54 protein-coding genes are annotated in these 56,796 nt (G+C 66.1%); 30 read left to right on the plus strand and 24 right to left on the minus strand.

Annotated elements, in window-relative coordinates:
* Positions 1-99 precede the first annotated feature (99 nt).
* A complete protein-coding gene (gene acs / locus D5687_RS01455; RefSeq protein ID WP_125197988.1) occupies positions 100-2,061 on the minus strand; it encodes an acetate--CoA ligase in 1,962 nt (653 codons plus the stop codon).
* Positions 2,062-2,681: 620 nt separating this feature from the next.
* Here acs and xerD point away from each other — a divergent pair.
* The 4 genes from xerD to D5687_RS01475 all read left to right on the plus strand — a co-directional run bounded on the left by xerD (position 2,682) and on the right by D5687_RS01475 (position 7,637).
* The gene (xerD, locus tag D5687_RS01460) at positions 2,682-3,587 is read left to right on the plus strand and encodes a site-specific tyrosine recombinase XerD (RefSeq protein WP_240031384.1); all 906 of its coding nucleotides are present in this window, start codon (positions 2,682-2,684) and stop codon (positions 3,585-3,587) included.
* A gap of 202 nt (positions 3,588-3,789) precedes the next feature.
* On the plus strand, positions 3,790-4,545 hold the full coding sequence (locus D5687_RS01465; protein WP_125197990.1) for a DsbC family protein: 756 nt from the start codon (positions 3,790-3,792) through the stop codon (positions 4,543-4,545).
* A 371-nt stretch (positions 4,546-4,916) separates the two neighbouring features.
* Complete coding sequence (locus tag D5687_RS01470) at positions 4,917-6,557, plus strand: methyl-accepting chemotaxis protein (RefSeq protein ID WP_125197991.1); 1,641 nt, start codon at positions 4,917-4,919, stop codon at positions 6,555-6,557.
* A gap of 165 nt (positions 6,558-6,722) precedes the next feature.
* Complete coding sequence (locus tag D5687_RS01475; protein ID WP_125197992.1) at positions 6,723-7,637, plus strand: NAD-dependent epimerase/dehydratase family protein; 915 nt, start codon at positions 6,723-6,725, stop codon at positions 7,635-7,637.
* A gap of 11 nt (positions 7,638-7,648) precedes the next feature.
* Here the strand turns inward: D5687_RS01475 and D5687_RS01480 are convergent, their stop codons facing one another.
* The 13 genes from D5687_RS01480 to ppa all read right to left on the minus strand — a co-directional run bounded on the left by D5687_RS01480 (position 7,649) and on the right by ppa (position 20,464).
* Positions 7,649-8,335 (minus strand): transposase, encoded by a 687-nt coding sequence (locus D5687_RS01480; RefSeq protein ID WP_125197993.1) that lies wholly within the window; start codon positions 8,333-8,335, stop codon positions 7,649-7,651.
* A 101-nt stretch (positions 8,336-8,436) separates the two neighbouring features.
* Positions 8,437-8,688: a transposase gene (locus tag D5687_RS01485; RefSeq protein WP_125197994.1), complete on the minus strand. Its 252-nt coding sequence runs from the start codon at positions 8,686-8,688 to the stop codon at positions 8,437-8,439.
* 286 nt (positions 8,689-8,974) lie between these two features.
* Positions 8,975-10,033, minus strand: a complete 1,059-nt coding sequence (locus D5687_RS01490; RefSeq protein ID WP_158611708.1) for a porin — start codon at positions 10,031-10,033, stop codon at positions 8,975-8,977.
* A 323-nt stretch (positions 10,034-10,356) separates the two neighbouring features.
* Positions 10,357-11,340 carry a lipoyl synthase gene (gene lipA, locus D5687_RS01495; RefSeq protein ID WP_240031385.1) on the minus strand — a complete coding sequence of 328 codons (984 nt, stop codon included), beginning with the start codon at positions 11,338-11,340 and terminating at the stop codon, positions 10,357-10,359.
* A gap of 293 nt (positions 11,341-11,633) precedes the next feature.
* Entirely contained in the window at positions 11,634-12,242 is a 609-nt protein-coding gene (gene lipB, locus D5687_RS01500) for a lipoyl(octanoyl) transferase LipB (RefSeq protein WP_125197996.1), read from the minus strand.
* Between the two features lie 277 nt (positions 12,243-12,519).
* Entirely contained in the window at positions 12,520-12,891 is a 372-nt protein-coding gene (locus D5687_RS01510) for a YbeD family protein (protein WP_125197997.1), read from the minus strand.
* Complete coding sequence (locus D5687_RS01515) at positions 12,888-13,760, minus strand: aminotransferase class IV (RefSeq protein ID WP_125197998.1); 873 nt, start codon at positions 13,758-13,760, stop codon at positions 12,888-12,890. The genes D5687_RS01510 and D5687_RS01515 overlap by 4 nt, the downstream gene beginning before the upstream one ends.
* The gene (locus D5687_RS01520) at positions 13,760-14,932 is read right to left on the minus strand and encodes a D-alanyl-D-alanine carboxypeptidase family protein (RefSeq protein ID WP_125197999.1); all 1,173 of its coding nucleotides are present in this window, start codon (positions 14,930-14,932) and stop codon (positions 13,760-13,762) included. Before D5687_RS01520 ends, D5687_RS01515 begins: the two co-directional genes overlap by 1 nt.
* Positions 14,929-15,759, minus strand: coding sequence for a septal ring lytic transglycosylase RlpA family protein (locus D5687_RS01525; protein WP_192894145.1), 831 nt, complete (start codon positions 15,757-15,759; stop codon positions 14,929-14,931). Before D5687_RS01525 ends, D5687_RS01520 begins: the two co-directional genes overlap by 4 nt.
* 10 nt (positions 15,760-15,769) lie before the next feature.
* The gene (gene mltB / locus D5687_RS01530) at positions 15,770-16,810 is read right to left on the minus strand and encodes a lytic murein transglycosylase B (RefSeq protein ID WP_125198001.1); all 1,041 of its coding nucleotides are present in this window, start codon (positions 16,808-16,810) and stop codon (positions 15,770-15,772) included.
* On the minus strand, positions 16,810-17,949 hold the full coding sequence (gene rodA / locus D5687_RS01535) for a rod shape-determining protein RodA (RefSeq protein WP_370271288.1): 1,140 nt from the start codon (positions 17,947-17,949) through the stop codon (positions 16,810-16,812). Before rodA ends, mltB begins: the two co-directional genes overlap by 1 nt.
* A 3-nt stretch (positions 17,950-17,952) precedes the next feature.
* On the minus strand, positions 17,953-19,791 hold the full coding sequence (gene mrdA, locus D5687_RS01540) for a penicillin-binding protein 2 (protein WP_125198002.1): 1,839 nt from the start codon (positions 19,789-19,791) through the stop codon (positions 17,953-17,955).
* A 142-nt stretch (positions 19,792-19,933) separates the two neighbouring features.
* Positions 19,934-20,464, minus strand: coding sequence for an inorganic diphosphatase (gene ppa, locus D5687_RS01545; RefSeq protein ID WP_125198003.1), 531 nt, complete (start codon positions 20,462-20,464; stop codon positions 19,934-19,936).
* Positions 20,465-20,613: 149 nt separating this feature from the next.
* On the opposite strand from ppa, the gene D5687_RS01550 reads away from it, so the two are divergent.
* The 9 genes from D5687_RS01550 to D5687_RS01590 all read left to right on the plus strand — a co-directional run bounded on the left by D5687_RS01550 (position 20,614) and on the right by D5687_RS01590 (position 30,557).
* Positions 20,614-21,279, plus strand: a complete 666-nt coding sequence (locus D5687_RS01550; protein WP_125198004.1) for an adenylate kinase — start codon at positions 20,614-20,616, stop codon at positions 21,277-21,279.
* Positions 21,280-21,288: 9 nt separating this feature from the next.
* A complete protein-coding gene (locus tag D5687_RS01555; protein WP_125198005.1) occupies positions 21,289-23,637 on the plus strand; it encodes an LPS-assembly protein LptD in 2,349 nt (782 codons plus the stop codon).
* A 141-nt stretch (positions 23,638-23,778) separates the two neighbouring features.
* The gene (locus D5687_RS01560; protein ID WP_158611709.1) at positions 23,779-25,194 is read left to right on the plus strand and encodes a peptidylprolyl isomerase; all 1,416 of its coding nucleotides are present in this window, start codon (positions 23,779-23,781) and stop codon (positions 25,192-25,194) included.
* On the plus strand, positions 25,166-26,149 hold the full coding sequence (gene pdxA, locus D5687_RS01565; RefSeq protein ID WP_125198007.1) for a 4-hydroxythreonine-4-phosphate dehydrogenase PdxA: 984 nt from the start codon (positions 25,166-25,168) through the stop codon (positions 26,147-26,149). The genes D5687_RS01560 and pdxA overlap by 29 nt, the downstream gene beginning before the upstream one ends.
* A gap of 2 nt (positions 26,150-26,151) precedes the next feature.
* Positions 26,152-26,985, plus strand: coding sequence for a 16S rRNA (adenine(1518)-N(6)/adenine(1519)-N(6))-dimethyltransferase RsmA (gene rsmA, locus D5687_RS01570; RefSeq protein WP_125198008.1), 834 nt, complete (start codon positions 26,152-26,154; stop codon positions 26,983-26,985).
* A gap of 81 nt (positions 26,986-27,066) precedes the next feature.
* Positions 27,067-27,789, plus strand: a complete 723-nt coding sequence (pgl, locus tag D5687_RS01575) for a 6-phosphogluconolactonase (RefSeq protein WP_125198009.1) — start codon at positions 27,067-27,069, stop codon at positions 27,787-27,789.
* The gene (apaG, locus tag D5687_RS01580; protein ID WP_240031386.1) at positions 27,789-28,187 is read left to right on the plus strand and encodes a Co2+/Mg2+ efflux protein ApaG; all 399 of its coding nucleotides are present in this window, start codon (positions 27,789-27,791) and stop codon (positions 28,185-28,187) included. The genes pgl and apaG overlap by 1 nt, the downstream gene beginning before the upstream one ends.
* A 111-nt stretch (positions 28,188-28,298) precedes the next feature.
* Positions 28,299-29,135, plus strand: coding sequence for a symmetrical bis(5'-nucleosyl)-tetraphosphatase (locus D5687_RS01585; RefSeq protein WP_125198011.1), 837 nt, complete (start codon positions 28,299-28,301; stop codon positions 29,133-29,135).
* A 36-nt stretch (positions 29,136-29,171) separates the two neighbouring features.
* Complete coding sequence (locus D5687_RS01590; protein WP_125198012.1) at positions 29,172-30,557, plus strand: MFS transporter; 1,386 nt, start codon at positions 29,172-29,174, stop codon at positions 30,555-30,557.
* On the opposite strand, the gene D5687_RS01595 is transcribed toward D5687_RS01590, so the two are convergent.
* Positions 30,517-30,978 carry a nuclear transport factor 2 family protein gene (locus D5687_RS01595; RefSeq protein WP_125198013.1) on the minus strand — a complete coding sequence of 154 codons (462 nt, stop codon included), beginning with the start codon at positions 30,976-30,978 and terminating at the stop codon, positions 30,517-30,519. The genes D5687_RS01590 and D5687_RS01595 overlap by 41 nt on opposite strands.
* The gene (locus tag D5687_RS01600; protein WP_125198014.1) at positions 30,975-31,775 is read right to left on the minus strand and encodes an SDR family oxidoreductase; all 801 of its coding nucleotides are present in this window, start codon (positions 31,773-31,775) and stop codon (positions 30,975-30,977) included. The genes D5687_RS01595 and D5687_RS01600 overlap by 4 nt, the downstream gene beginning before the upstream one ends.
* 153 nt (positions 31,776-31,928) lie before the next feature.
* On the opposite strand from D5687_RS01600, the gene D5687_RS01605 reads away from it, so the two are divergent.
* From D5687_RS01605 to coaE, 6 genes are all read left to right on the plus strand, one after another.
* The gene (locus D5687_RS01605; RefSeq protein WP_240031387.1) at positions 31,929-32,903 is read left to right on the plus strand and encodes a MerR family transcriptional regulator; all 975 of its coding nucleotides are present in this window, start codon (positions 31,929-31,931) and stop codon (positions 32,901-32,903) included.
* Positions 32,904-32,976: 73 nt separating this feature from the next.
* Positions 32,977-33,426, plus strand: coding sequence for a PAS domain-containing protein (locus tag D5687_RS01610; RefSeq protein WP_125198016.1), 450 nt, complete (start codon positions 32,977-32,979; stop codon positions 33,424-33,426).
* A gap of 389 nt (positions 33,427-33,815) precedes the next feature.
* On the plus strand, positions 33,816-35,513 hold the full coding sequence (pilB, locus tag D5687_RS01615) for a type IV-A pilus assembly ATPase PilB (protein WP_125198017.1): 1,698 nt from the start codon (positions 33,816-33,818) through the stop codon (positions 35,511-35,513).
* Between the two features lie 28 nt (positions 35,514-35,541).
* Entirely contained in the window at positions 35,542-36,774 is a 1,233-nt protein-coding gene (locus tag D5687_RS01620) for a type II secretion system F family protein (RefSeq protein WP_125198018.1), read from the plus strand.
* Positions 36,775-36,864: 90 nt separating this feature from the next.
* Positions 36,865-37,749 carry an A24 family peptidase gene (locus D5687_RS01625; RefSeq protein ID WP_125198019.1) on the plus strand — a complete coding sequence of 295 codons (885 nt, stop codon included), beginning with the start codon at positions 36,865-36,867 and terminating at the stop codon, positions 37,747-37,749.
* A 7-nt stretch (positions 37,750-37,756) separates the two neighbouring features.
* Positions 37,757-38,431 (plus strand): dephospho-CoA kinase, encoded by a 675-nt coding sequence (gene coaE, locus D5687_RS01630; protein WP_125198020.1) that lies wholly within the window; start codon positions 37,757-37,759, stop codon positions 38,429-38,431.
* Here the strand turns inward: coaE and D5687_RS01635 are convergent, their stop codons facing one another.
* The gene (locus D5687_RS01635) at positions 38,432-38,893 is read right to left on the minus strand and encodes a hypothetical protein (RefSeq protein ID WP_125198021.1); all 462 of its coding nucleotides are present in this window, start codon (positions 38,891-38,893) and stop codon (positions 38,432-38,434) included.
* Between the two features lie 79 nt (positions 38,894-38,972).
* Between D5687_RS01635 and D5687_RS01640 the strand changes: the two genes are divergently transcribed.
* The 4 genes from D5687_RS01640 to D5687_RS01655 all read left to right on the plus strand — a co-directional run bounded on the left by D5687_RS01640 (position 38,973) and on the right by D5687_RS01655 (position 42,722).
* Complete coding sequence (locus D5687_RS01640; protein WP_158611710.1) at positions 38,973-40,031, plus strand: folate-binding protein YgfZ; 1,059 nt, start codon at positions 38,973-38,975, stop codon at positions 40,029-40,031.
* A gap of 41 nt (positions 40,032-40,072) precedes the next feature.
* Positions 40,073-40,885 (plus strand): thiazole synthase, encoded by an 813-nt coding sequence (locus D5687_RS01645; RefSeq protein WP_125198023.1) that lies wholly within the window; start codon positions 40,073-40,075, stop codon positions 40,883-40,885.
* 4 nt (positions 40,886-40,889) lie between these two features.
* Positions 40,890-41,591 carry a tRNA (guanosine(46)-N7)-methyltransferase TrmB gene (gene trmB / locus D5687_RS01650; RefSeq protein WP_125198024.1) on the plus strand — a complete coding sequence of 234 codons (702 nt, stop codon included), beginning with the start codon at positions 40,890-40,892 and terminating at the stop codon, positions 41,589-41,591.
* A gap of 237 nt (positions 41,592-41,828) precedes the next feature.
* Entirely contained in the window at positions 41,829-42,722 is an 894-nt protein-coding gene (locus tag D5687_RS01655) for a phosphoribulokinase (protein WP_125198025.1), read from the plus strand.
* A gap of 109 nt (positions 42,723-42,831) precedes the next feature.
* Here D5687_RS01655 and D5687_RS01660 read toward each other — a convergent pair whose 3' ends face one another.
* Both D5687_RS01660 and D5687_RS11520 read right to left on the minus strand, forming a co-directional pair.
* Entirely contained in the window at positions 42,832-44,742 is a 1,911-nt protein-coding gene (locus tag D5687_RS01660) for a sensor domain-containing diguanylate cyclase (RefSeq protein WP_125198026.1), read from the minus strand.
* Between the two features lie 101 nt (positions 44,743-44,843).
* Positions 44,844-45,056, minus strand: coding sequence for a hypothetical protein (locus D5687_RS11520; protein ID WP_370271289.1), 213 nt, complete (start codon positions 45,054-45,056; stop codon positions 44,844-44,846).
* Between the two features lie 253 nt (positions 45,057-45,309).
* Between D5687_RS11520 and D5687_RS01665 the strand changes: the two genes are divergently transcribed.
* Genes D5687_RS01665 through D5687_RS01690 form a run of 6 tightly spaced genes read left to right on the plus strand, consistent with a single transcriptional unit; the run spans position 45,310 to position 51,082 of the window.
* Positions 45,310-46,644 (plus strand): NAD(P)/FAD-dependent oxidoreductase, encoded by a 1,335-nt coding sequence (locus tag D5687_RS01665; protein ID WP_240031388.1) that lies wholly within the window; start codon positions 45,310-45,312, stop codon positions 46,642-46,644.
* A complete protein-coding gene (locus tag D5687_RS01670) occupies positions 46,641-47,441 on the plus strand; it encodes a DUF1365 domain-containing protein (RefSeq protein WP_125198027.1) in 801 nt (266 codons plus the stop codon). Before D5687_RS01665 ends, D5687_RS01670 begins: the two co-directional genes overlap by 4 nt.
* The gene (locus D5687_RS01675; RefSeq protein ID WP_125198028.1) at positions 47,414-48,664 is read left to right on the plus strand and encodes a cyclopropane-fatty-acyl-phospholipid synthase family protein; all 1,251 of its coding nucleotides are present in this window, start codon (positions 47,414-47,416) and stop codon (positions 48,662-48,664) included. The genes D5687_RS01670 and D5687_RS01675 overlap by 28 nt, the downstream gene beginning before the upstream one ends.
* Positions 48,661-49,971 carry an MFS transporter gene (locus D5687_RS01680; protein WP_125198029.1) on the plus strand — a complete coding sequence of 437 codons (1,311 nt, stop codon included), beginning with the start codon at positions 48,661-48,663 and terminating at the stop codon, positions 49,969-49,971. The genes D5687_RS01675 and D5687_RS01680 overlap by 4 nt, the downstream gene beginning before the upstream one ends.
* Positions 49,968-50,522, plus strand: coding sequence for a DUF3833 domain-containing protein (locus D5687_RS01685; protein ID WP_125198030.1), 555 nt, complete (start codon positions 49,968-49,970; stop codon positions 50,520-50,522). Before D5687_RS01680 ends, D5687_RS01685 begins: the two co-directional genes overlap by 4 nt.
* Positions 50,519-51,082 carry a chalcone isomerase family protein gene (locus D5687_RS01690; protein WP_125198031.1) on the plus strand — a complete coding sequence of 188 codons (564 nt, stop codon included), beginning with the start codon at positions 50,519-50,521 and terminating at the stop codon, positions 51,080-51,082. The genes D5687_RS01685 and D5687_RS01690 overlap by 4 nt, the downstream gene beginning before the upstream one ends.
* A gap of 55 nt (positions 51,083-51,137) precedes the next feature.
* On the opposite strand, the gene D5687_RS01695 is transcribed toward D5687_RS01690, so the two are convergent.
* The 4 genes from D5687_RS01695 to D5687_RS01710 all read right to left on the minus strand — a co-directional run bounded on the left by D5687_RS01695 (position 51,138) and on the right by D5687_RS01710 (position 55,322).
* Positions 51,138-52,349: a YqcI/YcgG family protein gene (locus D5687_RS01695; RefSeq protein WP_125198032.1), complete on the minus strand. Its 1,212-nt coding sequence runs from the start codon at positions 52,347-52,349 to the stop codon at positions 51,138-51,140.
* 233 nt (positions 52,350-52,582) lie between these two features.
* A complete protein-coding gene (locus D5687_RS01700; protein ID WP_125198033.1) occupies positions 52,583-53,128 on the minus strand; it encodes a pseudouridine synthase in 546 nt (181 codons plus the stop codon).
* Positions 53,129-53,139: 11 nt separating this feature from the next.
* Entirely contained in the window at positions 53,140-54,057 is a 918-nt protein-coding gene (locus tag D5687_RS01705; protein WP_125198034.1) for a 5'-3' exonuclease H3TH domain-containing protein, read from the minus strand.
* Entirely contained in the window at positions 54,057-55,322 is a 1,266-nt protein-coding gene (locus tag D5687_RS01710; protein WP_125198035.1) for a malic enzyme-like NAD(P)-binding protein, read from the minus strand. The genes D5687_RS01705 and D5687_RS01710 overlap by 1 nt, the downstream gene beginning before the upstream one ends.
* Before the next feature lie 97 nt (positions 55,323-55,419).
* On the opposite strand from D5687_RS01710, the gene D5687_RS01715 reads away from it, so the two are divergent.
* Complete coding sequence (locus tag D5687_RS01715) at positions 55,420-55,932, plus strand: DUF192 domain-containing protein (protein ID WP_204742102.1); 513 nt, start codon at positions 55,420-55,422, stop codon at positions 55,930-55,932.
* 34 nt (positions 55,933-55,966) lie between these two features.
* Here the strand turns inward: D5687_RS01715 and D5687_RS01720 are convergent, their stop codons facing one another.
* Positions 55,967-56,623, minus strand: a complete 657-nt coding sequence (locus tag D5687_RS01720; RefSeq protein WP_125198036.1) for an OmpA family protein — start codon at positions 56,621-56,623, stop codon at positions 55,967-55,969.
* Positions 56,624-56,796 lie beyond the last annotated feature (173 nt).

The raw sequence follows: 56,796 nt of genomic DNA on the forward strand, positions 1-56,796 counted from the left end.
GACTCAGGCCTTGGTGCCCGCCTAACCAACCGTCCAACTTTTGGGGGTCAGTTCAGTCATTGGCCACGGGGGTTTTTTGGTTCCGCGGGAGCGGATAGGTCAGTCGTTGCCCAGCAGCTGCTCGAGGATGGCCGGGTTCTCCAGGGTGGAGGTATCACCTTCCGGCGGCTCGCCCTTGGCGATCCCGCGCAGCAGCCGCCGCATGATCTTGCCCGAGCGGGTCTTGGGCAGGTTGTCACCAAAGCGAATGTCGTCCGGCTTGGCGATCGGCCCGATCTGCTCGGTGACCCAATCGCGCAGGGTCTTGACCATGGCCTCGGCGGCCTCGCCTTGCGGGCGGTCGCCCTTGACCACGACGAAGGCGACGATCGACTCGCCCTTCACGTCATGCGGACGGCCCACCACGGCGGCCTCGGCCACGTCCGGGTGCGCCACCAGCGCCGACTCCACTTCCATCGTGCCCAGGCGGTGGCCCGAGACGTTGATGACGTCGTCGATGCGACCCATGATCCAGATGTAGCCGTCCTGGTCACGACGCGCGGAGTCACCCGCCAGGTAGTAGCCCGGCAGGTTGTCCGGGAAGTAGGTGCGCTTGAAGCGCTCGTCGTCGCCCCAGATGGTGCGCAACATCGACGGCCACGGCTTCTTGATCACCAGGTTGCCACCGCTCTCGGTCGGCACCTTCTTGCCGTGATCGTCGACCACGTCGGCGATGATGCCCGGCAGCGGCAGGGTGCAGGAGCCCGGCACCAGGTCGATCGCGCCCGGAATCGGCGCGATGGCGTGGGCGCCGGTCTCGGTCTGCCACCAGGTGTCGGTGATCGGGCAACGACCGCCGCCGATGACCTGGTGGTACCAGACCCAGGCCTCGGGGTTGATCGGCTCGCCGACCGTACCCAGCAGGCGCAGGCTCGAGAGGTCGTACTTGTTCGGCACCTCGTCGCCAAGCTTCATCAGCGCGCGGATGGCGGTCGGCGCGGTGTAGAACACGCTCACCTTGTGACGCTCGACCATGTCCCAGAAGCGGCCACCGTCCGGGTAGGTCGGCACGCCCTCGAAGACCACCTGGGTCACGCCCAGCGCCAGCGGGCCGTAGGTGACGTAGGTGTGGCCGGTGATCCAGCCGACGTCTGCCGTGCACCAGTAGACGTCGTCATCGTTGAGATCGAAGACCCAGGAACAGGTCATCGCCGCGTTGACGAGATAACCGCCCGAGGAATGCACGATGCCCTTGGGCTTGCCGGTCGAACCGGAGGTGTAGAGGATGAACAGCGGGTGCTCGGCCTCGACCATGACCGGCTCGCACTCGGCCGGCTGGCCGTCGATGGCCTCGGCCCAGGTCAGCTCCTTCGCGCTGGAGGTGCCGGTGGCCACGCCACCGATGTGCTCGAGCATGATGACGGTCTCGACCGACGGACATCCGTGCGCGAGGGCCTTGTCCACCTGGCCCTTGAGGGTGACCTTCTTGCCGCCGCGCATGTTGCCGTCGGCGGTGATCACCAGCTTGGCCTCGGTGTCGTTGATCCGATCGCGCAGGGCCTCGGCGGAGAAGCCGCCGAAGACCACCGAGTGGATTGCGCCGATCCGGGCGCAAGCCAACATGGCCACGGTCGCGTCGGGGATCATCGGCAGGTAAATGACGACACGATCGCCCTTCTCGATGCCCTGCGCCTTGAGCGCGTTGGCGAACTGCGCGACGCGGTCGTGCAATTCCTGGTAGGAGATGTGGGTGACGGTGCCGTCGTCCGACTCGCCGATGATGGCGGTCTTGTCGGCCTTGGCCGGCAGATGGCGGTCGATGCAGTTGACCGAGACGTTGAGTTTGCCGTCGGCAAACCACTTGAAGAACGGCGCGTTCGAGTCGTCCAGCGTCTGGGTGAATGGCGTATCCCAGGTGACGAACTCGCGCGCTAATCGCGCCCAGAAGCCCTCGAAATCACGCTCGGCCTCGGCGACCAGCGCATCGAAGGCCGCTCGCGACCCGATTCTCGCGCGGTCCGAAAATTCCGGCGCCGGCGAGAAGACACGGTTCTCGCTCAGAATGGACTCGAGGTTATCCATAAAGACTCCATCGGTAATCGTGAATCGGTTTTGTCGCGCCTGTTGAAACAGGCGCTGCCCCGGCTTGATCTCGGGGCAATCGCACCGCGCAAGATTAGCAAAATTCGCCGCGAGGCTGGGAAACACCTTGGGAACCCGCGCCCGACTTAGCAACAACACCCCGAACAGAACCACAGAAACCGTCGCTAACCGGTTGCTGGAAAAGGGATTGCCCCAAGCGGATTTCACTTATGCACAGAAGCTGTGGACAACCTAGTGGAAAACACGCCAACAACCACGTCGGACAAAGCCCGATCAGGCAGTTGCACGGATTGCGCATTTTTTGGCCAGCACAATCGACTCACCGCATGTAAATTCATAACATGTTGTTATGTATAAGACTTAAGATTTAAAATCGCCGCTGACCGGCTATCGGCCCCGCAGGGCTTGGCACCCTCGCGCCGGCTGTGGTAAGTCGGCACAAAAGGCGGCCTGATTGTGGATAAAAGAGTGGACAACCGGTCTGAAAAGGTGGGGAATCCTCGCCGATCCATTGCCAGATCAAGCGTTTCGCTGCCATGGTTCCGATCCGACACGTCATACTGTCTGCCGACGAACACGATCCACCGAGGGCTCGCCTGATGCGGGACGACGAATTGATCACGGCCTTCATCGAGGCCCTTTGGCTGGAGGAAAACCTGGCCGATAACAGTCGTGCGGCCTATCGACGCGACCTGGAGCTGACCGCGCGCCGCCTGTCGGGTACCGCCGCCCTGGACGAAAGCCATGCTCTCGCCGATGCCGACGGCAATGCCCTGAACCGCCTGCTCGGCGAGCGACTGGCCGAGGGAGCGGCCCCGCGCTCCGTGGGCCGCATGCGTTCCGCGCTGCGCCGGTTCTATGCCTGGGCCAATCGCGAAGGCCTGATCCAGCCCAACCCGGCCACCGACCTGCCGGCACCGCGCCGTCCGCGCGCCCTGCCGACCGATCTGAGCGAGGCCGACGTCGAGGGCCTGCTGAATGCCCCCGACACCGGCTCTCCGCTGGGCCTGCGCGACCGCGCGATGCTCGAAACGCTCTACGCCACCGGGCTGCGGGTTTCCGAATTGGTCAACCTGACCCTCAACGAGATCCACCTCGCCCACGGCCTGGCACGCATCACGGGCAAGGGGGGACGCGAACGCCTGGTGCCGATCGGCGACGAGGCGATCGACTGGCTGCGCCGCTACCTCGACGAAGGCCGCCCGGCCATGCTGGGCGAGCGACAGACCGCCGCGGTATTCGTCACCAGCCGGGCCGCTCCCCTGACCCGTCAGGCGTTCTGGTATCGGCTCAAGCATCACGCCCGCCACGCAGGGCTGGCGCGCCTACCCTCGCCCCATACCCTGCGACATGCCTTCGCCACGCACCTGCTCAACCACGGGGCGGATCTGCGCGCCCTGCAGATGCTGCTCGGTCACGCCGATCTGTCGACCACCCAGATCTACACCCACGTCGCCACCGCTCGCCTGCAGGCCCTGCACGCCGAGCACCACCCGCGCGGCTGAGGCCGCCCCGCGGGCACCCCCCCCAGGCATCTCCAAGGGCAACGTTCCGTCAAATCCGCTTGTGCAGGACGCGCCAGGAAAGGTTGGAATTCGCCGGACGACCCACAGATGACACAATGGAACCCCGACGGCGCTCGGTACTCCAACCGAGCCGCCGGTCAAATATCCGGACATAGCCATACAAACCCAGGTTGACTACACGATGCGAAACACACGCTTTCCGCTTGCCTCCCGCCGCGGACTGACCGCCCTGCCGCTGGCCTTCGCCCTAGCCCTGCCGACCACCGCGGTCCTCGCGGATGACAAGGACTCGATTACCGCCAGCATTCAAGAGCACATGCCGGGCGTGCCGATCGACTCGATCGAGGAGACGCCCGCCAAGGGCATCTACGAGCTGACCTCCAACGGGCAGATCGCCTACGTCACGGCCGACGGCAAGTACCTGATCGCCGGTGACCTGATCGACGTCGAGAGCCGACAGAACCTGACCCAGGGCAAGCAGGATTCCCAGCGCCTGACGACCCTTGAGGACATCTCCGATGAGCGCAAGCTGGTCTACCCGGCCGAAGGCGAGACCAAGCACTCGATCACCATTCTGACCGACCCCACCTGCCCATTCTGCGACAAGCTCCACAAGGAACTGCCGAAACTGCGTGAGGCCGGTGTCGAGGTGACCTACATCCTCACGCCGCGGCAAGGGCCGGGCTCGAAAGGCTTCGAGCTCTCCTCGAAGGTAGCGTGTGCGGATGACCCGAAAGAGGCGCTCGATCGCGCCATGAAGGGCGACTCGGTTGATGCCGAGGCATGCCACAACGACATGATCAAAGAGAACATGGCCCTCTCCAACCGTCTCGGCATGAGCGGCACCCCGTACACCATCCTGCCCAACGGTGCGGCCATGCCTGGCTATCGTCCGGCAAACGTCATGCTGCAGGCAATCGAGCAAAGCGGCGGCTAATCAATCGCCCCCTTCGACAACGACACACCCCGCGCCCTGATCCGGCGCGGGTTTTTTTGTTTCGGACGTCAACGAATCCGCAAGCGCTCGTCAAACCATTGACCCTCAACCTGCGCTGGCGACGTTGCTTTCGAAAGAAACCGCGACAGGTCGGCACTGCCCCCTTCGGCACGATTCTGGCTAGCACTACACCCACTCACCGCGACGCGAACAAAAAGTCACCCGCGTCGCTAAAGTCGGGCGCCGGTCGACCGATAGAACCAATAAGACGAGCGAGAGCCCCCTCACCGACGCGCCACTCATAGAACGGCGCGCTGTTGCCAGAGTGACCACAGGGCGACTCGAGCCACTACAGGAGCATTGCCACCACCATGACGATCAAGGCCAAACTCATCCTCCTCGTGGTCCTTGCCGGCGCGGCCACCGTCGGCACCAGCCTTTTCGGCATCTATGCCGAGCTCAAGGGCCATGAACTCGCCGAGAAGAACCACGAGTTGCGCATCATGCCGATCGACCATGTCGGCACGTCAGTGCAATTGCTCAACCAGATGACCACCCAGTCGCTGCTGGCGCTGCAACACGACCCGCAGGGGCGCACTGCCGCCATGCACGCCCACGGCATCGACCAGCACATGGATATCATCCGCGACAACCTCGCCGCGCTGGAAGACGTCAACGCCAAGATCGCCGCCATCAAGCATCGCCAGACCGAATCCAACGAGGCTCAGCAGGCACTGTTCGCCACGCAGGAAGAACTGGTCAACGTCGCCTTCGTGCCGTTGATCGAAAAGCTCGAGGAAGGCAACTTCGTCGGCGCCCAGGCCCTGCTCATCCTCACGCTCACCGAGGTGCTGCCGAGTTTCGAGCAGGCAGCGAGCCATTACGAGGGCATCCTGCGCGGCAACATGGAGGAAGAGCTTGAGCGCACCAGCGAGCGGGTCGAGCAGGACGTGTTGATCTCGATCGGCATCACGCTGCTCAACGTGCTGATCATCATCGCCATCGCCGCCTGGATCATCCATGGTGTCACCCGTGGCCTGAAGGCGGCCGATCGCTTTGCCACCAACTTCGCCGAGGGCAACCTCAACGAGCCGGTGACGCTTGACAGCCGTGACGAGATTGCCGAGATCATCACGCACATGAACACCGCGCGCGAATCCCTGCGCGACACCCTCAAGCGCATCGGCGAAGCCTCCGAGCAACTCGCGTCGGCCGCCGAAGAGACGTCGGCGGTCTCCGAGCAGACCGATCGCGGCGTGGCCCGCCAGATGCAGGAGATCGAGCAGGTTGCCGCGGCCATGAACGAGATGACCGCCACCGTGGAGGACGTCGCCCGCAATGCATCGGACGCCTCCAGCAGCGCCCAGGCGGCCAACGACTCGGCCAAGCACGGCCAGACCATCCTCGGCAATGCCGTGAACGCGGTCGGCATCCTCTCCGACGAGATCCGCCAGTCCTCCGACACCATCGATTCGCTCAAGGCGGAATCCGAGGAGATCGGCAAGGTGCTCGACGTGATCGGCGCGATCGCCGACCAGACCAACCTGCTGGCGCTCAACGCGGCGATCGAGGCCGCCCGTGCCGGCGAGCACGGTCGCGGCTTTGCCGTGGTCGCCGAGGAAGTCCGTGCACTGGCCTCGCGCACCCAGGGATCCACGGAAGAGATACACGGCATGATCGACCGGCTGCAATCACGCTCGAATGCCGCCGTGGCCGCCATGCAGCGCGCCCACAACCAGGTCGATCACAGCACCCAGGCCATGTCGGAAACCGAGGCGGCCCTGGGCGAGATCGCCAACGGTGTAAACGGCATCAACGACCTGAACTTCCAGATCGCCAGCGCCGCCGAACAGCAGAGTGCCGTGGCCGAGGAGGTCAACCGCAACGTACAGACCATTGCGCAGATCAGCGAGGAATCGGCACAGGGAGCCACCCAGACCAAGACGGCCTCGGCCGAACTCGCCCGCCTCGCCGAAGAACTGCAGGCGCGGCTGGCCGGCTTCAAGCTGTAAGCACCGCCAACGCTAGACCCGAAACGCAGAGACCCGCCTCATGGCGGGTCTTTTCATGACGATCTCGAATCACTGGCGTGCCACTCGATCCGTGAGCCACGTGTGCAGGCGCGTGGAGCAACGGCTAGGCTTAACGCCCTCGCCACAACCTCGACGACCCACCGCATGCAATCCGACACTCAACCCAATCGCCACCCCATTGTCCTGATCGGCTACGGCGATATCGCCCAACGGCTCGCCAACCAACTGACGGACCATCATCTCGTCGCCATTGCGCGGCACCAGATCGAGCCACCCGAACGACCCCGGGGGCACCGCGGCCATTGGCGCACCTTTCCGATCGACCTGGACGACGTGACCGTCATCCCGCCCGAGGCCGCGCCTGAAAACGCGATATGGGTCTACCTCGCCCCGCCACCCCGCGAGGGACAGGGCGACCCGCGCCTCGCGCGCTGGCTGACTGGGGCCACGCATCCACCCGCGGGCCTTGTGTATATCAGCACCACCGGCGTCTACGGCGATCATGGAGGCAATTGGGTGAACGAGGCCACACCACCCGTGCCGGCCCATGACCGGGGTCGGCGGCGGCTGGATGCCGAGGCCCAGTGCCAGCGGTACGCGCAGGCTCACCAGATTCCCGCCTGCACGCTGCGCGTGACCGGCATCTACGCCTGCGATCGCCTGCCCGTGGAGAAGGTGCGCCGGGGCACACCCGTGCCCACCGGCCCTGAGGCGCCCTGGTCCAATCGCATCCACGCCGATGACCTGTCCGATATCCTGCGCCTACTGATCGACCGCATCGAGACCGGCCATCCCGTCGCCGGCACCTTCAATGTCTCCGACAACCACCCCACTCCGGTCAACGTCACCTATCGCCAGATCGCGGCGCACTTCGGCCTGCCACAATCGCCGGAGGCCTCACTGGCGACCATCCTCGAGCAGGCGAGCCCCATGGCCCGCGAATTCCTGAGCGAATCCCGCCGCGTCGATGCCAGCGCCATTCAGCGCGCGCTCGAGTGGCAACCCCGCTACCCCACGCTGGCCGCGGCGCTGGCGGATTGCCCGCGCGATCTTTCCTAAAGGGGTCAGAACTATTTTCTGACAGGACGGCCCGGCGGCCGGGGAGACACGTCCCGCCCGACCTTCTGTGCCAGCCGACACTGGAAATCCTCGGTGCCAGCGACGGCTGACTGCTCAGTCGCCCGACGGAGCAGGTTCAAGTCGCCGCCGGGAATGGCAGCGGAGAACAATTCACGATATCTCTCTTGCCGCCTCTCCGGCGTTGGCGCCAGGCTCAGGTAACGGTCGTGCGGCACAATCAGATCATCAAAGTCGCCAAGGGCGTTGCTGGCGTAGCTTGACCATGGGTATTCGCCGGGTGCCACCACCATGTGTGCGCGTACCGGGTTGAGCTCGATATAGCGATAACACGTCAACAGATACCGCTCCGATCCCACCAACCCCGCCCTGAATCTGCCTTCCCACAACGTCCCGCTCCGGCGGTACTTGCGATTGATCCTCAGCACATACTGACGTCCCACGGACTGCATGGTTCGGGATAACGCCTCCACCGAATCCGGCGTGACCAGCAGATGAACGTGGTTGGTCATCAAAACGTAGGCATGAACCGACACACCGAACTCCTCGCCCGCCAGACGAAGGCACTCGAGGTAGAGCTGGAAATCGGACTCATCGAAGAAGGTCTGCTGCCGATTGTTACCGCGCTGAACCACATGCTGTGGCACACCGGGCACGAACAGCCGGGGCTTTCTGGGCATGACGACGTCCTTGTCGTTGCATGAATAAATCGATTGGTCGCTAAAGACTAGCGAACCAGGATGCGGGGAAACAAATCAGAAAAGGGTTCTGACCCCTTTTCCTACTGACGTCCCACGGACTGCATGGTTCGGGATAACGCCTCCACCGAATCCGGCGTGACCAGCAGATGAACGTGGTTGGTCATCAAAACGTAGGCATGAACCGACACACCGAACTCCTCGCCCGCCAGACGAAGGCACTCGAGGTAGAGCTGGAAATCGGACTCATCGAAGAAGGTCTGCTGCCGATTGTTACCGCGCTGAACCACATGCTGTGGCACACCGGGCACGAACAGCCGGGGCTTTCTGGGCATGACGACGTCCTTGTCGTTGCATGAATAAATCGATTGGTCGCTAAAGACTAGCGAACCAGGATGCGGGGAAACAAATCAGAAAAGGGTTCTGACCCCTTTTCCCGCGGGTTCCTCACCCAGACCGCTCCACCATCCCAAAAGCCGATCGCTCCACAGACAGATCACGGAGACGGGAACCACTCATATCCCGATACCCGTGCTTCTTTCGTTGCCACCGAACATCGCGACAGCAACGAAAAAAGGCGCCCGAAGGCGCCTTTGTCGTTCCGATCAATCTCAGGATTGATTAGAACTTGTGGACTACACCCACGGAGAAGGCGCTGCTGTCTTCTACAGCCCCGCGGTCGAAGGCCTGTTCGACCTGAGCTGAGTGAGCAGTCTTGTAACCAAGCAGGTAACCGTTGCCCGTTGTGTCAGCCTCCATGGAAGCGTACACAGCGTAGACGCTGGTCTGCTTGCTCAGCTTGTAGTCGTAACCGACGGCCCACAGGTCTGCACCGGTGTCTTCGTTGCCAGCACCCGATACGTCGTCAGCAGTGTAGTACTGAGCCTTCAGGGTGTGCTTGCCTGCGAAGGTGTAACCGGCACCCAGGCCCCAAACGTCCTGGTCGCCATTTGCCGGGTTAGCCGTGATCACGTCGGCGTTCTGGTACAGCCCAACGAACTTGAAGCCACCGATCTTGTAGCCAGCACCAATACGATAGGCTTCCATGTCGCCGGCATCGCTGTTCTGCTGCTCCCAGGCACCGTCCAGCATGAAGCCGGCAATTTCGTAACCCGCACTGATGCTGTAGGCGTCTTCGTTGTTGTTGACGTCATTGGCCATGTCGGAAATGTAAGCAAGCTTGGCTTGGAAGCCGCCCATATCCGGGGTCATGTAGGCAACGGTACTGTTGGTGCGCGCATCCCAGTCGTTGTCGCCAGACAGGGCCTTGCCGCGGGTGATGGCGCGGGCGTCGGCAACCGTGTCTTTGAACAAATCGTACTTACGACCGACCATCTTCATCGGGGTGTCGTGACGACCTGCGATGAGGGTACCCCAGCTGTCACCGGTGAAGCCGACAAAGGTGTTACGCGGCCCGCCGATGCCTTCGCCGTCGGCGCCCCAGTCGATCTGTTCTTCCCACTGGTAGATCAGGGAGAGGTTGTCGGAGATCTCTTCCTTGCCCTTGACACCAATACGGGAAGAGTTCGATCCGAGGCTGTAATCACGATCGTTGAGGTTATCACCATCAAAGAAATCGTAAGACGCGTGGATTTTGCCGTACAGGGTGGTGTCGGCCATGGCGGCTGCCGGAGCGGCAACTGCAGCAGCGACTGCCATTGCAATGATGTTCTTTTTCATCGGTTCCATCTCCAATGTGGTTGTGAGATTTCCAAATTTCCCCGGCATGAAGCGGTGCGTTTGGCCAGGTACGCCGCCAATACTAGTCAGATGCGCTGCACTGACAACCCCTTGGGGGCCGGTTTGCAACAAACCGGGGCTTTTCTGTTGCATGGGTGCAACAAGGCGCCTTGCGGCGCGGGAGGGGAGAGGTCAGCGTTCAGAGATCAGAGGGCTAGCTGGAAGCTAACAGCTTATAGGCCGGAGCGCGCGCCCTCCGGGCTTTGATCTCTTCCGTCTTGTTTGGGCATCGCGGCTAAAGCCGCTCCTACGCCCTCTTCCAGCTATGAGCTTCCCGCTTTCTTCAACACATCGAACCCGCCCTGGTCCGCGTGGTACGACGACCGCACCATCGGGCCGGCGGCGACGTGGGTAAAACCCAGCGCCTCGGCCTGGCGACCGAGCTCGGCGAAGTGCTCGGGAGAGACAAAGCGCTTGACCGGCAGGTGGTGCACGGACGGCTGCAGGTACTGCCCGAGGGTGAGCATGTCGACGCCGTGGTCGCGCATGTCCTGCAATTCGCTGAGCAACTGCTCGTCGGTCTCGCCCAGGCCGAGCATCAGGCCGGACTTGGTGGGCACGTCGGGGCAGCGACGCTTCATCTCGGCCAGCAGGTCGAGCGAGCCCTGGTAGCTCGCGCCCGGTCGGGCGGCGCGGTAGAGCTCAGGCACGGTCTCGAGATTGTGGTTGAACACGTCCGGCGGCTCGGCGGCCAGAATGTCGATGGCCTTTTCCACCCGGCCACGGAAATCGGGGGTGAGGATCTCGACGATCAGATCGGGGTTGGCATCGCGCAGGGCACGGATGACATCACTGAAGTGTTGCGCGCCGCCGTCACGCAGGTCGTCGCGGTCGACCGAGGTGATCACCACGTACTTCAGACCCATGGCGCGGACGGTCTCGGCCAGGCGAGAGGGCTCCTCGGGATCGACCGGGCGCGGCTTGCCGTGGGCGACGTCGCAGAACGGGCAACGACGGGTGCAGATATCGCCGAGGATCATGAAGGTAGCGGTGCCGTTGTCGAAGCACTCGCCCAGGTTCGGGCAGTTGGCCTCTTCGCAGACGGTATTCAGCCCCTGCTCGCGCACGACGCGCTTGAGGCGCTGGACCTCCGCCCCACCTTGCGGACGGGCTCGGATCCAGCTGGGTTTGCGCATCGGGGCCGACGGTTCGATCTTGACCGGGATACGCGAAACCTTCTCGGAGGAGCGCATCGCGCGCGTCGGGCCGTCGGGGCGGGCGGTGGCATTGTCCGGGGATTGGCTCATGTAATGCGTTTACCTTGATGAACGAGGTCGGGGCGAGGCCTCGGTGCTAGTTCGTGGTTCGGTGGTCGGCACGGCAACCTGCGCACGTGCGCCTGGGTTGATTGCCGAGAGCCTGTTGCGCTGGGTTCCCGCTTTCGCGGGAACGACGCCAGTACTCTTCCCACGCGGCCCAAAAATCGCCGTCATTCCCGCGAAAGCGGGAATCCAGCTCCCGGCCCACTTGAGACCACGTCCACCGGCAACCACGTAACGCGTCAACGAGGCGCCGCGAGGGTTCGCGCCTGAAGGCGCTCCTACGGGGCAAGCACCGCGGCGAGCTCGCGGGCAATGCTCGGCAGCGACGGCGTGTCGCCGAGCAGCCGAGTGGCGTCGGTGACGGCCAACCCCTCGTAGCCGCAGGGATTGATCCGGGCAAACGGCGTCAGGTCCATGTCGATATTGAACGAGAGGCCATGATAACAGCGCCCCTGGCGGATTTTCAGGCCCAGGGCGGCGATCTTGGCGCCGTCGACATAGACACCAGGGGCATCCGGACGACGCTCCGCTGCGACACCCCGCTCGCCCAGCCAGTCGATGACCGCCTGTTCGAGGCGATTCACCCAGTCGCGAGGACCCAGGCCCGCGCGCTTGAGATCGACCAGGGTGTAGAGCATCAACTGACCGGGGCCGTGGTAGGTCACCTGGCCACCACGGTCGGTCGGAATCACCGGGATGTGGCCGGGGTTCAGCAAGTGCTCCGGCCGACCGGCCAGCCCCTGGGTAAACACGGGCGGATGCGTCAACGCCCAGTAGGCATCAGGGGTCTCGCTGGTGCGTCGTGCCGTGTAGCGTCGCATGGCCGCCCAGGTGGCGCGGTAGTCGCGGCGCTCACCGAGCCAGTGAAAGTTGTCGTGTTGCGGCATGGCGTTGCACTGGATGGAAGCTCAACGGGCGGACGCACTGGATTCCCGCTTCCGCGGGAATGACGAGACTAATCGGTGCGACTGGGGCATAGAGCGAACGATGGACTGCGGAGAGATCAGGCATTCAGGATACGGTGGAAGCGGGCCCTGTTCGCGCAAACCAGCTTGGCGGCTGTCCTGATCGCCGCATGGCAGAGAACCACCCGGGGCTCGAGCCCCTACGTCGCGATTCGCGGCTAAAGCCGCTCCTACGCCGTCTTGCACCTGTCAGCTTTGTTCACAAACACATTTTCACGTCCGGATGCGCGGTGATCGCGCGGTAGACGTCGTCGATCTGCTGCCGGGAGGTGGCGGTAAAAGTGACGGTCAGACCAACGAAGTTGCCCTTGCCGCTGGCCCGCTCTTTCCAGGCCGAGTCCGGCAGGCCCGGGATGACACCGTCGACGGCCTGCTTGATGTCGTTGATAAAGGCGTCGGTGGCCGGCCCCATGATCTTGATCGGAAACTCGCTGGGGAAGTCGATCAGGGTCTCGCGCTCGAGCGCCGCCTCGTCCTCGGCCGAGGTGGGCTTGGCGTTGGGATCGCAGGAGGTCAACTGCCCATCGAGTTGCCCTTTGCCTTTCCCGTTCGGGGAAGAATCGTCGGTCATCGCGAGCTCCGTTGCGGATGTTTGAGTGCCTGAAAGTGATGATCGAGCTGCCGGGTGACCGGACCGGCACGGCCGGCGTGCGCGCCCGACCCGACCGGCCGACCATCGATCTCGACCACCGGCCAGAGATCCTTGGTTGAGCTGGTGAGAAACACCTCGTCGGCATCGCGCAGGGCGCTGATGGTAATAAACGACTCGTCGACCTCGATCAGTTGCTCGTCGCGCACCAGGTCGAGCAGCAGCCCGCGGGTGATGCCGGCGAGGATGCGCGCCCCCGTAGGCGCGGTCACCAGCCGACCACCAATCACGGCAAACAGGTTGGTGGCCGCCCCCTCCATGACCAGCCCATCGCGCACCAGCAACGCCTCGTCACAGCTCTGTTCGAGGGCCTGTTGGCGAGCCATGGTGTTGGGCAGGAGGTTGATGCTCTTGATGTCGCAGCGCGCCCAGCGCGCATCGGGCAGCGTGATCACGCGCGCGCCACCGGCAATCGACCCGATGGGCGAAACGGTGGCCATCACGCCCGCGGGCACATCACCCCCCGGCCAGGCGTGGTCGCGCTTTGCCGGCGCGCCGCGGGTGACCTGCAGGTAAATAGCGGCATCGGGAGCGTCGATCCCGGCAAGCAGGCGGTCGAAGATCGGCTGCCACTCGGCTCGCTCCAGCGGCTCGGGGATTCCGATTGCCTCAAGGCTGCGCGACAGGCGGGCCATGTGTTCGTCCACCCCGAACAGCCGACCGGCGAAGGCGGGGATCACCTCGTAGACGCCGTCACCGAACAGGTAGCCGCGATCGAACACCGACACCTGCGCGGTCTCGGTATCGCACCACTCGCCGTTGAGATAAACCGGCCGTGGCTGCTGCGACATCAATCGTCCCACCACAGCCAGAAACTGTCGGTGGCCTGCTTGACCAGACCGCCTTCGGGGTTGTCCGACAGGGCAACCACCGGACGCTCGGCGATGGACTGCTCGCCGAGGCGCACCACCAGCGACCCAACGGCATCGCCCTCGTTCAGCGGGGCGATCAGCTCGCCATCAAGCTTGAGGCTGACGGACAGCTCGTCGCGTTGTTTCTTCGGCACCAGCACGGAAAGATCCTGGCGGAGCCCCACCGGGGTTTCGTCCGTCTCGCCTTTGTAGACTCGCGGACTGGCCAGCGTCTCGCCGCCCGAGCGCACGTCGACGGTCTCGAAATGCCTAAAGCCGTAGTTGAGCAACGCCTCGGCCTGGTTGTTGCGCGCCTCGTCACTGTCGGTACCCAGCACGACCGCGATCAAGCGCATGCCCTCGCGCGCACCGGACGTGGCCAGGCAATACCCCGCCTCCTCGGTGTGACCGGTCTTGCCACCATCGACCCATTCGTTGCGGAACAGCAGCTTCTCGCGGTTGTACTGCTTGATGCCGTTGTAGGTGTAGGACTTCTGGCGGAAGACCTTGTAGAGATCCGGGTACTCGTGGATCAGCTGCGAGAGCAGGGTCGCGATGTCGCGCGCGGACATCAAATGACCCTCGGCCGGCCATCCGGTGGGGTTCTCGAAGTGCGTCTCGGTCATACCCAGACGCTCGGCGGTGGAATTCATCTGCGCGACGAACGATTCCTCGTTACCGCCGATGTGCTCGGCCAGGGCGGTGGCGGCATCGTTGCCCGACTGCACGATCATGCCCTGCAGCAGTTCCTCGACGGACACCTGCTTGCCCACCTCGATGAACATGCGCGAACCGCCCATCCGCCAGGCCTTTTCGCTGATGGTCACCTGGTCATCCATCGCGACATCGCCGCTCTTGATCGCCTCGAAGGCGAGGTAGGCAGTCATCAGCTTGGTGATACTCGCCGGCGGCACCGGCCGGTCGGCATCGCGATCGACAATCACCTGTTCGGTGCCGTAGTCCAGCAACACGTAGGAACGGGCCGACAGGTCGGGCGCCCCCGGCGTGGGCAGGGCGGCATGAGTCGCCGTCGCCAGCAGGGAAAGCAGGGTCGTCGCCAGCAGGCCGGCAAGCCAGCCACGTCGCCATGTCGCGGACAAGGCATTGATCATTTGTTAACCACCATCGTTGTTTCTTGAAAGCCGAGCTCATGTAGCCGCTCGCGCACCGAATCGAACTCGTCGGCCGAGGCCAGCGGCCCGACCTGCACCCGGGTCCAGCCGCCGTCCGACTGACTCACCGTGGACAGGCCAGCACGGCGCAACCGCGCACCGATCTCCTCAGCGTTGTCCGCGTCGCGGAACGCGCCAATCTGGACGAAAACGTTCTCGCCCCAGCGGGCATTGGGCATCGAGCGAGGTCCGAGGTTCCGTGATCGGCCCGGGTTCCGGGCCGACGAGGAGTTCCGGGCGGCGGTACGCGTGTCCTCCGACCCGACCACCTCGATCTCGACCGGCACGGTGCCCTTGCCGGTCATCTCGATCTTGTGCGCCGCGGCATACGACAGGTCGATGATCCGGCCGTCGACGAACGGGCCGCGATCGTTGACCCGCACCACCACGCTTTTGCCGTTGTCGAGATTGGTCACCCGGACGTAGGTCGGCAGCCGCAGTGACTTGTGCGCCGCGGTCATCTTGTACATGTCGTAGGGCTCGCCCGACGAGGTCGGTCGCCCGTGGAATTTCTTTCCGTACCACGACGCCAGCCCGCGCTCACGAAATCCGGAGTTACTCGCCAGGACCGTGTAGCGCTTGCCCAGTACGCTGTAGTCGTCGGGGTTGCCGCGGGTCGAATAAGGCTCGTCGCGTGGCACCGCATCGCGGGTAGCCGCGCGGTCCGCCGAGGGCCCGCTGGCGCAGCCGGCCAGCAGCAGGGCGAACAACAGCACGGCAATCGCCGACCAGGAAAATCCTGTCATCGAGAATTGCTGACCCGACATACGCGCTACCTCACTCGTCGCGATGATCGACCGCCTCTTCGATGGCCCCTTCAATCGCCTGGGCCAACTGCCAGACGGCCGTGGCGTACAGCACACTGTGATTGTACCGAGTGATGACATAGAAGTTGTTCAGCCCCACCTGATAGGCCACGTCATCGCCGTCGGTGAGGGTGAACAGCATCACCTCGAAGTCGTCGGGCACCGGCGCGTCATCCGGCACGGAAACGCCCCGCTCGCGCAGTTCGCCCAGCGTGGTCTTCGGTGCGAGATCCCGCGCCTGATTGAGCAGGTCCTCGACGTCGGCATCGTTGATGTCGACCTCGAACATCACCGGCTCGCCCTGCCCCCAACCATGCTCGACGAAATAGTTGGCCACGCTGGCGAAGACGTCGTGGTGGCTGTCCCACAGGTCGCGGCGGCCATCGCCGTCGCCGTCGACCGCGTAATGCCGGTAACTCGACGGGATGAACTGGGGCAAGCCCATGGCACCGGCGTAGCTGCCCTCGGCCTTGTCCATGGAGAGCCCTTCCTCCCCGGCCAAGCGGATAAAGTCGACCAGCTGGCCGCGGAAGAATTCTCCGCGGCGCGGGTAATCGAAGCCCAGCGTCGCCAGCGCGTCGATCACCCGATAACCGCCGGTGATGCGCCCGTAGTAGGTTTCCACGCCGATAATGGCGGTGATCACGTAGGGTGAGACGCCGTAAGCGCCCGCGACCTCGTCGAGCAGTTCACCGTGCTCCTGCATGAATTCGGCGCCGCGTTCGATGCGCTTGTCGGTGAGGAAGATGGGGCGGTATTCGCCCCAGGTCTTGGATTCGGCCGGGCGGGTGATCGCGTCGATGATCTTCTGCTTGTACTCGGCTGAGCCCAGCCAGGCCTCGACCTGCGCACGCGACACCCCCGTCTCGTCGACCGCCTGATCGACGAAGGCCTGCACATCCTCGCGTTCGAGGTAGTCGCCGGCCTGCGCGCCCCCGACAACAAGGGAACCGGCGACAAGGGAAGCGGCGAGAAGCGCGCCGTGAAAAGACCGTGTCCAAGCGTGTGTCATCAGCGATCGTGCCCCAGGAAACTGCGTTGCGTGCGGATGCTCATCAGCATACCCAAACCCACCATGATGGTCACCAGCGCCGTCCCGCCATAGCTCATCAAAGGCAACGGCGCGCCGACCACCGGCAACAGGCCCAGCACCATGCCGGCATTGACCAGCACGTAAACCATGAAGGTCATGGAAATCGAAGCCGCAAGCAGCCGCCCCTCGACCGACTCGGCGTGTTCGGCGATCCACAGGCCGCGCCAGATGACGGCAAGATACAACAGGAACAGCACCAGCAGCCCGACCAGACCGAACTCCTCGGCATAGACCGCCAGGATGAAGTCCGTGGTGCCTTCGGGCAGGAAATCGAGATGCGACTGCGTGCCCTGCAGCCAGCCCTTGCCCCAGACACCGCCCGACCCGATCGCGATCATCGACTGGATGGTGTGATAGCCGGCGCCCAGCGGGTCACTGGTCGGGTCGAACAAGGTCAGCACACGCTGCTTCTGGTAGGCATGCATGACGAAGAACCACATCACCGGCATCGCGGCGGCCACCAACGCGACGAAACCGCCGATGTACCACCAGGACAGGCCGGCGAAGAACAGCACGAACAGGCCCGACGCCATGATCAGCAGGGACGAGCCCAAATCCGGCTGGCCGGCGATCAGGACGGTGGGAATGCCCACCGCGAGCATCGCCGCCAGCACGTCCAGCGGCCTGGGCGGCAGGGGGCGCCGGGCGAGAAACCAGGCGATCGTCATCGGCATGGCCACCTTCATCAGCTCGGCCGGCTGGAAGCGGATCACGCCGAGATCGAGCCAACGTTTGGCACCACCGCCCATGTCGCCCACCAACCAGACGGCCACCAGCATCAGCACCACGACGGCAAACAGCCATGGCGCGACGACGAAGTACCAGCGCTGCGGGATCTGGGCGATGAGCAGCATCAAGCCGAATCCCAGCCCGAGGCGCACGATACTGCGCTCGACCCAGGCCTCGCTCTGCTCGGCGGCCGAGTAGCCGGCCACCACCCCGATCATGGCGATCAGGGCGACGAAGAACAGCAAGACGGGGTCGAGCTTGAATACCGAGCGCAGCGTTGCGCCGAGTCGGTCGCCCAAACGCATGGGTTGCAGACGATCACTGGCCATGGATCAATCCCCGCGCTCGGAAAATTCGGGCTGAACGTCGGCGTCCGGCTCGACATCGAACCAGAAGTCCATCACCTGTCGGGCGATCGGTGCGGCGGTCCCCGACCCGCTGCCCCCGTGCTCGGCAATCACGGCCACCGACAGCTTGGGGTCGTCATAGGGGGCGAATCCGACGAACAGGGCGTGGTCGTGCAGGCGGCGCTCGAGCTCCTCGGCATCGTACTCGTCGTCCTGGGCCACCGAGAACACCTGGGCCGTGCCTGTTTTGCCCGCGATCGGATAGGGTGCCTCGATCTTGTGCGCCGTGCCGCGCTCGTGGCCGACCACGGAGCGCATCGCCTCGCGCGCCCGCTGCCAGTAATCGTCGCTCGAGAGCTTCAGGCGCGACTGCGGCGAGCGATCGCCGGCGACCAGCCATGGAACGTGGCGCACACCGGACGACGCGAGGGTGGAGGTCATGTTGGCCATCTGCAGCATCGTGGAGAGCATGTAGCCCTGACCGATCCCGGCGATCACCGTCTCACCGGGGAACCACACTTGCTGCTTGGCCCGCTGCTTCCAGTCGCGTGAAGGCATCAGACCGGCCGACTCGCCGGGCAGATCGATACCGGTCTTCTGCCCGATGCCGAACTCGGTCAGGAACGCGTGCATGCGATCGATGCCCATCCGAAACGCCAGGTCGTAGTAGTAGACATCGACCGAGCGAAACACCGATTCCTCGAAGTCGACCCAACCGTGGCCCCACTTGCGCCAGTCCCGGTAGCGATGATCGTTGCCCGGGATCTGGTAATACGGCCCGGCGAAGAAGCGTTCGTCCGGATCGATCAGCCCGTACTCCATGCCCGCCAGCCCCATCACCGGCTTGATAGTTGAACCCGGCGGATAGGTGGCCCGGGTCGCGCGGTTGTAGAGCGGCCGATCCGGGTCCTCGAGCAGCTCGCGATAGGCCTTGTGACTGATGCCGTCGACGAACAGGTTGGGGTCGAACGACGGCCGGGACGCCATGGCGCGGATCGCCCCGTCACGCGGATCTTGGGCGACCACGGCACCGGCGTACTCGCCCAAGGCGGCCGCCGCCACGCCCTGCAGGCCGACATCGATGGTCAGGGCGATGTCCTCGCCCGGCACCGGGCGTTGCGTGTCGAGCACCTTGACCTCGCGGCCGAGCGCGTCGACCTCGACTATCCGGTAACCCGGCTCGCCGTGCAGGCGGTCCTCGTACTGGCGCTCGATGCCGGTCTTGCCGATGTACTGCGTGCCCTGGTAGGCATCCGGATCGAGGCGCTTGACGTCCTCGGCGTTGATCCGCCCGACGTAGCCGACCACGTGCGCCAGCAGTTCGCGGTAGGGGTAGACGCGCTTGAGGCTGGAGACAATCTCGGTGCCCAACAGCCAGGGCTTGAGGCGCGCGATCCGCGCCCGCTCGACTTCGTCGAGACCGGTCTTGACCAGCACCGGGTCGAAGCGACGACTCACCCGGATGCGCTCCTCGAGCGCCTCGACGACGGGTGCATCCAGCCCCAGCACGTCCGCCAGCATGGCCAGCTCGGCACCCACGTCCTGACTATGCTCGGGGGTGATCTGCACCTGGTAGGTGGCGACGTTGTCGGCCACCACCTCGCCCTGGGCATCGAAGATCCGCCCGCGTTCGGGCGGCACCACCACCAGGCGGGTGCGGTTTTTTTCCGCCTTGGCGAGGTAATGATCGTGCTGGGCGATCTGCAGCCAGGCGGCTCGCCCCAGCAAGGTAAGGACGACGACGAGCGAGATCAGGGCCGCGAACAGGATCCGCAGGCGGAATACCCGCCGGGCCCGGCCATGGTCATGGAGACGATCTAGCATCGATTCGCTCGGGGCTCGCCGTTAGACAGGCGCCATCGCATCGGCGCCATCGGGGGAAACAAGCGCGGCCGACGGGTCGTGTTCCCGCCGGCCGCGTCAATCGGTGATGCCGGACACACGGTGTGACCCGACTCGCACCGAATTACTGCTGCTCGTGGCGGGCGATCGAATCCTCGATCTCCTTGCAGGCCGCGGCCTTGTCGGCAAAGCCCTTACACTCGACCCACTTGCCCGGCTCGAGCGCCTTGTACTGCTCGAAGAAGTGCTGGATCTGCTCGAGCAGGAAGCCCGGCAGGTCCTCGACCTTCTTGACGTCGTGGTAGTGCGGGGTGAGCTTGTCGTGCGGCACGGCGATGATCTTGGCATCGATACCCGACTCGTCGGTCATCTCCAGCATGCCCACCGGACGCGCGCGGATCACCGAACCCGGCTGCAGCGGCAGCGGCGCGACCAGCATCACGTCAACCGGATCGCCATCGTCGGAGAGCGTCTGCGGGATGAAACCGTAGTTGGTCGGGTAGTACATCGAAGTCGCCATGAAGCGGTCGACCAGCAGCGCGCCGGAATCCTTGTCCAGCTCGTACTTGACCGGAACGCCCTGTACCGGGATTTCGATGACGACATTGATGTCTTCCGGCGGGTTCTTGCCGGCGGAGATCTTCGACAGGTCCATAAGGATCAGCCTCGATTGTGAAGGGAAGATAAAGCTGTCTCGCCGCAAGTCGCGGCGTTTTCGTTATGATACCGTTTTTCGCCGGTCGACCGGAGCCCCGGTCTCGAATTCGGTCGGCAAAATCCACGGCTATCAAGATCTGGAAAACCATGCGAATCGTACTTTTGGGCGCCCCGGGGTCGGGCAAGGGCACACAGGCAGCACGCCTAGTGGAACACTACAAGGTCCCGCAGATCTCAACCGGCGACCTGCTGCGCGCCGCCGTGGCGGAGGGCACCAAGCTCGGCCTCAAGGCCAAGGCCGCGATGGACGAGGGCCAGCTGGTCAGCGATGACATCGTGCTCGGCATGATCCGCGAGCGCCTCGCCCAGCCGGACACCCAGCGCGGCTTCATCCTCGACGGCTTCCCGCGCAATATCGCCCAGGCCGAGGCACTCGACGAGATGCTCGAAGGCCTCGAGCGTCCGCTGGAACTCGGCATCCTCATCGACGTACCGCTCGACAAGCTGATGAAGCGCCTGACCGGCCGGATGACCTGCAAGGAATGCGGCGCGGTATTCAATCGCTTCACCAATCCGCCGGATTCCGACCACCAGTGCGACCACTGCGAGCACGAACTGGTTCAGCGCAACGACGACAACGAGGACACCGTGCGTCGTCGCCTGGAGGTCTTCCAGGAGCAGACCGCGCCGCTGGTCGAGTACTACGAGCGCGACGGGCGCCTCGCCCGCGTCGACGGCGAGCGGGAAATCGAGCAGATCGCGGCAGACTTCCGCAAGATCCTCGATCCCATCGCCCCGTCGTCCGACAGCTGAGCCCTAGGCATGGAGTCAGGGAAGACGCGCAAACCGTTGGCCATCGCCATCGCCGCCGCCCTCGGGGCCGGCGGGCTGGCCGGCAGCCAAGCGCTGCATTCGGCCGACGTTGCCGACAGGGGTGAATACGGCCTGTGCCCGACCTTCGGCCCGGGGCGCCCCGCCTACCAGCCACTGGCCGAGGGTGAGCCGGGCAAGGCCTCGGCCGACCGGGCCGAGTACGGCACGGACGGAGTCGTCACCCTGATCGGAGATGCGATCGTCGACGAGCCGGGACGGCGTGTGCGCGGCGAACGGCTGATCTATCGGCAGGGCCCCGAGGACCGCGTCTCCGCCGAAGGCAATCTCTGGCTGCAGACCGACGACATGGCCGTGCAGGCCGAACGCGGCGAGCTCAACCTCGACACCGACGCCGGGCGCCTGGAGCGCGCGCACTACTGGCTGGAGAGCCAGCATCTCTCCGGCGTGGCCGAGACCATCGTCCAGGACGATCGGCAGCACTACCGCCTCGGCCAGGCCACCTTCTCGACCTGCCCGACGGAAAAGCGCGACTGGGAATTTCAGGCCCGCGAGATCGACCTCAACCGCGAGACGGGCCGGGGCGAGGCCTGGCACACCACCCTGCGCGCCGGCGGCGTACCGGTGTTCTACACGCCGTATCTCAATTTCCCGATCGACGATCGTCGTCAGTCCGGCTTTCTCTACCCGACCTTCGGCAGCAGTTCCGAGGGCGGATTCGAGTATGCCCAGCCCTACTACTGGAACATCGCACCCAATCTCGACGCGACCTTCACCCCCACCCTGCTGACCAAGCGGGGCCTGGGCCTGGGTGGGCAGGTCCGTTGGCTCCACCAGTTCGGCACCCAGGATCTGGGCCGCGACCAGCTCGATTTCTTCTACCTGCCGGATGATCGCGTCGAAGGCGGCTCGCGCTGGTCGCTGGGACTGGACAGCAACGGGCGGATCAACCCGGACCTCGACTACCGCGTCGACATCAACCGCGTCTCGGACGACCGGTTCTTCCAGGATTTCTCCACCAACCTGGAACAATCGACGGCCAGCCACCTGCGCAGCGACGTGAGGCTTAACGCCCGCCCCGGCGGCGGCTGGAACCTCGGCCTGCAGGCCCAGCGCTTCCAGACGATCAATCCGGATCTGACCGAGTACCAGTATCCGTACCGCATCATGCCGCGGCTGACCGCCGGCAACAGCTTTGGCCTGGGGCAATGGGGTGAGCACGTCGCGCCCAGCCTGAGCGTCCGCGCGGACGTCACCCGCTTTGCCCACCCGTCGAGCGAACGCATCGTCGGTGATCGGGCGCATGCCGCCATCGGCGTCGGCCAGACCTTCGAGGACACCTGGTACCGGCTACGCCCCCAGGTCACACTCGACACCACCAGCTATCACCTGGATGACGCCGACCCCAACACGATTGACGGCAGCCGGGATTTCGACACCAGCGCGACGCGAACCGTGCCTATCTCGAGCATCGACGGCAGCGTGTTCCTCGAGCGGGCCTACGGCGAGACCGGCCGCTACCGCGCCCTGCTCGAACCGCGGCTCTACTACCTCCACGTGCCGTATCGCGACCAGAGCGATATCCCGTTGTTCGACAGCGGGGAGCCCACCCTTAGCTATAGCCAGCTGTTCCGCCCCAACCGCTATTCCGGCGGCGACCGGGTGGCCGACGAGAACGCCCTGACCTACGGCCTGTCTTGGTCGCTGATCGACACGCAGCAGGGCACCGTGCCACTGTCGCTGCGCGTGGCCCAGCGTTATCGCTTCCAGGATTCCGAGACGGTCCTGCCGCCCAATCTCGCTACACCGGAGACCCACCCGACGTACCGTGAAGCCGGTGGGTCGGCCGTGCTCGCCGAGGTCTACAGCGACGTCACCCAGAACTGGAACGGCTCGTTCACCGCCGAGTACGATACCGACCGGGAACTGATTGCCCGCTCGCAGACCCGTCTCGGCTATCGCGGTGAGGACAATCGCGTCCTGAATTTCTCCTGGTTCACCCGCAAGGGCATTGAAGACAGCCCCTATGACAATGATTATCGTCAGGGTGACGTCTCCTTCGCCTGGCCGCTGTCGCGGCGCTGGTCGATGCTCGGCCGCGTCGGTTACGACTTTGAATCCGAGCAGGTGGTCCAGTCCCTGCTCGGCGTGGGGTACGAGTCCTGCTGCTGGTCGGCACGCCTGGCCTTCAAGCGCTATATCGTCCGCCCGGACGTGGGTGACCCGACAGGAGACGATGCGGAATACTCCAACGCCGTGGTCTTCCAGATCGAACTCAAGGGACTGGGCGGCATCGGCGGCAACCAGTTCCGCGATGACATCCTCGGCTTTGATCCCTGAGGAAGGCCTGCACGAGCCGGTGCCCGCGGGAGTCGGGCACCCCATCGGCCCCACCCGGCCGGATGCGTTATGATCGCCCGAGCCCGGGGGCGTCACCCCGGGGCATTACTGAATTTCAACGCCGCAACCGCGAGTAGATCCATGCCTGTTTTGCACGCTCCGACACCCCGCCACGCGCGTCGACCGCTGGCGGTGCTGGCCACCCTGTTGCTGATCGCCACGCCCTTCAGTCAAGTCGCCGCCCAGGCCGCCGGCGCGAACGGCGAGCAGAACCCCGGCATGAGCGGGTTCCAGCCGCTGGATCGCATCGTCGCGGTCGTCGATGACCGGGTCATCACCCAGCAGGAGCTGCAAGCCGAAGTGGCCCAATTGGGCGGCCAGGTCGATCTTGCCAACATGAGCCCGGCCGACGAGCAGCGACTCGGCGAGCGGGTGCTAGACCGCATGATCACCGAAGCGACCATGCTCGAGCGTGCCGACAAGATCGGCATCCAGATCGACGACACCCGCCTCAATCAGGCCCTGAACGGCATCGCTCAGCGCAACGGCATGAACCTCTCCCAACTGCGCGACGCCGTCGTCGGCCAGGGACAGAACTGGGCCGACTTCCGCAACGGCATCCGCGATCAGATGATTCTCGAGGAACTGCAGAAGCGCGAGGTCTACAGCCAGATCAACGTCTCCGATCGCGACATCGACGCCTACATCGAGCAGCGCACCGGCAGTTCGGCCGAGCAGACCGAATACCGCCTCGCCCAGATCCTCGTCTCCGTGCCGGAGAACGCCTCGCCCGAGGCCATTGAACAGGCCGAGGCCCGCGCCCGCGAGATTCGCGACGAACTGGTCGATGGTGCCGATTTCGCCCGCGTGTCGGCCGAACGCTCGGATGCCCTGAACGCCGACGAGGGCGGCGATCTCGGCTGGCGCGAGCCGGCGCGCATCCCGTCATTGTTCCTGCCCGTCGTCCAGGGCATGGAAGCCGGCGAGGTGAGCGATATCATCCGCAGCCCGAACGGCTTTCACATCGTCAAGGTGAACGACACCCGCACCACCACCGGCACCGCGGCCGTGACGCAATATCGCGCCGAGCACGTGCTGCTGCGCCCGCGCGAGGATCGCGACCCGACCGCAACCCGCGAGCTGGCCGAACAGCTACGCGAGCAGGTGGCCAGCGGCGATGCCACGCTCGCCTCGATCGCGCGCGAATTCTCGGACGATCCGGGCTCGGGCCAGCGCGGCGGGGATCTCGGCTGGGTGAATACCGAGGACATGGTGCCGGCCTTCGCCGACGCGCTGGAATCGGTCCAGACCGGGCAATTGAGCCCGGTGTTCGAAAGCCAGTTCGGTTTCCACTTCCTGCGGGTCAACGACCAGCGCCGCCAGGAGGTCTCCGGCGAGGATCTGCGCGAGCAGGCGCGTAACGCCATCGGCGAGCGTCGTGCTGACGAGGAGCTGACCAAGTACATCCGCCGCCTGCGTTCCGAGGCCTACATCGAGAACCGCCTGACCGGCACCGTCAACGACGCCAGTGGCCAGCGTGCGCTTGGTCGTCAGTAGCGGCGAACCGGCCGGCATCGGCCCGGACCTGCTGCTCGCGCTGGCCGCCGACCCGACCTTCGAACCACCCGGCGAACTGGTCGTCCTCGGCGACCGGGACGTGTTCGCGGCCCGCGCCGACGCCCTGGGCCTGCCCTTCGACTGGCCACAAGCCGGCCAGTCGGCATCAGCCAAACCCGGCTTTCGCTTCCATCACCTGCCGACGCCGAACCCGGTCACGCCCGGCCGGCTCGACCCGGGCAATGCCCGCCACGTGCTGGACATGCTCGATCATGCCGCCGACGGTTGCCGTGACGGCCGCTACGCCGCGATGGTCACCGCGCCCCTGCACAAGGGCGTGATCAACGATGCCGGCATCCCCTTTACCGGCCACACCGAATATCTCGCCGAACGTGTCGGCGGCACCCCGGTGATGATGCTGGTGGCCGACACCCTGCGCGTGGCGCTGGCCACCACCCACCTGCCGCTGGCAAAGGTGCCGGAGGCGATCACCGGCGAGGGCCTCACCACGGTGATCGAGACGCTGCACGCCGCGATGGTCGACTGGCTGGGCAAGCCGCAACCGCGCATCCTGGTCGCGGGCTTGAACCCGCACGCCGGCGAATCGGGGCACCTGGGCGACGAGGAAATCCGCGTGATCGGCCCGACACTCGAGGCCATGCGCGAGCGCGGCATCCAGGCGATCGGCCCGCTGCCGGCCGACACCCTGTTCACACCCCGCCACCTCGACGGCGCCGATGCCGTGCTGGCGATGTACCACGATCAGGGCCTGCCGGTGCTCAAGTACGCCGGCTTCGGCCGCGCGGTGAACGTCACCCTCGGCCTGCCGATCGTTCGCACCTCGGTCGACCATGGCACGGCCCTGGACCTGGCCGGCACCGGACGAGCCGAGCACGGCTCGCTGGCCGCGGCGATCGCGCTGGCCGCCGAGATCACCCAGCGGTCAGCGGCCTGATCATGGCGGCACAGGGCAACCAGACCAAGGGCATCCAGGACGGCCACCGGGCACGCAAGCGCTTCGGCCAGAATTTCCTGGTCGACTACGGCGTGATCGACCGCATCCTCGGCGCGATCCCGGGCGACGGCCCCGTGATCGAGATCGGGCCGGGGTTGGGAGCGCTCACCGTCCCACTGGCCCAGCGTGGCAACCGCGTGATCGCGATCGAACTCGACCGCGACGTGATCCGGCATCTGCGCGTCAAGCTCGACGCCGAGCGCGTCGGCCGACAGGTCGAGCTGGTCCCCCAGGATGCCCTGCAACTGGACCTGACCGCACTGGCCGAGGCCCACGGGCTCACCCCACCGCTGACGCTGGTCGGCAACCTGCCCTACAACATCGCCACGGCCCTGATCACCCGCCTGCTGGCCCAGCGCGAACGGATCGGTGAGATGGTGTTCATGGTGCAGCGCGAGGTCGGCAACCGGCTGGCCGCCTCGCCCAACGACTCGGCCTATGGGCGGTTGAGCGTGCTCACCGCCATGCACGCCGAGGTCGAGCACCTGTTCGATGTCCCGCCCGAGGCCTTCAACCCGCCGCCGAAGGTCGACTCCAGCGTCATCCGCATCACGCCTCGCGCCGAGCCGCTGGTGCCGCCCGCGGAGCAGGCCCATTTCGAGCGCTTGGTCACCGCCGCCTTCGCCCAGCGACGCAAGACCCTGCGCAACAACTTGAAACCCCTCATGCCAGCGTCAACAATTGAGGCGTCGGGTATCGACCCGTCGCTACGCGCTCAGGCCCTCGGCATTCCCGCGTTCCTGGCGCTCACCCGGCGGCTCGACCCCAGCAACTGATCGGCCTCCGGTCGACTTGTGGTCAGGGTGGTGCCCGCCAGCACCATCGCCTTCTCCCTTTATCGCAGGAACAACACGGCCATGTCCGCCACCGCCGACATACATGCCTATACCAAGGCCGAAGATGTCTTTGCCGCCTGCGCTGAGTTCCTGGTCGAGCGGCTGGCCGCGGCCGTGCGAGACCGCGGTGTCGCCCGGATCGCGCTGGCCGGCGGGGGCACGCCGCGGCGGCTCTACCAGCTGCTCGCCCACCGCTACCGCGACGCACTCGACTGGCAGGCGGTGGAGTTCTATTTCGGTGACGAGCGCAATGTGCCGCTGGACCACCCCGACAGCAATTTCCGCATGGCGCGACTGTCCCTGTTCGAACCGCTGGGCATCCAGCCGCACCGCACCTTTCCGATGATCTCGGATCAGCAACGCGACCCCGAGCGGGATGCGGATGCCTACGAGGTGGCCCTACGACGCTGGACGGCGGGCAAGGTACCCCGCTTCGACGTCACCCTGCTGGGACTGGGCAGCGACGGTCACTTCGCATCCTTGTTCCCGGACACACCGGCACTGGCCGAACGAGAGCGCCTGGTGGCGGTCAACCCGGTGGCCAAGCTCCACGGTCATCGGCTGACGCTGACCTTCCCGGTATTCGAGGCCGCCCGCGACGTGGTCTTCCTGGTACTGGGCAACGACAAGCGCCCGTCGCTCGCCCGCATCCGCGACGGGCTTGCCGAGCTGCCGGCCGAGCGGCTGGCCGCCAAACGCCCCACCCACTGGTTCGTCGATCGCGCCGCGGCACGTGCCCCATGATGCTGACCACTTCCCCCCTTGCCGAATCGATCCACATCCGCCCGCGCGCCGTGTTCGTGCCGGAGCACAGTGAGACGAGCGCGCAGCGATTCGCCTTCGGCTACGAGATCGTGATCGAGAACGGCAGTGACGAGCCGGTCACCCTGACCGACCGCCACTGGGTCATCGATCATGGCAACGGCTGTCTCAAGGAGGTGCGCGGCGAGGGCGTGATCGGCGAACAGCCCCGCATTCTCCCCGGCGAGACGTTCTCCTACCGCTCCGGCGCGGTGATCGAGTCACCCGCCGGCCGTATGTGGGGCGACTATGGCTTTGTCAGCGACCAGGGCGACGTGCTCCGGGTGACCATCCCGACCTTCGACCTGGTTGCCCCGGCGGCCTTCCGCAGTATCCAGTAGTCTCTCCCCGCGCCGGCGACTCGGCCGACCGGCTCGGCGTACGCCCCGGGTGGCTGCTCGGGTGCTAGCATTCCCCCTTTTCCACTGCACGCGACGGAACCTCCCCGCTTTATGGCCACCTACGCAATCGGCGACCTTCAGGGCTGCCTCGACCCGCTCGAGGCATTGCTCGAACAGATCCGCTTCGACCCGGCGACTGACCGACTCTGGTTCGTCGGCGATCTGGTCAACCGGGGCCCGCAGTCCCTCGAGGCGCTGCGATTCGTCCGCGAGCTGGGGGATCGCGCCGTTACCGTACTGGGCAACCACGACATCCACCTGCTGGGCTGTTATTTCGGCACTCGGGTCGCCCGCGGTCGCGACACGCTCGCACCGATCCTGTCCGCCGAGGACGGCGACGAGCTGATCGACTGGCTACGCCGGCAACCCCTGCTGCATCACGACCCGGACCTCGACTGGACCCTGGTGCATGCCGGCATCCACCCGGCCTGGGACCTGAAGACGGCACAAGCGACCGCCCGGGAAACCGAGACGGCCATGCAGGCCGACGAGCCGCTGACCTTCTTCGGCGAGATCTTCGGCAACCAGAGCGACCACCCGGCAGGTAACACCACGCCGATCGACCGCCAGCGCTTCGCCATCAACGTGTTCACCCGCATGCGCTACTGCCACCCCGACGGCCGACTCGACTTCGCCGAGAAGCGCCCGCCGGCCGATGCCGACCCGGCGCTGACACCCTGGTTCGCCGTGCCCGACCGGGCGATGGCCGACCGACGGATCGTCTTCGGCCACTGGTCGACCCTGGGCCCGGCAAAGGCGCGTGCCAATGCCTGGGGCATCGACCAGGGCTGCCTCTGGGGCCATCAGCTGACCGCCCTGCGCCTGGAGGACGAGGCCTTGTTCGCTATCGACTGCCCGGGTGCGCAGAAGCCCAAGGCCGGCAAATGATCTTGGTCGTCACCGGACAGGCCGCGGAGACGCGCGATGCTTAGCACGGTGTTCTCGGTCCAGTCGCTGCTCGCCGGCATGGGCGTGCTGCTCGCCGGCTCCGGCCTGCTCGCCACCCTGCTAGGCCTGCGCGCCGCCGAGGAAGGGTTCTCCGACGGCACCATCGGCCTGGTCATGTCGGCCTTCTACATCGGCTACGTGCTGGGCACCCTCACCATCCCGGCCATCATTCGCCGGGTGGGTCACATCCGCACCTTCGCCGCCCTGGCCGCTATTTCCTCGGCGGCCGCCATCCTGCACGGCCTGTGGGTCGAGCCCTGGTTCTGGATGCTCCTGCGACTGATCAACGGCGTGACCCTGCTGGGTCTCTACATGGTGATCGAGAGCTGGATCAACGAGAAGGTGACCACGCACCGCGGGCAGGTGTTCGGCATCTACATGATGGTCAGCCTGTTCGCCTACGGCGCCGGCCAGTTCCTGATCGGCATCTACGGCCCGATGGAGGTCTCCACCTTCGCCATCGTCGGGCTGCTGTTCTCGCTGGGGCTGGTGCCGATCGCACTCACGCGGGTGAGCCAACCGCCACCGATGGAAACCACCCGCCTGCCGCTGACCGAACTGTTCCGCCTGGCCCCCACCGGCGTGATCGGCGCAGCGATGTCCGGGGTGATCACCGGCACCGTCTACGGCATGGCCGCGGTCTACGCCAGTCGCATCGGCCTGCCCGACACCCAGGTGGCCACGTTCGTCGCGGCAATCATCGTCGGCGGCGGGCTGCTGCAATGGCCGATCGGGCGATTGTCCGACGGGCGCGACCGACGCTACGTGCTGATCGTGATCTCAGCGATCGGCGGCGCCTTCTCCGTGCTGCTCGCGCTGCAGGACTGGTTCCCGGGCTGGACCCTGTTCGCCCTGGCGCTGGTCTTCGGCGGGTTTTCCTTCTCGCTCTACGCGATCAGCGTCGCGCAGACCAACGACCGTCTGTCGAGCGACCAGGTACTCGAGGGCACGCGCGGGCTGTTGATGGTCAACGGCGCCGGCTCGGCCGTTGGGCCGATGGTCAGTGGTCTCGCCATGGGCTGGTTCGGCGCGGCCGGTTTCCCGCTCTTCGTGCTCGCCGCGCTCGGCACCATGATCCTGCTGGTCTTCTGGCGCATCCTGATCGACGCGCCGGTACCGGACGACGAACGCGGCGATTACGTCTTCACCCATCGCACCTCGGCGGCGGGCCTGGAGCTCGATCCGCGCACCACCGACGAGGAGACCGAGTCGCCGCCGGCCCACGAGCACGTCAGCGACGCTGCCCCGCCGATCTACGAGACCGACCCGGCCTGGGAGGACTACGAGGGCCCGCCCGGGGCGATCGACGAACCCGACCGCGTCAACGACTCGGGTTCGCAGGGGCAGCGAGGCGACGCCTGATCCGGCGCATCAGCCAGCCGAGCACCGGCACCCGCTCGTAGAGCTGGGCGGCCGGGTCCCAGTAGTCGACGTGCTCGACCACCCGCCCGTCGCGCCCCAGCACGAGCTCGGACATGCCCTCGATCGACAGGCCGTGCGCCGAGTCATCGCAGTGCATCCGCCAGCGCAGCAGGGCACGCTCGCCATCCACGGCCCGGGCCTGCACCACGAATCGCATCCCCGGACACTGGGCAAAGCCGTGGGCGAACACCGCCTGGATGGCCTCGATCCCGCGCACGTCGTTGAACGGGTCGACGAAGCGCGACTGTTCGGCGTACACCGTCGCCAGCGTCTCGAGACGATCGGCCTGCAACCCCTCCATCACGGCGACATAACGTTCGAGGGCGGCCGACCGGCTCAGGTCACGCCCGGGCACCGTCACGCCTCCGGCTCCTTGAGCATGCGCCGCGTCACCCGGAAATACAGGGCGTAGGGCAGCAGGCGCAGGCCCTTCATCACCCAGCCAAAGCCGCGCGGTGCCAAGATCTCGAAGCCTCGTCCCTCCAGGCCGCGGGCGATCAGATCGGCGGCATCCCCCGGCTCGATGCGCCCCGGCATGGCGAAATCGTTCTTGTCGGTGAGGCGAGTACGCACGAAGCCGGGGTTGATCACGCGCATCGCCACCCCCGCCCGCTCGAACTCGGGGCGCAACGACTCGGCGAGGTTGATCATCGCCGCCTTGCTCGCGCCGTAGGGTGCGGCGTAGGGCAAGCCGCGGTAACCGGCCACACTCGCGGTGAGCACGATCTCGCCCGCCCCCCGGGCGATGAAATCCTCGCGCACGGTGTCGATGCCGTTGACCGCCCCGAGGAAATTGACCCGGATCAGCCGCTCGAACAACGCCGGATCGAAGCCCGCCAGCCCCATCGGCTCGTAATCACCGGCGTTGAGGATCACCGAGTCCGGCATCCCCCATCGCTCGACCAGTTCCCGGTACGCAGTCGCCATCGACTGCGGATCGGTCACGTCGGCGACCAGCGGCAGGACACGATCGGGGTCGCGCGCGGCACGCTCTTCCAGGCGCTCCTGGTGACGCGCCGAGATCGCGACCCGATACCCCCGTGCCACCAGCCGATCGGTGAGGGCTGCGCCGATGCCGCTGCTCGCGCCCACCAACCAGTAGATCCGCGCCGAACGGGCATTCGCATTCGCTTTCGCTTTCGCTTTTGAGTCAGTCATGCACTTGGGCCTCGCATTGCCTCTGATCGAGCGCCGGACGCCACCCGGCGCCCCGTTAGGATCGTGTCGGAAATCACGACACGAGCGTAGTCGAGGGCTGCTACAATATCGATGCAGAAGTTATACATCACTCGATACGTCGCAGGTGGCGCCTTGTCCACGACCGAATCCAGCCCAGCCGAAACCGAAAGCCAGGCCTTGCTGCCGATCCGATCGGTATCGCAGATCACCGGGGTCAACCCGATCACCCTGCGCGCCTGGGAGCGTCGCTACGACCTGATACGCCCAACGCGCACCCCGGCCGGACACCGGCTCTACAGCCAGACAGACATCCGCACCATCCAGCGCATCCAGGAACTGGCCGAGAGCGGCATGGGTTTCGCCCAGATCGCCTCGTTGCTCGAGCAGGAAGGGCCCGACACCGGGGGCTCGGCGAGCGAGTCGGCCCCGCCTTTAGCGACCCAGCCCCACGTCTCGCCACCCCGCTCGCTGCTCGACCGGGTGATGCGCGCGGCAATCGATCTCGATCCATCCGAATTGCGCACGGCCGAAGCCACCGCCCTGATGTGGCTCACCCCCGAGGACTACCTGCGCGAGGTGCTGATCGAGGCACTCGCCCAACTCGAGGCGCGCACCGCTTGGCCGGACCGGGATCTGGGCTTGGTGTGGCTGGCCGAGTACATCAAGGGGCGCGCGGAATGGGTGGCCGATGCCCCGGGTCGCCCCCCCGGCCCGGTGGTCGTGATCGACAACCTGGTACCGGGCCGACCGTTCTCCGCCGGCGGCCTGCGACTGTTCACCGCCCTGCACGACGACCAGTTCCATGTCCGGCTGCTGCCGACCGGCCTCACCGAGGCCCAACGCACGCAAATGGCGCGTCGTTGGGGGGCACGCGCCTGGATTCGCCTCGACACGACCCGCCCCGAGCATCCGGTCCGGAACGCGGCCGGGGCGCGGGTCTTCTGGTGCGAGCTGCCCCTGCTCGAGCCCGAGAACGGCAACGAGGCGGTCGATTTCATGCAACGCTGGCGCGAGCTAGTGGAAAAGGACATCCAGCATTGTCGCGAACAAGTGGCCGAGGCACTCGGGCGCCCCGAGCCAGCCCCAGTCCGCCTGACCCGTCACTGACCCTACCTGTGGACATCGTTTCGTCTGTGTCACAATGCGTGGCTCAACGCGCAACAGGAGATCCAGGACCTTGATGCTGGATGCGAATCTGCTGAAGAAGGCGGTCAACGCCTCCACGGACGGGATCGTGATTGCCGAGCAGGAAGGCTCGGACAACATCCTGATCTATTCGAACCAGGCCTTCGAGGAGCTAACCGGCTACTCCGAGGAGGAGATCCTCTATCAGGACTGCCGCTTCCTGCAGGCCGGTGATCGTGAACAGAGCCCTCTGGCGGAAATCCGCGAGGCCATCCGTCGCGGCGAAGCCACCCGCGTGGTGCTGCGCAACTACCGCAAGGACGGCAGCCTGTTCTGGAACGAGCTGTCGATCACCCCGGTCTTCAACGACGACGACCACCTGACCTACTTCATCGGCATCCAGCGCGACGTGACCGAACTGGTCCGCATGCGCGAGGAGAACGAGCGCCTGCGCGCCCGGGTCGCCGAGCTCGAATCCCGCCAGGAGTCGGGCGCGGCCGACTGAGCCGAACACCGCAGCGCGTCTAAGGAAACGCTGCACGATTCGATAGTGCCTCTGCGGGACCGCAAAGGGCCCAGTTGCAAGGCGCGGTCCGAAGTGAATGGCGGGGTCCTTCACAAGGACTGCAACGCGGCAAATGGGTCCTTGGCGGCCCGCCCGAATGGGGCTGACAGGTTTGCCCGTACTCGGCGTTTCCGCCCCTCGCCGGGCAGTGAGCCCGCCTTCGGCACGGCGCCTTGATTGCGAACAAACCTGTTAGCCAGCGGCACCATCGAATCGTGCAGAGTTTCCTCAAGGAACCTTGTCAGAAACCGGCCAAGCGGGCATGCTTTGCGCATGCCGCCCCGCTCCCGGGGCAGAGAACACGGACGCGACAACGCACAGGCGGATCGATGAGCGCACCCCCCGTCAATGGACTGCTCAGCGCCCTGGTCAGGGAGGACGCCCTGTCCTCCGACCAGACGAAGGCCCTTCAAACCAAGGCTGACAGCAGCGAGGACTCGCTGCTCAATACCATAATCGCCGAGGGCGTGTCGGCGGCGACCATTGCCGCCGTCGCCTCCAAGCGCTTCGGCCTGCCGCTGGTGGATCTCGATGCCATCGACACCAGCGACCTGCCACTGAAACTCGTCCCCGAGAAGGTCCTGCAGGCCAACATGGCGCTGCCGCTGTTCAAGCGCGGTCGGCGCCTGACGGTGGCCGTGGCCGACCCGTCCGACACCGGTGCCATCGACGGCTTTCGTTTCTCGACCAACATGGCGATCGAGGCGGTGGTCGCCGAGGCGCCGAAGATCGCGCGCCTGCTCGAGGAGGCCCTTAGCGACAGCATGGACGCCCTGGGCGACGAGCTCGACGACGACCTGTCGAACGTCGAGTTCGAACGCGAGGACGACGACGCCCACGACGTCGAGGATGCCTCTATCCAGGACGACGTGGTGGTCAAGTTCGTCACCAAGCTCCTGACCGACGCCATCCGCAAGGGCGCCTCCGACATCCACATCGAGCCCTACGAGAAACAGTTCCGCGTGCGGTTCCGCGTCGACGGCATGCTCACCGAGAGCGCCAAGCCGCCGGCCAACCTGGCCGATCGCATCATCGCTCGCGTCAAGGTGATGAGCCGGATGGACATCTCCGAGCGGCGCATCCCGCAGGACGGGCGCATCAAGCTCAAGCTGTCCAAGAGCCGCTCGATCGACTTCCGTGTGAACACCTGCCCGACCCTGTTCGGCGAGAAGGTCGTGCTGCGTATCCTCGATCCGACCAGCGCGCAACTGGGCATCGATCAGCTCGGCTACGAGCCCGAGCAGAAGGCGCTCTACATGGATGCGCTCGACAAGCCCTACGGCATGATCCTGGTCACCGGCCCCACCGGCTCGGGCAAGACGGTCTCGCTGTATACCGGCCTGAACATCCTCAACACCGGCGATCGCAACATCTCGACCGCCGAGGACCCGGCCGAAATCGTGGTGCCGGGCATCAACCAGGTCAACGTCAACCCCAAGGTGGGGCTGACCTTCGCCAACGCCCTGCGCGCCTTCCTGCGTCAGGATCCGGACGTCATCATGGTGGGCGAGATCCGGGACCTGGAAACGGCCGAGATCGCAATCAAGGCCGCCCAGACCGGCCACCTGGTGCTCTCGACCCTGCACACGAACGATGCACCGCAGACGCTCACCCGGATGGTGAACATGGGGGTGCCGGCCTACAACATCGCCTCGTCGGTGAGCCTGATCATCGCCCAGCGACTGGCGCGGCGCCTGTGCAATAATTGCCGCACCAAGGAGAGCGTCCCCGACGAGGAACTTCGCCGGGAGGGGTTCACCGCCGAGGACCTCGCCGGCTCGCCGAAGATATTCAAGGCCGTCGGCTGCGACCAGTGCACCAACGGCTACAAGGGCCGGGTCGGCATCTACCAGGTGATGCCGGTCTCCGAGGCGATGGGGCGGATCATCATGGAAGGCGGCAACGCGATCGACATCGCCGATCAGGCACACAAGGAAGGCATCCCCGACCTGCGGCGCTCGGGTCTGAAAAAGGTGCTTGCCGGCGTGACCAGCCTCGAGGAAATCAACCGCGTCACCAAGGACTGAAGGCGGCCGGGATCAAGGGAGAGACAAGATGGCCATTGCGGCACGCAAGAACAAGACAACCGAAAAACCCGTCTTCAGCTACGAGGCGCGCACCAAGGAAGGCCGGGTAATCAAGGGCGAGATGGCGGCGTTCAACGACACCGCCGTGCGCGCCGAGATCCGCCGCCTGGGCATGACCCTGATCCGGGTCAAGCGCAAAGCCAAGCCGCTGTTCTCCAGCTCCAAGCCGGTCCAGCCGCGCGACATCGCCACCTTCGCCCGGCAGCTGGCGACCATGATGACCGCCGGTCTGCCGATCGTGCAGGCCCTGGACATCATCGCCCAGAGCGCCGAAAAGAAGACGATGAAGGACCTCATCAACGAGGTGAAGAACGACGTCGAGAGTGGCACCAACCTGGCCGATGCCCTCGACCGGCACCGCAAGTACTTCGACGAGCTGTTCGTCAACTTGGTCCGCGCCGGCGAGCAGTCCGGTGCGCTGGAAGTAGTGCTCGATCGCATCGCGACCTACAAGGAAAAGACCGAGAGCCTCAAGGGCAAAATCAAGAAGGCGCTGTTCTATCCGACCGCGGTTTTGGTGGTCGCTTTCATCGTCACCGCGATCCTGCTGATCTTCGTCATCCCGCAGTTCGAATCACTGTTCCAGGGATTCGGCGCCGACCTGCCTGCCTTCACCCAGTTCGTCATCGGCCTGTCCGACCTGTTCCGAGCCTACTGGCACTTTATCTTCGGCGGCATCGCCGCGGTGATCTTCCTGTTCGTGTTCGTCAAGCGCCGTTCGGACCGGTTCAACCACTTCCTCGACCGGATAGTCCTCAAGCTGCCGATCTTCGGCCCCTTGATGGAAAAGTCCGCGATCGCCCGATTCGCCCGTACGCTCGCCACCATGTTCTCCGCCGGTGTGCCACTGGTCGAGGCCCTGCCGCCGACGGCCGGGGCGACCGGCAATGCCGTGTTCCGCGACGCGGTCATGAGCATGCGCGATCTGGTCTCCGCCGGCTCGCCACTGCGCATCGGCATGCAGCAATCCAACCTGTTCCCGGTGATGGTGATCCAGATGGTCGCCATCGGCGAGGAGACCGGTGCGCTCGACAGCATGCTCGCCAAGGTGGCCGACATGTACGAGGAGGAGGTCGACAACATGGTCGATGCGATGTCGAGCCTGCTCGAGCCGATGATCATGGCCTTCCTCGGCATCGTGGTCGGCGGCCTGGTCATCGCCATGTACCTGCCGATCTTCAAGCTGGGCGCCGTGGTCTGATCACCAGGTTTCCGGCTCGCCCTTCCGACGGCCCGTGTCATTCATCGGGCCGTTTCCATGTCAGGCCCCCGTCCCAGGTCCGAGCAACCCATGTCCGAAATCCAAGCCATCTTCCAGCAACATCCGGCCATCTGGATCACTGTGGCCAGCCTGTTCGGCCTGCTGGTAGGCAGCTTTCTCAATGTCGTCATCAACCGGCTGCCGGTAATAATGGAACGCGAATGGAAGCGCGAATGCCGTGCCCTGTTGGCCGGCGAGGACGCGCCCGCCACGGCCGACGACGAGCCCTTCAACCTGGTCCGCCCGCGCTCGACCTGCCCCCGATGCGGCAGCTCCATTCGCGCCTGGCAGAACATCCCGGTGCTCAGCTGGTTGCTGCTACGCGGGCGCTGCGCCAACTGCGGTCAGCCCATCTCCTGGCAGTACCCGCTGGTGGAACTCGCCAGTGCCGCCCTCGTCGGCCTGGCCGCCTGGCAATTCGGCCCGACCGCGCTCGCCCTGGCCGTGTTCCTGTTGAGCTGGGCCCTGCTCGCCGCATCGGTCATCGACCTCAAGACCCAGCTGCTGCCCGACGTGTTCACCCTGCCGCTGCTGTGGCTGGGCCTGCTCCTGCCGATCCTGCTACCGGACTACCATCTCACGCTCGACGAGGCAGTGCTGGGCGCCGTGTTCGGCTACCTCGCGTTATGGTCGGTGTACTGGTTGTTCCGGCTGCTCACCGGCAAGGAAGGCATGGGCTTCGGCGACTTCAAGTTGCTCGCCGCGCTGGGGGCCTGGCTGGGCTGGCAGATGCTGCCGCTGGTAATCCTGTTCTCGGCCCTGGCCGGCAGCTTGATCGGCATCGCCATGATCCTCTTGCTGCGCCACGACCGGCGCATCCCCATCCCCTTCGGCCCCTATCTGGCGATCGCAGGGCTGGTCGCCCTGTATCTGGGCGAGCCGATCATGACGGCCTATCTGGGCGGTCCGTTCTGATCACGGCATGAGGACTCAGGCCCCAAACCCGTCGGAAAACCCGTCGGAACCGCCCGAGACTTGCGGGCGCATCGTCGGCCTGACCGGCGGCATCGCCAGCGGCAAGAGCCTGGCGACATCGATCTTTGCCGAGCTGGGCATCCCGATCGTAGACACCGATACGATCAGCCGCGAGCTGGTCGAGCCGGGCAGCCCCCGCCTCGATGAAATCCAGGCTCGATTCGGCGACGAGATCCTGCTCGAGGATGGCCGGTTGGATCGCGACCGGCTCCGCCGGCTGATCCTCGATCAGCCGGCGGAGCGCGCCGCGCTGGAGGCGATCCTGCATCCGGCCATCCGGGTAAGGGCCCGCGAACGCGCGACGGCCGCGGCCCATCACGCGCCCTACGTGCTGGTGGTCGTGCCGCTGCTCGCCGAGGCCTCGGTCTGGCCGGCCTACCGCGACTGGCTCGACGCCGTGATCACCCTGACCGCCCCGCCTGCGCTGCGGCGCGAGCGACTGGCCGCCCGCCCGGGGATCGATGCCGGGCAAGCCGAGCAACTGATCGCCGCCCAGGTCGATGACCGCGCCCGCCGGGCGATCGCCGATTTCGAGCTGGTCAACGATCGCTCGCCCGAGGCCCTGCGCGAGCAGATCCTCGAACTGGACGGCCGCCTGCGGCAACCCGACTCGAGCGACTGATCACGGCGACCCCAACGTCAAAAAGCGCTGCAACCGCCACCAGCCGCGCCGCCCCAGCCGCCACGGCGTGAGCCAGAGGGTGAACCGCCCGGCAGCGGAATCATCGAGAGTTACCCCGACCAACAACGGGCCTTGCCACAGCACGCGCGTCTCCCCGCGGATCGACTCCCCGTCGGGCAGCAGCACCTCCGCACGACCGGCCGACCAGGCCAGTCGCCCCTCGATGGCAAAGCCCGGTGGGCGATGACGCAGCCAACGCCACAACCAGCCCGAGACCACCAGCCAGGCCGCCGAACGCCACAGCCATTCCAATGGCGGCGTGTGTGCCCCGACCGGCCGGGGCGCCTGCCAGACGACCAGGCTCGCCGCCAACCAGGCGGCCAGCACCAACCCAACCCAGGCCGCCAGCAACCAGCGGTCGGCGACAAGCGATTCACTCAATCCTTCCGATACCCGTTCCATGGGCGCCCTTCCATCCAAGCCAAGCCGCGGGGGGTAATGCTATCCTTGCCCCCCGATCATTATGACCCCGAACTCGCCAATGTCCGACGCGACCGACACAACCTGGCACGACCTGGTGCAGCCGAGCGACAGCCCGGCCGCCGGTGCGATCCTGCTGACCGACCTGCCCGAACGTCGAGTGATCGAGGTCACCGGCTCGGAGGCACAGGCGTTCCTGCACGCGATACTCACGCAGGACATCAACGCACTGAGCGACGAGGCCGCCTCCTTCTCCGCGTTTTGCAGCGCGAAGGGCCGGGCTCTGGGCTTGATGCGCATCGCCGCGCACGAGGACGGATTCCGTCTGGTCACGCGCGCCGAACTCGCTCCTGGCCTGCTCAAGCGCCTGCAGATGTATGTCCTGCGACGCGACGTGCAGTTGTCGCTGGCCGAGGACCAGACCGCACTCGGGCTGATCTGGCCAGGAGACGCCAAGTCGATGAGTTGCCCGTTCGATGATGCGGCTGCCTGCGAGGCGATCGAAGGCCTGAGCATGGCCCAGCCGGCTCCCGGCCGCTGGCCCGCCGTCGTCGACGCACAGGGCCGGCTGTTCCTGCGCGAAGAGCAGCACGCGAACAACGGCGTGCGCATCGCCGTCCATGGCCCAGCCAGCGACCTGGAAGCCATGGTTCGCTCCGCGACCGACGCCACGGCGATCGTCTCGACCGATCACTGGGAGCGCGCCGAGATCGAGGACCGCCTCCCCGAGGTCACGAGCGAGACGGCCGAGCACTTCGTGCCGCAATGGATCAACCTCGACGAGCTCGAGGCATTCAGCCTCAAGAAGGGCTGTTATCCGGGCCAGGAAGTCATCGCCCGGATGCATTACCTGGGCAAGCCCAATCGGCGCCTGTTTGCCGGCCACGTGCTCGGGCTCGCCCCGCCGGCACCCGGCACGCCGATCCACAACGACAAGGACGAGACCGCCGGCGAAGTGGTGCGCAGCGCCCCGCTGCCGGACGACTCGGGCAGCCTGGTGCTCACCGTGATCAAGCTCAAGCACCTGCACGATCCGCTGACGATCGACGGCCTGGCCTTAAGCCTCGACCCGCACGACACCATCGAGGGCGGCAGCCACCGGGCCGGCGCCCGGCATTGACCGCCCCCCCCCCCTACATCACAAGCAACGAAACCAAGCCCATGACTGACAACCGTCCCGAATCCAGCCTGACGGCCGACCAGCCGCTGATCGTCGGCAGCCGCCGCTTCTCCTCGCGCCTGCTGACCGGCACCGGCAAGTACAAGGACATGACCGAGACCCGCGAGGCCACCGAGGCCGCCGGGGCCGAAGTCGTCACCGTGGCGATCCGTCGCAGCAACATCGGCCAGAATCCGGACGAGCCCAACCTGCTCGACGTCCTGCCGCCGGAGCGCTTCACCATCCTGCCCAACACCGCCGGCTGCTACACCGCCACCGAGGCAGTGCGCACCTGCCGCCTGGCGCGCGAACTCCTCGACGGCCACAACCTGGTCAAGCTCGAGGTGCTCGGCGACGAGAAGACCCTCTACCCGGACATCACCAATACCCTGCTCGCCGCCGAGACCCTGGTCGAGGACGGCTTCGAGGTGATGGTCTACACCTCCGACGACCCGATCGTCGCCAAACGGCTCGAGGAGATCGGCTGCGTGGCGGTCATGCCGCTGGCCGCCCCGATCGGCTCAGGGCTCGGCATCCAGAACAAGTACAACCTGATGACCATCATCGAGAACGCCGAGGTACCGATCATCGTCGATGCCGGCGTCGGCACCGCCTCGGATGCGGCCGTGGCGATGGAGCTCGGCTGCGACGGCGTGCTGATGAACAGCGCCATCGCCCACGCGAAGAACCCGGTGCTGATGGCCTCGGCGATGAAGAAGGCCATCGAGGCCGGCCGCGAGGCATTCCTCGCCGGGCGCATGCCGCGAAAGCGCTTTGCCAGCGCCTCCTCGCCCGTCGACGGCCTGTTCTTCTGATCCCATGAGCGAAGCGACCGAAAAGAGTGACGGCATCCGGCGGCGCATCCGCTCGTTCATCCGCCGCGAGGGCCGACTCACGCCGGGCCAGCAGCGGGCACTCAACGAGCTGGGACCGAAATACCTGATCGACCCGGAAGGCCCGCGGATCGACCCGGCCGAATTGTTCGGCCGACAGGCACCGTTGACCCTGGAGATCGGTTTCGGCAACGGCGACAGCCTGGTCGAGATGGCCGCCAAGGACCCCGACGGCGACTTCATCGGCATCGAGGTCCACCGCCCGGGCGTGGGCCACCTGCTCAACGGCATCGAGCACTTCGGTCTGACCAACCTCAAGGCCGTCTGCGGCGATGCCGTGCCGTTCGTCGAGCAGCGAGTGCCCGAGGAAAGCCTCGACCGGCTGCTGCTCTACTTCCCGGACCCCTGGCACAAGAAGCGCCACCACAAACGCCGCATCGTGCAGACGGCGTTCGCCGACCTGGTCGCCACTCGCCTCAAGCCCGATGGACTGTGGCACCTGGCGACCGACTGGGCCGAATACGCCGAGCACATGCGCGAGGTGCTCGATGCCCACCCGGCGTTCGTGGCCGAACACGAGGGCAGCGGCGAGAATGCCCGGCCCGACTGGCGCCCGCGCACCAAGTTCGAGCGACGCGGCGAGGAACGTGGCCACCAGGTCTTCGACCTGCTCTATCGCCGCCGCTGAACGCGGCAGACACAACCCCTTACCAGGGCTGGAAACCGGCCGGCACGCCGGCGCAGCAGGCCAGCCCCGGTAGCCTGCCAACTTGTTCCCGACCGGCTAAACCCCTATTATCGTGGGCTTTCGTTTGCCGAGTGAGTCGAGTCGCGCGCACCAGAAACGCGCTCCTCCCCGGTCGAAACGACCCGATTCCGCCGCTTTTCCACGTTTCGTTTTTATTGCTTTCCAACAGGAGGGACCATGTCCAAGAAGCATCCCGTTGTCGCGGTTACCGGCTCGTCCGGCGCCGGCACGTCCACCGTCAAGAGTGCCTTCAACCATATCTTCCGCCGCGAGAGCATCTCGCCGGTCGTGATCGAGGGCGACAGCTTTCACGCACTCAACCGCAAGGACATGCGCGAGCGCATGGCCGCCGAGGCCGAGAAGGGCAATAACTTCTTCTCCCACTTCGGCCCGAATGCCAACCACTTCGACAAGCTGGGCGAGCTGTTCAAGAGCTACGGCGAGTCTGGCTCCGGCAAGAAGCGCTACTACCTGCACAGCGACGAGGAAGCCGCCGAGCACAACGCGCGCCTGAACACCAACCTGGGCCCGGGCGAGTTCACCCCGTGGGAAGACATCCCGGCCGGCTCCGACCTGCTGTTCTACGAAGGCCTGCACGGCCTGGTGAAGACCGATGAGGTCGATGTCGCCCAGCACGTCGATCTGGGCGTAGGTGTCGTACCGATCGTCAACCTCGAGTGGATCCAGAAGATCTTCCGCGACAACGCCGAGCGCGGCTACTCCGCCGAGAAGATCGTCGACACCATCCTGCGTCGCATGCCGGACTACGTGAACTACATCACCCCGCAGTTCTCGCAGACCGACGTCAACTTCCAGCGCGTACCGACCGTCGACACCTCCAACCCGTTCATCGCCCGCGACATCCCGACGCCGGACGAGAGCGTGGTCGTCATCCGCTTCCGTGATCCGGACGAGTTCGGTGTCGACTTCCCGTACCTGCTGCAGATGATCCCGAACTCGTTCATGTCCCGCTACAACACCATCGTGGTGCCGGGCGGCAAGATGAGCTACGCGATGGACCTGATCCTGACCCCGCGTATCCATCGCCTGATCCAGGAACGCGACGCGTAAGCGTTCCCGGACAACCGAACGAAAAAAGCCCCCGCCGGCACGCTGCCGCGGGGGCTTTTTCTTGGCCGACCCGGGCTGGACCGGATCGCACCGCGCCGGGGAAAGTCGATCAGGACGGGCGACGATCTCCCTCCCGCGGCGCCACCTCGCCCATCGCCCCGTCGAAGTAGCGGAACGTGTCCCGCCCGGCGGCCTTGGCCTCGTACATGGCCGCATCGGCGTGGTTGACCAACGCCTCGGCGTCCCCACCCAGCTCGGGAAAGACCGCGATCCCGATCGACACCCCGATCGAGACCTCCTCGCCATCGAGGTCGAACGGCTGGGTCAGCACCTCGATCACCTTGGCCGCCACCTGGCCGGCAAACCGTGGCGCGGGCAACCCCTCCAGCAAGATCAGGAACTCGTCCCCTCCCAGGCGCCCCACGGTGTCCTCGTGGCGCAGCAGACGCTGCAGTCGTTCGGATACCTCGCGCAGTAATTGGTCACCGACCGCATGACCCAGACGGTCGTTGACCTCCTTGAAGTAGTCGAGGTCGAGAAACAGCACCGCCAGGCGCGTCTCGTCCTGCCGTGCCCGGGCCACCGCCTCGCCGATCCGGTACTTGAGCGAGGCGCGGTTGGGAAGATCGGTGAGCGAGTCGTGATGGGCCTGGTGACGAATCTGGAGCTCGGCCGCCTTGGTCTCGGTGATGTCGTTGAAGATATGGATGAAATGGCTGACGCGGCCATGCTCGTCGGTGACCTTGCTGATCGTCTGTAACGCGGTCAAGCGCTCGCCCCGGCGGTTGCGATAGTCGAGCTCGCCCTGCCAACCATGCTCGAGATTCAAGCGCTGGCAGATCCGGTCCAACTGCTCGCTTTCCTTTTCATCCAGCTGAAACAGGTCCGACATCGGACGGCCCATCACCTCGTCGGCGGCAAAACCGGTGATGCGGGTGAACGCGGGATTGACGCGCAGGATGCGGTGATTGGGCGAGGTGATCATGATCGCCTCGCCAGTGCCTTCGAACACGCTGGCCGCCAGGCGCAATTCCCCGGCCGAGCGCTCCAACTCCTCGGCCTGATTCGACAAACGCCGCAACACGGGGCGCAACGCCCGCGCCGCCAGCAGGGCGACGATCGGCAACAACAGGAAGACCAGACCCAACGGCCAGAGCAATCGGGTGACTACCGGCTGATAGAAGCTCCAGAAACCCGCGTCGATCAGCAGCAGGCAGCGCCCACCGCCAACCGGCGTGTAGAACAGCACCCGCGTCTCGCCATCGAGTTCAGGCCAGACCACACCGGGACCAGTCGGGTCGATACGCGCCAGGTCCCCGGCGATCGTCTCGCGCGGTTGTTCCATCTCCAGCCCGGTGGCGTCGGCGTTCACGCCCACCAGGCGTTTCTCGCGGTGATCGAGCAGAAAGCCCCGCGCCGAAGGTTCCAGGGTGCGTGCTCGCTCGAGCAACTCGACCAGGCCGCCCACCTCGAAGAACAGCACGTCGGTGCCCAGTCGCTCACCGGCATTTCCGAGGATGGGCGCCGCGGTCCGCCAGATAATGCGATCCTCGAACTGCACCAGCCGGCTCTGCACGCCATCCAGCTCATCGAAAATCGAGTGCCCGGGCACCTCGGCCGTCACGCCCTCGTCGACGATTACCTCGCCGAACGGGCCAAGCCGCTTGATGCCGACCAGCGCCGGCGACGTCCCCAGCGCATCGGCCAGTCGCGGCGCGGTGTAAGCCGTCAGGGACTCGATCGACATCTCCCCCTGGACGTAGGACTCGAGCCGATGGCGGATCTCGGTGCGACTGGTGACCTGGCGGGCAATGCCTTCGTAACGCTGCACCAGGTTGTTGAGTGCCGCACCCTGTGCCTGGATGCCCATCAACGTGCTGCGCTCCAGCCCCTCGCGCGCGGACTGGTAGATGGGCACCGCGGTGACCAGCGCCACGAGAACACCGCTGACGAGGATACCCAGCACCGCAAGCAGCATCGCCTTGCGGCGAATCAGTCGAATGGCGTTGAGCTCGGGCATGGGCCGGGGGGCTCCGGTCGAGATCAAGCCGCTCCGGGAATGGGGCGGCTCGGTTAGGCGGCGGGAAAAGCGCACAAATTATGTCGCGTTCCAACGCGCCATTATCCCAGAAAGCCGATACAAAGGCTACCTAAATCGGGCGTGGCGACGGGCACAAGTCCATGAAAAATGCAGGGATTTTTCGGGGTCGTGGGCGACTGGTGTGACCAGACATCGGTCACCTCGCCGAGCACCTCCGCCATCCCGATGACATCACGTGCCGGATCAGCGTCGTCGAACAGGGCGCTGTCGGTATGGCGCTGATCGCCGAGCACGACCAGCAGGGGACGAGCGGGGAGTCAGTCCTGCAATTTCCTCGCACGGCGATGCCGCCGCCTGCCGCAGACGATCGCGCAAGGCGCTGCGATCACGGCGGGGAACACCCGCATCCGACCCGGGATCGGGGGCAGAACACCGTTCGTGTTGAAACCAGAAAACGAGTCGAAACATGGCGGCGCAAATTTTTATGCAAAACCTGTACAGAGATTATACACTCAACGGGTATTCTGCCGAACCCCGGAGCCGCGAGTGACCCAGACCCTGCCGTTTTCACAGCCAGCCGACCGACCGCTCGAGATCGCCGTGATCGGCTCGGGCATCGCCGGGTTGGGTACTGCCTGGCTGCTGGGCCAGCAGCATCGCGTCACGCTGTTCGAGAAGAACGACTACATCGGCGGGCATACCCACACCCACCTGGTCGACGACGGCCGAGGTGGGGGCATCGCGGTCGACAGCGGCTTCATCGTCTGCAATCGACCCAACTACCCGCACCTGTTCGGGCTGTTCGAGTCACTCGATATCGAAACCCAACCCACCGACATGTCGTTCGGCATGAGCATGGACGGCGGCCGGCTGGAGTACAGCGGCGACAACCTCAATACCCTGTTTGCCCAACGCCGCAACCTGCTGCGACCCAGCTTCCTGCGCATGGTCGCCGAGATCCTGCGCTTCAACCGGCTGGGCAAGGCCGCGCTTGCCGGCAATTCGCTCGGCACGCTCTCCCTGGGCGAGTTCCTCGAGCAGCATCGCTTCTCGCCACGACTGGCCGAGGATTACCTCCTGCCCATGGCCGCGGCAATCTGGTCCTGCCCGACCCGGCAGATGCGTGCGTTCCCGGCACGAAGTTTCCTGCAGTTTTTCGACAACCACGGCCTGATGAACGTGCAGGATCGCCCGCAATGGGAAACGGTCCGGGGCGGCTCGCGACGCTACGTCGACCGGATGCTGGCCGAACGGCGCTTCGAGGCACTGACCTCGCACCCGGTCAATCGCATCGAGCGCGACGAAACCGGCGTCACGCTGCCCGAGTACGATCGACGCTTCGATGCGGTGGTGATGGCAGGCCATGCCGACGAGACGCTCGCCACGCTCGACCGACCGGATGCAGCAGAGGCCGGCGTGCTTGGCGCGTTCCGCTTTCAGGAAAACCGCGCCTTCCTGCATCGCGACACGAGCCTGATGCCCCGCCGACGCCAGGTCTGGTCGAGCTGGAACTACCTGGGCCGACGTGATGCCGACGGTGAACGGGCCGTGGCCGTGACCTACTGGATGAACCACCTGCAGCAACTGGACGCGGCCCACGACTGGCTGGTGACCCTCAACCCCTTCGAGCCGCCCCGCGGGTCACTCGTCGAGCGCGAGATCACCTACCACCACCCGGTCTTCGACGCCCGGGCCGTGGCCGCCCAGGCCGGACTACCTGTCCTGCAGGGCCATCGACGCACCTTCTATGCCGGCGCCTGGACGGGGTATGGGTTTCACGAAGACGGTCTGGCCTCGGCCGTGGCCGTCGCCCGGCAGTTCGGCACGGCGATTCCCTGGGAAAACATTGCCCCCAACGACCTTGGAATGGAGGCGGCGTGACCTCGGCGCTCTACCAGGGTTGGGTGATGCATCAGCGGTTCACGCGGGCCTGCTATCGCTTTCGCTATCGCGTGTTCTCGCTGCTGGTCGATCTCGATGACCTCGAGGCCGGCTTCCCCGATCAGCGCCTGCTGTCGCATAACCGTTTCAACCTGTTCTCGATCCACGACCGCGATCACGGCCCGCGCCGCGACATGCCGCTGCGCGACTGGATCACGGCGACCGCCCGCGCCCAGGGCATCGATATCGAGGGCGGCAAGACCCTGGTCTCGGCCTACCCACGGGTGTTGGGCTACCAGTTCAACCCGCTGACCGTCTGGTATTGCCACGACCGGGCCGGCGAGCTGGTCGCGATCGACTGCGAGGTCAGCAACACCTTCGGCGGGCACCACCACTATTTTCTGCACGATCACGGCCGCCCGCTGGAAAGCCCCTTCCGCGCGCAGGCCGACAAGGTGTTCCACGTCTCGCCGTTCCTGCCCATGAACATGCGCTACCACTTCCGGCTCTCGCGCCCCGGCAAGCGGCTGGGGGTCTCGATCCGCGAGACCGAACTCGACCCGGATGGCGAGGAAACCCTGACGCTGGTCGCCACCCACAACGCGCAACGTCGCGAGCTCACCGATCGTCGACTGATGCTCGAGGCCCTGCGCATCCCGTTTCTCACCGTCAAGGTGATCGGCCTGATCCACTGGCAGGCCCTGAAAATCTGGCTCAAGGGTGGGCGTTTCCACAAGAGCCCACCACCACCGGCATCGGAGGTCAGCTCATGCCCATCGTCCAGACACGAAACCTGAGCCCGGTCTCGGACTCGACCGCCCGCGAGCGGCCGGCCGAACACGCCCTGCCGCTGGGCGCCCGCTGGGTCGGTCACTTCCTCTCCAATATCCGCATCGGCCGACTCCGGGTGACCACCGACGACGGTGGAGTTGCCGAGTGCATCGGTGCCGAGCAGCCCGAGCTGTCGGCAAGCGTGCATCTGCATCACCCCACGCGGCTGCTGTCCCGGATCGCCCGCCTGGGTGACATCGGAATCGCCGAGGGCTTCATCGAGGGGGACTTCACCACTGATGACCTGACCGGCCTGCTCGAGATCGGCGCGCGCAACTTCGAGGCGATCGGCCACGAGCTGCGCCCCGGCTTTTGGGCCCGGCTCGGTCATCGCATCCAGCATGCGCTGCGGGCCAATCATCGCCGCGGCAGCCGGCGCAATATCGCCGCGCACTACGATCTGGGCAACGACTTCTATCGGCTATGGCTCGACGAGTCGATGACCTACTCGGCGGCCCTGTTCGCCGAGCCCGGCGAGTCGCTGGCCACCGCCCAGCAACGCAAGTACGACCGGCTGATCGATCGGCTTGACGCCCGTCCGGGAGACCGGCTGCTGGAGATCGGTTGCGGCTGGGGCGGGCTGGCCGAGACCGCTGCCCATCGTGGGCTGCGCCTCGACGGGCTGACCCTGTCCACCGAACAGCTCGCCTACGGCCGCGACCGGCTCGCCGCCGCCGACCTCGATGACCGCGCCCGCCTGCACCTGACCGATTACCGCGACCAGGGCGGCCAGTTCGATCACATCGTCTCGATCGAGATGTTCGAGGCTGTCGGCGAGCGCTACTGGCCGACGTTCTTCCAGACCGTGCATGACCGGCTCAAGCCCGGCGGCCGCGCCGCCATCCAGGTCATCACCATCGACGAGGACGCGTTCGAGGGCTACCGCCGCGAGCCCGACTTCATCCAGCTCTACATCTTCCCCGGCGGGATGCTGCCCTCGGTCGAGCGCTTCGAGGCCGGGGCGACGGCCGCCGGGCTGACCGTGCGCGAGACTGTCCTGTTTGGTCACGATTACGCCCGCACGCTCGCCCGATGGCGCGAACGCTTCGACGCGGTCGAGGACGAACTGGAAACCCTGGGCTTCGACCACCGTTTCCGCCAGACCTGGCGCTACTATCTCGCCTATTGCGAGGCGGGCTTTCTCGCCGGCCGGATCAACGTCGCCCAGGTCATCCTGGAACGCCCATGAACCCGGCCGCGAGCACAACGCCACGACTGACCCTGTGGCAGGTGCTCGCCTACGGCACGCCCGGCCTGCCGCTGGCGTTGATGGGCATCCCGCTGTACGTCTACCTGCCGCCGTTCTATGCCAACGAACTGGGGCTGGGACTGGCCGCCGTCGGCACGGCGCTGATGCTCACCCGACTGTGGGACGTGATCACCGACCCGGTGGTCGGCTACCTGTCCGACCGCATCCCCGGCCGCCATCGGCGCAAGTGGCTGATGGGCGCCGGGATGCCGCTGCTGATCGCCTCGCTGTGGTTCCTGCTGCGTCCGGACGAGGACGTCGGGCTCTCGTATCTCTACCTGTGGGGCCTGGCGGCGTTTCTCGGCTGGACGATGATCCAGCTGCCCTACACCAGCCTGGGCGCGGAGGCCGACCCGACCCCGCACGGGCGCACCCGCCTGGCGGCCGGCCGCGAGGGCCTGGCCCTGGTGGGCACCGTGCTCGCCGCCGCCCTGCCGATCCTGCTCGGCAGCGAGGCCCCGGCGGACGTGCTCGCCGCCGTGTTCTGGCTGATGGCGATCCTGCTGCCGGCAGGCTTCCTCTTGATGGCGGCGACCACTCCCGAGCCAGCCGTGCATCGCCCGCTGGTCGACTGGCGTCACGGCTGGCCGCTGTTGAAACACAACCGCCGCCTGCGCGGCCTGTTGGGCGGCTATTTCCTCAACAACCTGGCCAACGGCATCCCCGCCGCGCTGTTCCTGATGTTCGTCGCCGACCGCCTCGGTGCCCAGGACTGGCTCGGCTGGCTGCTTTTGCTGTACTTCGGCGCCGGCATCGCCGCGCTACCGGTGTGGACCGCCGTCGCCCGACGGATCGGCAAGCGCCGCGCCTGGGGTGCCTCGATCCTGCTCGCCGCGATCAGCTTCTCGTTCGCCCCGTGGCTGGGCAGCGGGGATGTGGTCTGGTTTGCCCTGATCTGCGCGGTCTCGGGCCTGAGCCTCGGTGCCGACATGGCGCTGCCGGCCTCGATCCAGGCCGACATCGCCGGGATCGACAGCGACGATGGCGGCGGCGATCGCGCCGGGCTGTTCTTCGGCCTGCTGGGGCTGGCCACCAAGCTTGCGCTGGCGGTGGCCGTCGGCGTGGGCTACGGCGTGCTGGCACTAGCCGGCTTCGAGGCCGGCGACAGCGACACCACCGCCCTGGCCGTCACCTACGGCGCGCTGCCGGTCATCTTCAAGCTCGCTGCCGCCTGGCTGGTCTTCCGCCAGCTGACCGACACCGAATCGCATCTGCCGGAAACCACCCTGCGAGGAACCACCCCATGATCCGACGCTTCACCGTGGCGAGCGCGCTCGCCCTCACCCTACTACTCACGGGATGCAGCAGCATGAAACTCGAGCAGTTCCGGGGCACCGAGCCCGCCTTCGACCTGACCGGCTACTTCGAGGGCCAGACCTGGGCCTACGGGGTCTTCGAGAGCCGGGGCGGGGAAATCAAGCGCCAGTTCCGCGTCGAGATCGACGGTTACTGGGAGGACGAGGAATTCGTCCTCGACGAGGACTTTGTCTACGACGACGGCGAGACCGACCAGCGCACCTGGCGCATCACGCCCACCGGCGAGAACACCTACGTCGGGCGGGCCGGCGACATCGTCGGTACCGCCGAGGGCCACGAGGTGGGCCAGGCGCTCAACTGGCGCTACGTGCTGCGCCTGCCCTATGGCGACTCGAGCATCGACGTGACCTTCGACGACTGGATGATCCGGCAGAGCGAGAACGTGGTGATCAACCGGGCGACCGTGAAGAAATTCGGCCTCCGGGTCGGCGAGGTGACCCTGTTCTTCACCAAGACCGATCCGGACGAGGGCACATCGTGAGCCGCCGGACGGCGCTGCTGGGTGCGGGCATGGCCCTGGCGCTAGCCGGCACGACGGCCGGAGCGATGGCCGACGCCTTCGCCCCGCAGAGCGAACTGGCGGGCACCGCGCTGGTGCTGCAGGGAGCAGGCACCGCCAGCTACATGATCTGGGATGTCTACGACGCGGCGCTCTACGCGCCGGCCGAGGCCAACGAGGGGGCCATCGTGAACGCCGAGGTGCCCATGAGCCTGATCCTCGAGTACCACCGTAACGTGGGCGTGGCGGACATCCGCAAGGCAACCTGGGTGGCGCTGGACGAGCAGTACGCGGGCGAGGAACGCGAGCGGCTGCGGCCGAAGATCGACGCGATCCAGAATGCCATGATCGACGTGACCGACGGCGATCGCTACCAGCTCGACTGGGACCCGGAGGCGCAACGCCTGACCCTGAAGCTCAACGACGAGACCCGTTTCGAGTCGGACGATCGCGAGCTGGCGCGGGCCTATTTCGGCATCTGGCTGGCCGAGCCGCCGCTATCGGACAAGCTGCGCGCCGCCCTGCTGTCACGGGTGGACTGACAGCGCGGAGAGGGGAAAGTCGCCCGGGCGACCACAGCGGGGATTGGAGAGGCTCTCAGACGGCGGCCGGCAACGGCTCCTCGAGCATCCGCCGGGCCGGCAGGCATTCCCACCAGGCCACGGCCGGACCATCGGCGTCCATCGGGCGGAGGTAGCGGGCGTGCTCGGCCTCCTTGCCGGCATTGTCGTAGTCCATGCCGTCCTTGCGAAACGAGGCGAGGATGCGCTGGCGCGAGATCTCTTCCTTGCCGTCGATCAGCCCGGGGTGGTTGCGCAGCACGAAATCCGGCTGGAAGAAGAAGTAGGTGTAATCGAAGCCGTAGGGGTTGCGCGGGTGCTCGGCCGGGTAGCAGACGCCGAAGGCGGTCAGGAACATGCTCTCGCCGGCCCACACGAATTTCCAACCGGCCTTGTCATCCACGCGGCGCAGGCAATCCGACCCGGCCGGGTCGATGCGGTTGAGCCCGTCGAGCAATGTCGCGGTGGTCTCGGCCAGTCGCTCGATCGAGCTGCTGAACGAGGCGGGCAGACGGAAGGCCAACCCCTTGAACTTTTCCTTGTGCGCGACCGTCATGAACCGGAACAGGTCCTCGCCGAACTGGCGCACGTTGGCCTCGAAGCCGCGCGCCGAATCGTAGTCACGCGCGCCCCAGTACTTCCCCGACGGGGCGAAGATGCAGCGGGTCTTGTCGACCGCGCCCATGAATTCCAGATGGGTGGGCGAGTAGACCGGCACGTGCGCGGCCTGGCGCGCGAAACCCGCGCGCACCACCTCGGCCACCTCGGCACGCATCGCTTGCGGGTGCACCTCGGCCATGTGCTCGGGGAACTGCGCGGCGATCACCGCGAACAGGGTGTTGGTCAGGCTCTGCAGGCTCGCCAACCCGTTAACCGGCAGTGACTCGGCCAGCACCGGCGCCTCGTTGTAGAAACGCAGCGTGGCGGCGAGGTCGGCCAGGCGCTCGGGGAGCATGGCGGCGGGAAAGAGCGTGCGCCCTTCCTCGGACTGACAGGTCTTGAGCGCCTTGTCGGCCTGGACGTAGTAGCGGTGAGCCGTCTCCAGGACCAGGAAGGAGAGCAGGGACAGGTCGAGGTCGTCGGCGCCCCGCGGGGCCTGCCAGTCACGTTCGGCCAAGGCCTCGGCCAGACGGATGGCAGCCGCATCGTCAAGCGTGACGCCCTGATCCAACGCCCAGCCGCCCACCAGCCGACGACCCAGCACAAACTGCTTCATGATATTCATGGCACGCCCCGTATTCTTGCTCACCTGTCATCCCGCAAGTCACTGTTCTGAAACACCAAACCAGCGACTCCGGACACCCCGCCGCGCCGAGCGGAGCGCGCAATCTACCGGATAATCGACCCGGGCGCAAAACAGGGGCCAGAAACCGACCGCCAATTCGGGGTAAGCCATTGCGGAAACACGGGTTTTACCCGAGAAACCGGGTCGGAAACTCACGGGGCGGGGTAATCGCGACACAACCGCCGGGCTACGGCCTGTCAGGCGGTCAGTTCACGCCATTCGCCCGGGGCGAGACCATCGAGCCGATAAGGACCAATCGCTACCCGGATCAGGCGCAGGGTGGGAAAGCCGACGTGGGCGGTCATGCGCCGCACCTGGCGGTTGCGCCCCTCGCGCAGGGTGATCTGCACCCAGCTCGTCGGCACGCTCTTGCGGTAACGCACCGGCGGATCGCGCGGCCAGAGCCAGTCGGGCTCGGTGACCGGCTCGGCACCCGCCGGGCGGGTGGGGCCGTCCTTGAGGGTCACGCCTGCGCGCAGGGCGATTAATGCCGCCTCGTCGATCTCGCCCTCGACCTGGGCGAGATACTCCTTGGCGAGCTTGTGCCGTGGGTCGGCCAGCCGGTTCTGCAGGCGCCCGTCGTCGGTGAGCAGCAACAGCCCCTCGCTGTCTCGGTCGAGGCGACCGGCCGGATAGACGCCGGGAAAGTCGATCCAGTCGGCGAGGGTCGCCGCCGGGCTGTTGGCCTCGGCCGTGAACTGGGACAGGCAATCGAACGGCTTGTTGAAGGCGAGCAGGGCCATAGCGGTTAGCCTCAGGCGGAACGCACGAGCGGGGCGTCCCAGGCCTCCCAGCGCTCGATCTGGGCGGGGTCGGCGCCGGCCTGCTCGAGAAGGCTGACCAGCGCGGGGCGATCAATGCCCTGCCACGGCGACGGGGTCTCGGCCAACGGCAGGTCGCAGACAATCTCGGTCAGCCGCCGCGAAAGCCGCACCTGCGCCTCGTTCTCCTGGAGCAGCCGCTGGGCGCGCGGTGCACCGCGGAATTTCATGCCGTAGACGGCGGACAGGTTCTCGTAGATACCGTCGATGCAGCCGTGCTTGCGCAGCAGGCGGGCGGCGGTACGCGGCCCGATGCCGGGCACGCCCGGAATGTTGTCGGCCACGTCGCCGGAGAGCGCCAGCCAGTCGGCGATCTGAGCCGGGCGGACGCCGAAGCGCCGTTCCACGTCCCCGTAGGCCATCACCGAACCGCGCATCGGGTTGTACCAGCGATCGTCCGGACCGAGCAGCTGGGCGAGATCCTTGTCGCCGGTGACGATGGTCACGGCCCGCTCGCGGCTGCGCAGCCGGCCGACCAGCGTGCCGATGACGTCGTCGGCCTCGAAGCCGGCGTGGTCGAGCGCGCCGAAACCCGCCGCCTCCGCCAGCTCGCGGCAACGCGGGAATTGCTCCTTGAGATCGACCGGCGTGGGCGGGCGGTGCCCCTTGTAGTCGGGATAGATCGCCTGGCGATGGCCACGACCACAGGGGGCATCGAAAATCGCGGCGATGATCGGCGCCGGCTGGTTGGGCAACCAGGTCGATTCCAGCAGCGCCAGCAGGTAATCGGCAAAACCGAGCACCGCATTGACCGGGCGACCGGCTTGATCGGCGCGTCCCTTGTCGTAGACGTGCCACGCCCGCCAGATCTGGGCGTGGGCATCGATCAACCAGGCTCGGGATTGAGTCATCAGGCCCCCGGCATCGGATGCGGGCGGTAAGGGGTTCGCGCCACGCCGTCGGCCTCGGCGGCCTTGGCAACCGCCGCCGGCAGACGCTCGATCAGGCGCGGGTCGAACGGCTTGGGCAGGATGTACTCCGGCCCGAAGGCCATCATGTCGAGATCGTAGGCCTTGAGCACCGACTCGGGCACGGCCTCGCGGGCGAGTGCCGCCAGCGCCTCGACGCAGGCGATCTTCATGTTGGGCGTGATCCGGCGGGCACGGCAATCGAGCGCACCGCGGAAGATGAACGGGAAGGCCAGCACGTTGTTGACCTGGTTGGGGTAATCGCTGCGCCCCGTGGCCATGATCAGGTCATCGCGCACCTGGTGGGCCAATTCGGGCAGGATCTCCGGGTCGGGGTTGGCCAGCGCGAAGACCACCGGCTTGTCCGCCATGCTGGCGAGCATCTCCTCGCTGAGCAGGTTGGGGGCCGACAGGCCGACGAAGGCATCGGCGCCCACCAGCGCCTCGGCGAGCGTGCGCGCCTCGGTCTTGGCGGCAAAGCGACGGTGATGCTCGGGCAGGTCATCGAGCCCCTCGTGCAGCACGCCGACGCGATCGACTACCAGCAGGTTCTCGCGCTTGAGGCCCATGTCGAGCAGCAGGTTGAGGGTGGCCGTGCCGGCCGCGCCCGCCCCGACCAGCACGAGCTTCGCCTCCTCGAGGCGCTTGCCCTGCAGACGCAGGGCGTTGGTCAGCCCGGCGGCGATGATGATCGCCGTGCCGTGCTGGTCGTCGTGGAAGACCGGGATGTCCATCGTCTCGCTCAGCGCGGCCTCGATCTCGAAGCAGCGCGGCGCGCAGATATCCTCGAGGTTGATGCCACCGAAGGAGGGCTCGAGCCGGCGCACCGTGTCGATTAAGGCCTGAGGGTTCTCTGCCTCGACCTCCAGGTCGACCACGTCGATGTCGGCAAAGCGCTTGAACAGCACGCCCTTGCCCTCCATTACCGGCTTGGAGGCCAGTGGCCCGAGATTGCCCAGCCCCAGGATCGCCGAGCCATCGGAGATCACCGCCACCAGATTGCCGCGGGCGGTGTACTGCCAGGCGGCGTCCGGGTCGGCGGCAATGGCCCGCACCGGCTCGGCCACGCCCGGCGAGTAGGCCAGCGCCAGGTCGCGCGCCGTCTCGGTGGGCTTGGTGATCGCCGTGGCAATCTTCCCCGGCTGCGGCTTGGCGTGGTAATCGAGCGCTTCGGCGCGCCGTTGTTCGGCATCGGGACGTTGGGTCATGGGGGCCTGGGCAGTGTAGATACGGGCCGCATATCTTATCAGCGCCCGCCGGGCGCGTCAGGGCGATCAGTTCTCCTTTCGGCGCTATGATGCGCGCATGCCCACGCCACTGCGCACACTGACCTCTCGCCCGTTTACGACCACCCTGCTGCTGGGTGCGTTGCTGCTGGTCGCGTGGCTGGCATGGGGCAGCCCGTCGTCCGACGACGGCACCCAGCGGGTAATGTGGCTGGGCGGCGAGCGATTCCAAGTCGAACTGGCGACCACCCCGACGAGCCGCCAGCGGGGACTGATGCACCGCCCCCCGCTGGCAGATAACCAGGGCATGCTGTTCATCTACCCCGACGAGGCACCGCGCTCGTTCTGGATGAAGAACGTCTCGTTTGCCATCGACATCCTCTATCTCGATGCCGACTGGCGCCTGGTGCAACGTCACGAGTCCGTGCCGCCCTGCCGCCGCGATCCCTGCCCCGGTTACCCGAGCGACGCAGCGGCGCGTTATGTGCTGGAGCTGTCCGCCGGCACGGCAAGCCGACTGTCACTGGAGCGGGGCACGCAGATCGACCCACCCGTCCCCGTTGATGCGCCCAAGAAAAAGGCCCCGGACTGACCGGGGCCTTCGTCATCGAAATCGGCGGGGCGGGTTACTGCTGCTCTGCAGGGAGGATCAGGATCTCGACCCGACGGTTCTGCGCACGACCCTCAGCGGTGTCGTTGGTCGCGATCGGGCGACTAAAGCCGTAACCGACCGGCTGCAGGCGGCTGGCAGAAACACCGGAGCGAGAGAGGTAGCTCGTCACGCTCTGGGCACGGTTGAGCGACAGGTCCTGGTTGTAGCTCGCCGAACCGGTCGAGTCGGTGTGGCCCTCGACGCGCACCACGGTGTTCGGGTACTGCTGCAGCGAGTTGGCCAGCTGATCGAGCGTGGAGCGGAATTGCGGCTTGATGTCGGCACTGTTGGTGTCGAAGGTGATCGACTCGGGTGCCTGCAGGCGGATGGTGTCACCCTGGCGCTGGACATCGATACCAGTGCCCTCCATCTCCTGGCGCAACTCGCGCTCCTGCTGGTCCATCTGGCGGCCGACCAAGCCACCGACGGTGGCACCCACCGCAGCACCGATCAGGGTGCCGCCGGTCTTGTTGCCCGAGCCGGCAATCACGTTACCGAGAATAGCGCCGGCGCCAGCGCCAACGGTCGCACCCTTGGCCGTCTTGTCCTGCTCACTGGTATAGGGGTTTTGCGCACAGCCGGCAACGAGCAACACGCTCGCGGCAGCGGCGATCAACGTCATGTGTTTCATCTTCATCTCTCCTTGGATGGTCGCCGGAATCGGGCGGCTTTCGAGCCGCTCGCGATCCGGTTGAATTTACCAGACGGCCGGCAACGGCCGATTGGCGGGCTTCAGGCGCCCGCTATGACCTTTACAAACCCGGTTGGTTCCCACCCGACCTCCAGGCAGAAATGCCCTGGTCC

This window comes from Guyparkeria sp. SCN-R1 (assembly GCF_003932495.1).
Classification (GTDB): domain Bacteria; phylum Pseudomonadota; class Gammaproteobacteria; order Halothiobacillales; family Halothiobacillaceae; genus Guyparkeria.

Coding starts and splice junctions, on each gene's coding strand:
- acs (WP_125197988.1), bottom strand. CDS start 2,061: ATGGATAACCTCGAGTCCATTCTGAGCGAGAACCGTGTCTTCTCGCCG.
- xerD (WP_240031384.1), top strand. CDS start 2,682: ATGCGGGACGACGAATTGATCACGGCCTTCATCGAGGCCCTTTGGCTG.
- D5687_RS01465 (WP_125197990.1), top strand. CDS start 3,790: ATGCGAAACACACGCTTTCCGCTTGCCTCCCGCCGCGGACTGACCGCC.
- D5687_RS01470 (WP_125197991.1), top strand. CDS start 4,917: ATGACGATCAAGGCCAAACTCATCCTCCTCGTGGTCCTTGCCGGCGCG.
- D5687_RS01475 (WP_125197992.1), top strand. CDS start 6,723: ATGCAATCCGACACTCAACCCAATCGCCACCCCATTGTCCTGATCGGC.
- D5687_RS01480 (WP_125197993.1), bottom strand. CDS start 8,335: ATGCCCAGAAAGCCCCGGCTGTTCGTGCCCGGTGTGCCACAGCATGTG.
- D5687_RS01485 (WP_125197994.1), bottom strand. CDS start 8,688: ATGCCCAGAAAGCCCCGGCTGTTCGTGCCCGGTGTGCCACAGCATGTG.
- D5687_RS01490 (WP_158611708.1), bottom strand. CDS start 10,033: ATGAAAAAGAACATCATTGCAATGGCAGTCGCTGCTGCAGTTGCCGCT.
- lipA (WP_240031385.1), bottom strand. CDS start 11,340: ATGAGCCAATCCCCGGACAATGCCACCGCCCGCCCCGACGGCCCGACG.
- lipB (WP_125197996.1), bottom strand. CDS start 12,242: ATGCCGCAACACGACAACTTTCACTGGCTCGGTGAGCGCCGCGACTAC.
- D5687_RS01510 (WP_125197997.1), bottom strand. CDS start 12,891: ATGACCGACGATTCTTCCCCGAACGGGAAAGGCAAAGGGCAACTCGAT.
- D5687_RS01515 (WP_125197998.1), bottom strand. CDS start 13,760: ATGTCGCAGCAGCCACGGCCGGTTTATCTCAACGGCGAGTGGTGCGAT.
- D5687_RS01520 (WP_125197999.1), bottom strand. CDS start 14,932: ATGATCAATGCCTTGTCCGCGACATGGCGACGTGGCTGGCTTGCCGGC.
- D5687_RS01525 (WP_192894145.1), bottom strand. CDS start 15,759: ATGTCGGGTCAGCAATTCTCGATGACAGGATTTTCCTGGTCGGCGATT.
- mltB (WP_125198001.1), bottom strand. CDS start 16,810: ATGACACACGCTTGGACACGGTCTTTTCACGGCGCGCTTCTCGCCGCT.
- rodA (WP_370271288.1), bottom strand. CDS start 17,949: ATGGCCAGTGATCGTCTGCAACCCATGCGTTTGGGCGACCGACTCGGC.
- mrdA (WP_125198002.1), bottom strand. CDS start 19,791: ATGCTAGATCGTCTCCATGACCATGGCCGGGCCCGGCGGGTATTCCGC.
- ppa (WP_125198003.1), bottom strand. CDS start 20,464: ATGGACCTGTCGAAGATCTCCGCCGGCAAGAACCCGCCGGAAGACATC.
- D5687_RS01550 (WP_125198004.1), top strand. CDS start 20,614: ATGCGAATCGTACTTTTGGGCGCCCCGGGGTCGGGCAAGGGCACACAG.
- D5687_RS01555 (WP_125198005.1), top strand. CDS start 21,289: ATGGAGTCAGGGAAGACGCGCAAACCGTTGGCCATCGCCATCGCCGCC.
- D5687_RS01560 (WP_158611709.1), top strand. CDS start 23,779: ATGCCTGTTTTGCACGCTCCGACACCCCGCCACGCGCGTCGACCGCTG.
- rsmA (WP_125198008.1), top strand. CDS start 26,152: ATGGCGGCACAGGGCAACCAGACCAAGGGCATCCAGGACGGCCACCGG.
- pgl (WP_125198009.1), top strand. CDS start 27,067: ATGTCCGCCACCGCCGACATACATGCCTATACCAAGGCCGAAGATGTC.
- apaG (WP_240031386.1), top strand. CDS start 27,789: ATGCTGACCACTTCCCCCCTTGCCGAATCGATCCACATCCGCCCGCGC.
- D5687_RS01585 (WP_125198011.1), top strand. CDS start 28,299: ATGGCCACCTACGCAATCGGCGACCTTCAGGGCTGCCTCGACCCGCTC.
- D5687_RS01590 (WP_125198012.1), top strand. CDS start 29,172: ATGCTTAGCACGGTGTTCTCGGTCCAGTCGCTGCTCGCCGGCATGGGC.
- D5687_RS01600 (WP_125198014.1), bottom strand. CDS start 31,775: ATGACTGACTCAAAAGCGAAAGCGAAAGCGAATGCGAATGCCCGTTCG.
- D5687_RS01610 (WP_125198016.1), top strand. CDS start 32,977: ATGCTGGATGCGAATCTGCTGAAGAAGGCGGTCAACGCCTCCACGGAC.
- pilB (WP_125198017.1), top strand. CDS start 33,816: ATGAGCGCACCCCCCGTCAATGGACTGCTCAGCGCCCTGGTCAGGGAG.
- D5687_RS01620 (WP_125198018.1), top strand. CDS start 35,542: ATGGCCATTGCGGCACGCAAGAACAAGACAACCGAAAAACCCGTCTTC.
- D5687_RS01625 (WP_125198019.1), top strand. CDS start 36,865: ATGTCCGAAATCCAAGCCATCTTCCAGCAACATCCGGCCATCTGGATC.
- coaE (WP_125198020.1), top strand. CDS start 37,757: ATGAGGACTCAGGCCCCAAACCCGTCGGAAAACCCGTCGGAACCGCCC.
- D5687_RS01635 (WP_125198021.1), bottom strand. CDS start 38,893: ATGGAACGGGTATCGGAAGGATTGAGTGAATCGCTTGTCGCCGACCGC.
- D5687_RS01640 (WP_158611710.1), top strand. CDS start 38,973: ATGTCCGACGCGACCGACACAACCTGGCACGACCTGGTGCAGCCGAGC.
- D5687_RS01645 (WP_125198023.1), top strand. CDS start 40,073: ATGACTGACAACCGTCCCGAATCCAGCCTGACGGCCGACCAGCCGCTG.
- trmB (WP_125198024.1), top strand. CDS start 40,890: ATGAGCGAAGCGACCGAAAAGAGTGACGGCATCCGGCGGCGCATCCGC.
- D5687_RS01655 (WP_125198025.1), top strand. CDS start 41,829: ATGTCCAAGAAGCATCCCGTTGTCGCGGTTACCGGCTCGTCCGGCGCC.
- D5687_RS01660 (WP_125198026.1), bottom strand. CDS start 44,742: ATGCCCGAGCTCAACGCCATTCGACTGATTCGCCGCAAGGCGATGCTG.
- D5687_RS01675 (WP_125198028.1), top strand. CDS start 47,414: ATGCCCATCGTCCAGACACGAAACCTGAGCCCGGTCTCGGACTCGACC.
- D5687_RS01680 (WP_125198029.1), top strand. CDS start 48,661: ATGAACCCGGCCGCGAGCACAACGCCACGACTGACCCTGTGGCAGGTG.
- D5687_RS01685 (WP_125198030.1), top strand. CDS start 49,968: ATGATCCGACGCTTCACCGTGGCGAGCGCGCTCGCCCTCACCCTACTA.
- D5687_RS01700 (WP_125198033.1), bottom strand. CDS start 53,128: ATGGCCCTGCTCGCCTTCAACAAGCCGTTCGATTGCCTGTCCCAGTTC.
- D5687_RS01705 (WP_125198034.1), bottom strand. CDS start 54,057: ATGACTCAATCCCGAGCCTGGTTGATCGATGCCCACGCCCAGATCTGG.
- D5687_RS01710 (WP_125198035.1), bottom strand. CDS start 55,322: ATGACCCAACGTCCCGATGCCGAACAACGGCGCGCCGAAGCGCTCGAT.
- D5687_RS01715 (WP_204742102.1), top strand. CDS start 55,420: ATGCCCACGCCACTGCGCACACTGACCTCTCGCCCGTTTACGACCACC.
- D5687_RS01720 (WP_125198036.1), bottom strand. CDS start 56,623: ATGAAACACATGACGTTGATCGCCGCTGCCGCGAGCGTGTTGCTCGTT.